The organism is Streptomyces sp. SAS_281 (genome assembly GCF_052542855.1).
Window position 1 is genome coordinate 55403 of sequence record NZ_JBMNDO010000010.1, and the last position, 41388, is coordinate 96790.

Annotated in this window: 46 protein-coding genes; 28 read left to right on the forward strand and 18 right to left on the reverse strand. The window is 68.2% G+C overall.

Annotation, left to right across the window (positions count from 1 at the left end; genetic code table 11):
* The first annotated feature begins 16 nt into the window (after positions 1–16).
* The 5 genes from ACN6LM_RS06275 (at position 17) to ACN6LM_RS06295 (ending at position 2842) form a co-directional block, all read left to right on the forward strand.
* Entirely contained in the window at positions 17–706 is a 690-nt protein-coding gene (locus ACN6LM_RS06275) for an LmeA family phospholipid-binding protein (RefSeq protein ID WP_445064256.1), read from the forward strand.
* Positions 707–926: 220 nt separating this feature from the next.
* Positions 927–1022: a putative leader peptide gene (locus ACN6LM_RS06280; RefSeq protein WP_443062893.1), complete on the forward strand. Its 96-nt coding sequence runs from the start codon at positions 927–929 to the stop codon at positions 1020–1022.
* 160 nt (positions 1023–1182) lie between these two features.
* Entirely contained in the window at positions 1183–2028 is an 846-nt protein-coding gene (locus tag ACN6LM_RS06285; RefSeq protein WP_073964789.1) for a sulfurtransferase, read from the forward strand.
* Between the two features lie 47 nt (positions 2029–2075).
* Positions 2076–2363: a DUF1416 domain-containing protein gene (locus tag ACN6LM_RS06290; RefSeq protein WP_018101653.1), complete on the forward strand. Its 288-nt coding sequence runs from the start codon at positions 2076–2078 to the stop codon at positions 2361–2363.
* Between the two features lie 158 nt (positions 2364–2521).
* On the forward strand, positions 2522–2842 hold the full coding sequence (locus tag ACN6LM_RS06295) for a DUF3099 domain-containing protein (RefSeq protein ID WP_445064257.1): 321 nt from the start codon (positions 2522–2524) through the stop codon (positions 2840–2842).
* Between the two features lie 9 nt (positions 2843–2851).
* Here the strand turns inward: ACN6LM_RS06295 and ACN6LM_RS06300 are convergent, their stop codons facing one another.
* Positions 2852–3214: a DsrE family protein gene (locus ACN6LM_RS06300; RefSeq protein ID WP_018101651.1), complete on the reverse strand. Its 363-nt coding sequence runs from the start codon at positions 3212–3214 to the stop codon at positions 2852–2854.
* A 107-nt stretch (positions 3215–3321) separates the two neighbouring features.
* Between ACN6LM_RS06300 and ACN6LM_RS06305 the strand changes: the two genes are divergently transcribed.
* The 6 genes from ACN6LM_RS06305 (at position 3322) to ygfZ (ending at position 8205) form a co-directional block, all read left to right on the forward strand.
* Positions 3322–4143, forward strand: a complete 822-nt coding sequence (locus ACN6LM_RS06305; RefSeq protein WP_445064258.1) for a hypothetical protein — start codon at positions 3322–3324, stop codon at positions 4141–4143.
* Positions 4140–4979, forward strand: coding sequence for a hypothetical protein (locus tag ACN6LM_RS06310; protein WP_445064259.1), 840 nt, complete (start codon positions 4140–4142; stop codon positions 4977–4979). The genes ACN6LM_RS06305 and ACN6LM_RS06310 overlap by 4 nt, the downstream gene beginning before the upstream one ends.
* Positions 4976–5857 carry a hypothetical protein gene (locus ACN6LM_RS06315; RefSeq protein ID WP_445064260.1) on the forward strand — a complete coding sequence of 294 codons (882 nt, stop codon included), beginning with the start codon at positions 4976–4978 and terminating at the stop codon, positions 5855–5857. The genes ACN6LM_RS06310 and ACN6LM_RS06315 overlap by 4 nt, the downstream gene beginning before the upstream one ends.
* A 268-nt stretch (positions 5858–6125) precedes the next feature.
* Positions 6126–6698 (forward strand): heme-binding beta-barrel domain-containing protein, encoded by a 573-nt coding sequence (locus ACN6LM_RS06320; protein ID WP_164399897.1) that lies wholly within the window; start codon positions 6126–6128, stop codon positions 6696–6698.
* A 48-nt stretch (positions 6699–6746) separates the two neighbouring features.
* Positions 6747–7217: a Fur family transcriptional regulator gene (locus tag ACN6LM_RS06325; RefSeq protein ID WP_445064261.1), complete on the forward strand. Its 471-nt coding sequence runs from the start codon at positions 6747–6749 to the stop codon at positions 7215–7217.
* A 22-nt stretch (positions 7218–7239) separates the two neighbouring features.
* The gene (ygfZ, locus tag ACN6LM_RS06330) at positions 7240–8205 is read left to right on the forward strand and encodes a CAF17-like 4Fe-4S cluster assembly/insertion protein YgfZ (protein ID WP_445064262.1); all 966 of its coding nucleotides are present in this window, start codon (positions 7240–7242) and stop codon (positions 8203–8205) included.
* Between the two features lie 18 nt (positions 8206–8223).
* Here the strand turns inward: ygfZ and dtd are convergent, their stop codons facing one another.
* Positions 8224–8673 (reverse strand): D-aminoacyl-tRNA deacylase, encoded by a 450-nt coding sequence (dtd, locus tag ACN6LM_RS06335; protein WP_143621042.1) that lies wholly within the window; start codon positions 8671–8673, stop codon positions 8224–8226.
* Positions 8674–8827: 154 nt separating this feature from the next.
* Here dtd and ACN6LM_RS06340 point away from each other — a divergent pair, with 154 nt between their 5' ends.
* From ACN6LM_RS06340 to ACN6LM_RS06350, 3 genes are all read left to right on the forward strand, one after another.
* Entirely contained in the window at positions 8828–9421 is a 594-nt protein-coding gene (locus tag ACN6LM_RS06340) for an RsiG family protein (RefSeq protein ID WP_445064293.1), read from the forward strand.
* Between the two features lie 50 nt (positions 9422–9471).
* The gene (locus tag ACN6LM_RS06345; RefSeq protein ID WP_445064263.1) at positions 9472–10458 is read left to right on the forward strand and encodes an asparaginase; all 987 of its coding nucleotides are present in this window, start codon (positions 9472–9474) and stop codon (positions 10456–10458) included.
* A 116-nt stretch (positions 10459–10574) separates the two neighbouring features.
* Entirely contained in the window at positions 10575–11828 is a 1254-nt protein-coding gene (locus ACN6LM_RS06350; RefSeq protein ID WP_445064264.1) for a GNAT family N-acetyltransferase, read from the forward strand.
* A 93-nt stretch (positions 11829–11921) separates the two neighbouring features.
* Here the strand turns inward: ACN6LM_RS06350 and ACN6LM_RS06355 are convergent, their stop codons facing one another.
* On the reverse strand, positions 11922–12245 hold the full coding sequence (locus tag ACN6LM_RS06355) for a hypothetical protein (RefSeq protein ID WP_445064265.1): 324 nt from the start codon (positions 12243–12245) through the stop codon (positions 11922–11924).
* A 578-nt stretch (positions 12246–12823) separates the two neighbouring features.
* Here ACN6LM_RS06355 and ACN6LM_RS06360 point away from each other — a divergent pair.
* Together ACN6LM_RS06360 and ACN6LM_RS06365 are read left to right on the forward strand one after the other, a co-directional pair.
* Complete coding sequence (locus tag ACN6LM_RS06360; protein WP_445064266.1) at positions 12824–13672, forward strand: putative RNA methyltransferase; 849 nt, start codon at positions 12824–12826, stop codon at positions 13670–13672.
* 434 nt (positions 13673–14106) lie between these two features.
* Positions 14107–15147, forward strand: coding sequence for a hypothetical protein (locus ACN6LM_RS06365; protein ID WP_445064267.1), 1041 nt, complete (start codon positions 14107–14109; stop codon positions 15145–15147).
* Positions 15148–15290: 143 nt separating this feature from the next.
* Here the strand turns inward: ACN6LM_RS06365 and ACN6LM_RS06370 are convergent, their stop codons facing one another.
* The 4 genes from ACN6LM_RS06370 to ACN6LM_RS06385 are packed head-to-tail and all read right to left on the reverse strand — an operon-like array spanning position 15291 to position 20065.
* Positions 15291–16208: a hypothetical protein gene (locus tag ACN6LM_RS06370; protein WP_445064268.1), complete on the reverse strand. Its 918-nt coding sequence runs from the start codon at positions 16206–16208 to the stop codon at positions 15291–15293.
* Positions 16205–17239 (reverse strand): TniB family NTP-binding protein, encoded by a 1035-nt coding sequence (locus ACN6LM_RS06375; protein WP_445064269.1) that lies wholly within the window; start codon positions 17237–17239, stop codon positions 16205–16207. The genes ACN6LM_RS06370 and ACN6LM_RS06375 overlap by 4 nt, the downstream gene beginning before the upstream one ends.
* On the reverse strand, positions 17230–19317 hold the full coding sequence (locus ACN6LM_RS06380; RefSeq protein ID WP_445064270.1) for a Mu transposase C-terminal domain-containing protein: 2088 nt from the start codon (positions 19315–19317) through the stop codon (positions 17230–17232). The genes ACN6LM_RS06375 and ACN6LM_RS06380 overlap by 10 nt, the downstream gene beginning before the upstream one ends.
* Positions 19283–20065 carry a TnsA-like heteromeric transposase endonuclease subunit gene (locus tag ACN6LM_RS06385; protein WP_445064271.1) on the reverse strand — a complete coding sequence of 261 codons (783 nt, stop codon included), beginning with the start codon at positions 20063–20065 and terminating at the stop codon, positions 19283–19285. The genes ACN6LM_RS06380 and ACN6LM_RS06385 overlap by 35 nt, the downstream gene beginning before the upstream one ends.
* Before the next feature lie 264 nt (positions 20066–20329).
* Here ACN6LM_RS06385 and ACN6LM_RS06390 point away from each other — a divergent pair, with 264 nt between their 5' ends.
* From ACN6LM_RS06390 to ACN6LM_RS06400, 3 genes are all read left to right on the forward strand, one after another.
* A complete protein-coding gene (locus ACN6LM_RS06390) occupies positions 20330–20737 on the forward strand; it encodes a helix-turn-helix domain-containing protein (protein WP_164399903.1) in 408 nt (135 codons plus the stop codon).
* A gap of 50 nt (positions 20738–20787) precedes the next feature.
* Positions 20788–21480, forward strand: a complete 693-nt coding sequence (locus ACN6LM_RS06395) for a hypothetical protein (protein ID WP_445064272.1) — start codon at positions 20788–20790, stop codon at positions 21478–21480.
* Positions 21481–21596: 116 nt separating this feature from the next.
* Positions 21597–21932, forward strand: coding sequence for a DUF2516 family protein (locus tag ACN6LM_RS06400; RefSeq protein ID WP_445064273.1), 336 nt, complete (start codon positions 21597–21599; stop codon positions 21930–21932).
* Here ACN6LM_RS06400 and ACN6LM_RS06405 read toward each other — a convergent pair.
* The 3 genes from ACN6LM_RS06405 to ACN6LM_RS06415 form a co-directional block, all read right to left on the reverse strand.
* The gene (locus tag ACN6LM_RS06405; protein WP_445064274.1) at positions 21914–23251 is read right to left on the reverse strand and encodes a PP2C family protein-serine/threonine phosphatase; all 1338 of its coding nucleotides are present in this window, start codon (positions 23249–23251) and stop codon (positions 21914–21916) included. The two genes, ACN6LM_RS06400 and ACN6LM_RS06405, sit on opposite strands and share 19 nt — an antisense overlap.
* Before the next feature lie 289 nt (positions 23252–23540).
* Positions 23541–24593, reverse strand: coding sequence for an NlpC/P60 family protein (locus ACN6LM_RS06410; protein ID WP_445064275.1), 1053 nt, complete (start codon positions 24591–24593; stop codon positions 23541–23543).
* A 302-nt stretch (positions 24594–24895) separates the two neighbouring features.
* Complete coding sequence (locus ACN6LM_RS06415) at positions 24896–25675, reverse strand: class I SAM-dependent methyltransferase (RefSeq protein WP_445064276.1); 780 nt, start codon at positions 25673–25675, stop codon at positions 24896–24898.
* A 204-nt stretch (positions 25676–25879) separates the two neighbouring features.
* Between ACN6LM_RS06415 and mshA the strand changes: the two genes are divergently transcribed.
* Positions 25880–27244, forward strand: coding sequence for a D-inositol-3-phosphate glycosyltransferase (gene mshA / locus ACN6LM_RS06420; protein ID WP_445064277.1), 1365 nt, complete (start codon positions 25880–25882; stop codon positions 27242–27244).
* An 89-nt stretch (positions 27245–27333) separates the two neighbouring features.
* Positions 27334–27858, forward strand: a complete 525-nt coding sequence (locus tag ACN6LM_RS06425; RefSeq protein WP_445064278.1) for a YbjN domain-containing protein — start codon at positions 27334–27336, stop codon at positions 27856–27858.
* 7 nt (positions 27859–27865) lie between these two features.
* On the opposite strand, the gene ACN6LM_RS06430 is transcribed toward ACN6LM_RS06425, so the two are convergent.
* Positions 27866–28873: a phosphotransferase family protein gene (locus tag ACN6LM_RS06430; RefSeq protein ID WP_445064279.1), complete on the reverse strand. Its 1008-nt coding sequence runs from the start codon at positions 28871–28873 to the stop codon at positions 27866–27868.
* Between the two features lie 197 nt (positions 28874–29070).
* On the opposite strand from ACN6LM_RS06430, the gene ACN6LM_RS06435 reads away from it, so the two are divergent.
* Positions 29071–29871, forward strand: coding sequence for a hypothetical protein (locus tag ACN6LM_RS06435; protein WP_445064280.1), 801 nt, complete (start codon positions 29071–29073; stop codon positions 29869–29871).
* Between the two features lie 7 nt (positions 29872–29878).
* On the opposite strand, the gene ACN6LM_RS06440 is transcribed toward ACN6LM_RS06435, so the two are convergent.
* The 3 genes from ACN6LM_RS06440 to ACN6LM_RS06450 are packed head-to-tail and all read right to left on the reverse strand — an operon-like array spanning position 29879 to position 31218.
* Entirely contained in the window at positions 29879–30121 is a 243-nt protein-coding gene (locus tag ACN6LM_RS06440) for a hypothetical protein (RefSeq protein WP_161207978.1), read from the reverse strand.
* Entirely contained in the window at positions 30118–30366 is a 249-nt protein-coding gene (locus ACN6LM_RS06445; RefSeq protein ID WP_073964763.1) for a hypothetical protein, read from the reverse strand. The genes ACN6LM_RS06440 and ACN6LM_RS06445 overlap by 4 nt, the downstream gene beginning before the upstream one ends.
* A gap of 57 nt (positions 30367–30423) precedes the next feature.
* Complete coding sequence (locus ACN6LM_RS06450) at positions 30424–31218, reverse strand: hypothetical protein (RefSeq protein WP_445064281.1); 795 nt, start codon at positions 31216–31218, stop codon at positions 30424–30426.
* 60 nt (positions 31219–31278) lie between these two features.
* Here ACN6LM_RS06450 and ACN6LM_RS06455 point away from each other — a divergent pair, with 60 nt between their 5' ends.
* Entirely contained in the window at positions 31279–32472 is a 1194-nt protein-coding gene (locus ACN6LM_RS06455) for a Shedu anti-phage system protein SduA domain-containing protein (RefSeq protein WP_445064282.1), read from the forward strand.
* Positions 32473–32715: 243 nt separating this feature from the next.
* Here the strand turns inward: ACN6LM_RS06455 and ACN6LM_RS06460 are convergent, their stop codons facing one another.
* Positions 32716–33087, reverse strand: coding sequence for a GIY-YIG nuclease family protein (locus tag ACN6LM_RS06460; protein ID WP_445064283.1), 372 nt, complete (start codon positions 33085–33087; stop codon positions 32716–32718).
* Between the two features lie 825 nt (positions 33088–33912).
* Here ACN6LM_RS06460 and ACN6LM_RS06465 point away from each other — a divergent pair.
* The 5 genes from ACN6LM_RS06465 (at position 33913) to ACN6LM_RS06485 (ending at position 37442) form a co-directional block, all read left to right on the forward strand.
* Complete coding sequence (locus ACN6LM_RS06465; protein ID WP_445064284.1) at positions 33913–35214, forward strand: hypothetical protein; 1302 nt, start codon at positions 33913–33915, stop codon at positions 35212–35214.
* 283 nt (positions 35215–35497) lie between these two features.
* Entirely contained in the window at positions 35498–35722 is a 225-nt protein-coding gene (locus ACN6LM_RS06470; protein ID WP_445064285.1) for a hypothetical protein, read from the forward strand.
* Positions 35719–36456 carry a GntR family transcriptional regulator gene (locus tag ACN6LM_RS06475; RefSeq protein ID WP_445064286.1) on the forward strand — a complete coding sequence of 246 codons (738 nt, stop codon included), beginning with the start codon at positions 35719–35721 and terminating at the stop codon, positions 36454–36456. Before ACN6LM_RS06470 ends, ACN6LM_RS06475 begins: the two co-directional genes overlap by 4 nt.
* A gap of 2 nt (positions 36457–36458) precedes the next feature.
* On the forward strand, positions 36459–36767 hold the full coding sequence (locus ACN6LM_RS06480) for a hypothetical protein (protein WP_445064287.1): 309 nt from the start codon (positions 36459–36461) through the stop codon (positions 36765–36767).
* A gap of 177 nt (positions 36768–36944) precedes the next feature.
* The gene (locus tag ACN6LM_RS06485) at positions 36945–37442 is read left to right on the forward strand and encodes a hypothetical protein (RefSeq protein ID WP_445064288.1); all 498 of its coding nucleotides are present in this window, start codon (positions 36945–36947) and stop codon (positions 37440–37442) included.
* A 257-nt stretch (positions 37443–37699) separates the two neighbouring features.
* On the opposite strand, the gene ACN6LM_RS06490 is transcribed toward ACN6LM_RS06485, so the two are convergent.
* Genes ACN6LM_RS06490 through ACN6LM_RS06500 form a run of 3 tightly spaced genes read right to left on the reverse strand, consistent with a single transcriptional unit; the run spans position 37700 to position 41137 of the window.
* The gene (locus tag ACN6LM_RS06490; protein WP_445064289.1) at positions 37700–39736 is read right to left on the reverse strand and encodes an AAA family ATPase; all 2037 of its coding nucleotides are present in this window, start codon (positions 39734–39736) and stop codon (positions 37700–37702) included.
* Positions 39737–39740: 4 nt separating this feature from the next.
* Positions 39741–40220, reverse strand: coding sequence for a hypothetical protein (locus ACN6LM_RS06495; protein ID WP_445064290.1), 480 nt, complete (start codon positions 40218–40220; stop codon positions 39741–39743).
* Positions 40217–41137, reverse strand: coding sequence for a hypothetical protein (locus tag ACN6LM_RS06500; RefSeq protein WP_445064291.1), 921 nt, complete (start codon positions 41135–41137; stop codon positions 40217–40219). Before ACN6LM_RS06500 ends, ACN6LM_RS06495 begins: the two co-directional genes overlap by 4 nt.
* Positions 41138–41388: the final 251 nt, after the last annotated feature.

Consider the following 41388-nt stretch of genomic DNA (forward strand, 5'->3'; position numbering starts at 1 on the left):
TGGGGGAAGGACAGGCATGCGTGCACTGCGAATATGGGTCATCGTCCTGGTGATCCTGGCGGCGTTGTTCGTGGCCGCTGACCGGGTGGCGGTGAACATCGCCGAGTCGCAGGCCGAGGACCGGGTGAAGGTCCCGGGCGCGGAGATCGGCTCCACCGACATCTCCATCAAGGGCTTCCCGTTCCTCACCCAGGTCGCCGGCTCGGAGCTGGACGAGGTCGACGTGAGGATCACCGGCATCGAGACCCACGCAGCGGGCCGCACACTGCGGATCTCCACCATGAACGCCGAACTGCGCGACGTGCGGCTGACCGACGGCTTCTCCGGCGCCACCGCCGCCCGCGCCACCGGGACGGCGGTCATCTCGTACGAGGACCTGACCAAGGCCGCCAGCGACGGCGTCGCGGTCGCGTACGGCGGCAAGGGCAAGGTGAAGGTGACCGGGACGGTCAGCCCCCTGGGGCACCCGATCTCGCGCAGCGTGCTGTCCACCGTCACCCTGGTCGACGGCCACACCGTGCGCGTCCACGCGGACAAGGTGCCGGGCGAGGGCATCCCCGGCCTGGAGAAGCTGGTCCGCGAGAAGACCGACTTCGAGCGAGAGGTCGGCGGGCTGCCGAACGGCCTGAAGCTGGAGAGGATCCAGCCGACCGCCGACGGCCTGGAGATATCGGTGACCGGCACCGAGGTGCGCCTGGCGGGATGACCGGACCCGCGGACGGCAGGAGCGGGGGCGACCCGGCCACATAGTGAGACGGGCGGGTCCGGTCCGCAGATGGCCGGTCGATCCGGCGCCGCGCGCGACCGCGCCGGGCCCCTGCCGTAGCCGCTCTCGTCCCGCATTGCGGACGATCCTGTCTCAAAATGCGACACGGCGGTGACATGTCCGGCCGTACCTCCCTACGATCGGTCCCATGCAGTGCTCTATGGGCGGCCTCCCTCAGGGTGGCCAGGCGGATCTCACGAAGCGGCGGGCAGTGGACCTGTGCCGCGTCGCCGCCATGCTCTGTCGCACTGTCTGAGCGGGACGCCCGGTTTCCCGCATTCCCAGGCCCTTCGACCGCACGTCGGGGCCGTTCCGCCTGCCGCCCGTGGATACGGGACCGGCCCGCGCCCCGCACATCCGCATCACGCACGACCCGTGCACCATCTCGCCGCAGACTGCCCCGGAGGAGAAACACAATGAGCCGCAGTGACGTCCTGGTAGACGCCGACTGGGTCGAGGCCCACATCGACGACCCGCAGGTCGCCATCGTCGAGGTCGACGAGGACACCTCCGCGTACGAGAAGAACCACATCAAGAACGCGATCCGGATCGACTGGACGAAGGACCTCCAGGACCCGGTCCGCCGCGACTTCATCGACCAGGCCGGTTTCGAGGCGCTGCTGTCCGCGAAGGGCATCGCCAACGACACCACGGTCGTCCTCTACGGCGGCAACAACAACTGGTTCGCGTCCTACGCGTTCTGGTACTTCAAGCTCTACGGCCACCAGGACGTCCGCCTGCTCGACGGCGGCCGCAAGAAGTGGGAGCTCGACTCCCGCGACCTCGTGGACGGCGACCAGGTCCCGTCCCGCCCGGCCACGCAGTACAAGGCCCAGCCGCAGGACGAGTCGATCCGCGCCTACCGCGACGACGTCGTGAAGGCCATCGGCACCCAGAACCTGGTCGACGTGCGGTCGCCCGACGAGTTCAGCGGCAAGCTGCTCGCCCCGGCCCACCTCCCGCAGGAGCAGTCGCAGCGCCCCGGCCACGTGCCGAGCGCCCGCAACATCCCGTGGTCGAAGAACGCCAACGACGACGGCACCTTCAAGTCGGACGACGAGCTGCGCGCCCTCTACGAGGCCGAGCAGGTCGACCTGTCGAAGGACACCATCGCCTACTGCCGGATCGGCGAGCGCTCCGCGCTCACCTGGTTCGTGCTGCACCAGCTGCTCGGCCAGGAGAACGTCAAGAACTACGACGGTTCGTGGACCGAGTACGGCTCCCTCGTCGGCGTGCCGATCGAGCTCGGCGCCAACAAGTAACCCGTACGACCTGGACCAGCACGATCCCCGACCCGAAGGACTGAACCATGTGTGGAGCAAAGGCCGGCGGCCCCGACGCTTCGACCATCAAGCCCGGTGAGACCACCATCCAGGGCAGCGTGACCCGCGACGGCGAGCCCGTCACCGGCTACGTCCGCCTGCTGGACTCGACCGGCGAGTTCACCGCCGAGGTCCCGACCTCGGCGACCGGCCAGTTCCGCTTCTACGCGGCCGAGGGCACCTGGACCGTTCGCGCCCTCGTCCCCGGCGGCACCGCCGACCGCACGGTCGTCGCGCAGACGGGCGGCCTGGCCGAGGTGGCCATCGCCGTCTAGGACGACGACGACCGGCGCAGCCGATGACCGGCCGAAGGGCCGTACCCCAGGGGGTTTGGACGCTTGCCTGGCGCGGGTACGGCCCTTCGTGCTGCCCGCGCCGGGTGCGGGTTTCCTCCGGACCGGCCGAGTGGGCCGATCGGGCCTACGCTGGACTCATGTACCGCCGACGCCGGCGCGCCTACTTCGTACTGATGGGCGTATGCCTCGTCCTCTTCGTCTCGGCCTGGGCCTTCGTGAGGCTCTGGTCGATGCCCGCCGCCATCGCGATGTGCGTGGTCGCGATGGTGATCCCGCCCGTCGCGGCGATGGTCGGCAACCGCAAGGGGCCGGAGGACCGCTGGTGGGACGAGCCCGGCGGGCGGCAGCAGCAGCCCCCGCCCGGTGACGCCCGGCCGGGCAAGGGCGGCGGCGCCACCGGCGATCCGGAGTCGGACGCGTGGTGGGACGAGCTGGACGGCCGGAAACGGCGCGGCTGAGCGGGCTGCTCAGTAGACGAGCGCCTGTACCCCGTCGGCCATGATCTCGCTGACGAAGACCTGCGCCCCGGCGATCCGCACGCCCTCCAGGACGTCCTCCTCGGTGATGTCGCGCCGGGCCGCGCACTGCGTGCACAGCGTGATGCGGCCGCCCGCCTGGATCGACTCGATCAGGTCCGGCAGCGGTGCGGCGTGCGGAAGTTCGAACTCGGCGGCGCGGCCCGGCAGGGCGAACCACGCCGATTCCCCGGTCAGCCAGAGCGAGACCTCCACCCCGCTGGCGACGGCCACCGCCGCCACCGTGAACGCCTGCGAGCAGCGCTCGGCGGAGTCGGCACCTGCGGTCACCTTGATCACGAGCTTCTTCGGCATATACGGAACTGTAATCCTCGGCCGCACAACCCCATCCCGAACCTGTGGGTCAGTTGTGTGCGCAGATAACGGAATCTGCGCTTCAAGGTCTCGTGGGGGGACCCATTTTGCATCCGAATGACAGCGTTTCCGACGGGCAGCCCGAGCCTCCCGTCGAGGCGGCCGGGGCGGGGGAGCATCCGGAGCCCGCCGTCTCCGTGAAACGGCGCCCGCGCGGGCGTACGACCCTGATCATCGCCGCCGCGGCCGTCCTCGGCATCGCCGGCGGCATCGCGACCGGATACGGCGTCCAGGCCGGCCGGGCCCCGACGCCCCTGGCCGCGCTCTCGCAGCCGGGTCTGGCGTACCCGGCGAAGGCTCTGCCCGCCGGCGAGGTGCCCGACCCGCTGCCGGCCTCGCAGGACCGCCGGGTCCGCACCGACGGCGACCTGCGCAAGCTGATCGTGCCCCGGCCCAAGGGCTGGCAGGAGGACAAGAGCCTGGCCGCCCTCACCCAGGACGGGTGGCTGGGGGTGGAGGACTACGCCCTGGACTTCGAGAGCGAGGACTACATGTTCAGCGACCTCCTCGACCAGGACATCCGCCGGGTCGCGGGCGCCGCCTGGAAGAAGGGCGAGTCCCGCTCGGGCACCGTCTGCCTGGTGCAGTTCCGCTCCGGCGCGGCCGCCGCCGCGCACGCGGAGGACCAGCGTTCGTACATGCCCCAGAAGCGGAGCGCCGGCAACGACGGCACCGCGATCAAGGGCAGCACCGAGGGCCGCTACTACCTCTTCCCGGCCCGGCGCGAGGCCGGGTACCTGCCCTTCTACCAGGCCAGGGCGGTCTTCAGCCGCGGTGACGTCATGGTCGACATCCACCTCTACGACAGCGCGCCGATCAGCAAGAGGGACATCCGGACGCTGGCCGAGCGACAGCTGGAGCGCCTGTGAGCGACGAGAACACGCCCCTGCCCGAGCCCGCGGACGCGCAGCCGGCCACCGCCCCGCAGCCGGCCACCGCCCCGGAGCCCGCTCCCGTACGGAAGGGCCGGGCGCGCCGGGTGCTCCTCACGGCCCTCCCCGTCGTGCTGGTGCTCGCCGCGGTCGGCGGCGCGGCCGCGTACACGAAGGTCACCGTCGACGGCGCGGACCGCACGGTCCCGACCCGGCTGTGGCAGCAGCCCGCCCACGAACCGGCCAAGGACCCCGCCGGGGACCTGGCGCGGGGCAGGGCCTCCACCGAGCTGAGCAAGCTGCTGCTGCCCGTCCCGGCCGGTTACCGGCTGGGCCCGGACTCCGGCAGGTACGGGAACGACACCGAACTCAGCGGGGCCGCGGCCACCGCCGAGATGAAGGACGGCGGGCGCGGCCTCTCGGGCCGGCAGCGTCGTGAGTTCGAGAAGCGGATCGACAAGCTCCGCATCCAGGGCCTGGCGGTCCGTACCTACGCCTCGCACGAGAACGACCTGGTCATCGACACCCAGCTGGTGCGGATGAAGGACAAGAAGGCCGTCCGGGACCTCTACACCTTCCGGTCGGAACTCTTCGACAGCATCAGCGTCCTGCGCCACGGCCCCAAGATCGCCGGCCACCGGAGGAACGCCTCCTGCTTCCTCGACCCCAAGGACGACAAGCGACGGATCGAGGGGATGTTCTGCATGGCGTACGAGGGCGAGGTGATGGTCACCTTCACGGCGTCGGGCATCGAGCCGTTCCGCAAGTCGGCCGTCGCCGAACTGGTGAAGGACCAGCTGAACCACATCACGTCCCCGGGGGAGTACGTATGACCGAGCAGACGGCCGCGCCCGCGACCGAGTCGGAACCCGGGGCGGCGGCGCCCGCCCCGGCCCCGGTGCTGCCGCCCATGCCGCTGGTGCCGCCGGCCCCGGTGCCGCAGGGGCCCCGCCCTCCGCGCCGGGTGCTGCGGGCCGTGGCGCGGTGGACCGCCGCCGTGCTGGTGTTCGGCGCCGCCGGGGCGGGTACGGCGTACGGCATCAGCTCCATGGAGCGCACCGACGTACCCGGTCTCGCCACCGAGGACGACGGGCGCTGGGACTACCCGGCACTCGCCCTTCCCGCGCTTCCGGCGGACGAGCCGCGTCCCTACAGCGACGGCAACCCGTCCGAGATCCACTACGCGGACCTGCGCGAGCTGCTGCTGCCCGCCCCGGCCGGGGCCACGGTGGACAAGAAGCTCAAGGGCGGCTGGGTCGGCACCGGGCAGTTCGCCTCGGAGTTCGCCGAGGGCGGGCGGGCCGGGATCGGCGACACCCTGCGCGAGGGCACCCTGCGGCACATCGCGGCGCGCGGCTGGACCATGCCCGACGGCACGTCCAGCCGGATCTACCTGCTCCAGTTCAGCTCGGCGAACGACGCCGACGCGTACCGCGACGACCGTTTCATCGGGGCGTCGGCCGGGGACGAGATGCGCGGCGCGAGCGAGATGGAGCTCGACGAGAGCTGGCACGGCGGCCAGAAGGTGGACTCCACGGCCTCGTACGTCTTCAGCGAGCCGAAGCCCTACGGCTCCACGCAGGTGCGGGCGGGCTACGTCATCGCGGGGGACACCCTCGCCCTGGTCGTCCAGTCCCGCAAGGGCGGCGCCGGAACGCCGCGCGTGCCGTTCCACCAGACGCTGATCCTCCAGAACCAGCTCCTGGGCTGACCCGCCCCGGACGCCCCGGAACGGCAGGGCCGGGCCCCACCCATTAGGCTGGGGCCCGGTCCTGTACTGCCCTGTACTGCCGCCAAACCCGCTTGTTCGAGGAGCCACCGTGCTTGAGGCATTCTTCTCCGCCCTGCTGGTCCTGGTCTGCGTCGGCGTTCTCGCCTTCGCCGCTGTGACCGTGAAGAAGCTGTACCAGGGTCAGCGCTGACCCCCTCCCCGTTCCCGGCCCTCCCGCCTCCCGCCTCACAGATCGACTGAGCCGCTCATGATCGAGATCCCGTCCGACCTCCACCCGGACCTCGTCCCGCTGGCCTTCCTCCTGGGCAACTGGGTGGGCGCGGGAGTCTCCGACTTCCCGGGCGCCGAGAAGTGCAACTTCGGGCAGGAGGTCACCTTCCGCCACGACGGCCGTGACTTCCTGGAGTACACCTCGCACTCCTGGGCCCTCGACGCCGACGGCAACAAGGTCCGCCCGCTGGAGACCGAGTCCGGCTACTGGCGCATCGACAAGGACCGCAAGGTCGAGGTCGTCATGGCCCGCGACCAGGGCGTCATCGAGATCTGGTACGGCGAGCTGGCCGACAAGAAGCCGCAGATCGACCTGGTCACCGACGCGGTGGCCCGTACCGCGGCCTCCGGCCCGTACAGCGGTGGCAAGCGGCTCTACGGCTATGTGAACAGCGACCTGATGTGGGTCGGCGAGAAGGCGACCCCCGAGGTCGAGCTGCGCCCGTACATGTCGGCGCACCTGAAGAAGACCGTCACGCCCGAGGAGGTCGAGGCGATGGCCAAGAGCCTCGGTGACCTGCCGGACGACGGGATCGCCTTCTTCAAGTAGCCGCCGTTTCCGCCGAGTGGCCGTCCGCCCGGACCTACACTGGGGGCTGTGGTGAGCACCGACTGGAAGACCGATCTCCGGAAGCGCGGTTACCGGCTGACCCCGCAGCGCCAGCTCGTCCTGGAGGCCGTCGGCGCGCTCGAACACGCGACGCCCGACGACATCCTCTCCGAGGTGCGCCGGACCGCCTCGGGCGTGAACATCTCGACGGTCTACCGGACGCTGGAGCTCCTGGAGGAGCTGGAGCTGGTCAGCCACGCCCATCTGGGGCACGGGGCTCCGACGTACCACCTGGCCGACCGCCACCACCACATCCACCTGGTGTGCCGGGACTGCGCGGACGTGATCGAGGCCGATGTGAGCGTCGTCGCGGAGTTCACCGAGAAGCTGCGCGGCGCCTTCGGGTTCGAGACGGACATGAAGCACTTCGCGATCTTCGGCCGCTGCGCCGACTGCACGGCGAAGGCGGCGAAGAGCGGTCAGGACGCCGCGGGTCCGGCACCGGCGGCCGGGGCCTGAGGACCAGTCGTACGCTGGTCGCATGAAGAGCCCCCTGCTGTCCCTGCCCGGCGCCGTCCCCGCCGAGGGCCGCGACGAAGGCGTCGCCGCGCACTACGGTGACCTGTTCCGCGAGCAGCGCGCCCTCGCCGACGGTTCGGGCCTGGTCGACCTCTCGCACCGCGGCGTCATCGCCGTCACCGGCAGCGACCGGCTGGCCTGGCTGCACCTCCTGATCACGCAGCACGTCACCGAGCTGGCCCCGGGCCAGGCCACCGAAGCGCTCATCCTCAGCGCGAACGGCCACATCGAGCACGCCCTGTATCTCGTGGACGACGGCGAGACGGTGTGGATGCACGTCGAGCCGGGTACGCGGGGCGATCTCGTCGCGTACCTGGAGTCGATGAAGTTCTTCTACCGGGTGGAGGTCGCCGACCGCACCGACGACTTCGCGGTGGTGTACCTCCCGGCCGGCTCGATCGCCGAGGTCCCGGAGGGGGCCGTCGTCCGCGAGACCCCGCACGGCCGCGACCTGTTCCTGCCGCGCGCCGGGCTGGAGGCGTACGCGGCGGAGCACGGCCCGGTCGCCGGGGTGCTCGCTTACGAGGCGCTGCGCGTGGAGGCGCACCGGCCGAGGCTCGGTTTCGAGACCGACCACCGCACCATCCCGCACGAGCTGGGCCTGATCGGTGTCGCCGTGCACCTCCAGAAGGGCTGCTACCGGGGTCAGGAGACCGTCGCCCGGGTGCACAACCTGGGCAAGCCGCCGCGCCGCCTGGTCTTCCTGCACCTGGACGGCAGCGAGGTCCACCTGCCGGGTCCCGGCACCCCGGTCCGGCTCGCGGCGGACGGGCCGGAGGGGCGCCAGCTGGGCTTCGTCACCACGTCCGCCCGCCACCACGAGCTGGGCCCGATCGCCCTGGCCCTGGTGAAGCGGAACGTGGCGGTCGACGCGCAGCTGCTGGCCGGGGACACGGCGGCGGCACAGGAGACGGTCGTCGAGCCGTAAGGGCCCCGGGTAGGGGGTTCAGACCTCGATGATGACGGTGAACGGGCCGTGGTTGGTGAGCGAGACGCGCATGTCCGCCCCGAACCGGCCCGTCTCCACCGTCGCCCCGAGCGCCCGCAGCCGCGCCACCACCTCGTCCACCAGGGGCTCGGCGACCTCGCCGGGCGCGGCGGCGTTCCAGGTGGGGCGGCGGCCCTTCCGGGCGTCCCCGTAGAGGGTGAACTGCGAAATCACCAGAAGCGGCGCATTCACGTCGGAGCAGGACTTCTCACCCTCCAGGATGCGGACCGACCAGAGCTTGCGGGCGAGCTGTGCCGCCTTCTCCGGGGTGTCCTCGTGGGTCACCCCCACCAGCACACACAGGCCCTCGCCGGTTATCTCCCCGACGACGCGGGAACCGCCGTCGCCGTCCGCGGCGTCCGCCACCGTGACGCTCGCACCATCCACCCTCTGTACCACTGCACGCATACAGACCAACCTATCTTGGGCCGAACGGGTACAGAACAACCTCAGAAGGCCTCTCGGGGTGGCACGATGCACGGGAGGCGGTGCGCCGACGCACCGGGTCGAGGGGATGGACACAAGCATGAGCACCCATGGAACCGGGCAGTCCCCGGGCGCAGTGCCGGTCGCGCGCCCCGGTGTCAGCAGCAGCACGGGCAACGGTACGAACATCAGCACCATGCGCCCACCCGTACAGCGGACCGGGCAGGGCGACGACACCGGAGACGCCGGGACCCGGGCCGAACTGGCCGCCCTGCGCCTGCCGGAGCTGCGCGCCCTGCGCCGCGACGCCCAGCGCGACGAGGCCGACCTCAGCTATGTGCGGCGGCTCGTGCAGGGGCGGATCGACATCCTGAAGGCCGAGCTGGCCAGGCGCCGGGACCCGGAGTCGCCGGTGGTCGACCGGCTGTCGGAGATCCTCGCCGACGCCCCGTCACCGCAGCGCTCGTCCGCCCGGCACGTCACGCTGTCCACGCCGCGCAGCGACGAGTACCGCAAGCTCGCCGCCGAGACGCTGGCCGAGGTCGAGCTGTCGGACCTGGACGCCCGGACGGACGAAGAGCTGCACACCGCGATGGGGCGCCTGGTCCGCTACGAACAGCAGGTCTCCCGCCGCCGGCACCGGCTCCAGCGCACGGCGGACGGTTGCGGCGCGGAGATCGCCCGCAGGTACCGTGACGGGGAAGCACAAGTAGACGACCTGCTCGCCTGAGGCGATCCCTCCGGGGACGGGCGGGTCCCGTCCGTCCCCGGAAGGCCACCATGACCTCCAGCGCAGCCCGCACCCCCGCCATATCCGACCCGGCGCCCCGCCTGCCCGTACTGGCGGAGGTCGTGCGGTCCGGCTTCACCGAGGGCCACCACCGGGGTTCGCTGGTCGTGCTGGCCGCCGACGGCAGCGTGGAGCTGTCCCTGGGCGATCCGGGGGCGCCGGTCTTCCCGCGCTCCTCGAACAAGCCGATGCAGGCGGCGGCGGTGCTGCGGGCCGGGCTCGACCTGTCGGAGGAACGGCTGGCGCTGGCCGCCGCGAGCCACTCCGGCGAGGGCTTCCACCTCGATCTCGTACGCAAGATGCTCACCGAGCACGGGCTGTCGCCCGAGGACCTCCAGACCCCGCCCGACCTGCCGCTGGACGCGGTCGAGGCCGAGACGTACCTCGCCGCCGGCCACGTCCGCGAGCGCATCACGATGAACTGCTCCGGCAAGCACGCGGCGATGCTCGCCGCCTGCGCGCGCAACGGCTGGGACATGGCCGGCTACCTGGACCCCGCGCACCCCCTCCAGCAGCTGGTGCACCAGGTCGTGGAGGAGGCGGCGGGCGAGAAGGTCACCGCGGTCGGTACGGACGGCTGCGGGGCGCCGCTGATGGCGATCTCGCTGGTGGGCCTGGCGCGCGCGTTCCGCGGTTTCGTCCTGGCGGAGCCGGGAACGGCGGAGCGCCGGGTGGCGGACGCGATGCGGGCGCACCCGGAGTACGTGGCGGGCACCCGGCGCCCCGACACCTGGCTGATGCGCGAAGTGCCCGGCACGCTGTCGAAGATGGGCGCGGAGGCCGTGCAGGCGGTGGCCCTGGCGGACGGCCGGGCGCTGGCCTTCAAGATCGATGACGGTTCGACCCGGGCGCTGGGCCCGGTTCTGGCCCGCGCGCTGGGGCTGCTGGGGATCGACGCGCCGGTGGTCGGGCGGATCGGGCGGGCGCCGCTGCTGGGCGGCGGGGCCGAGGTGGGGGAGATCCGGGCGGCGTTCTGAGGCCGAGGCGCAAGACTGAGTTATTAAGTGTGCACAGTCATCGGACAAAAGCCCAGGTCAGAGGCTCGCTGGTAAATCCTGCGACATAAATGACCGCGCTGCCTAGCGTGGGCCGCATGAACGCTCTCGATATCCGCCCCGTCACCCCGTCCGAGTTCCCCGACTGGCTGCGCGCCCTGAACACCGGCTTCCTGAGGCCGCCCACGCCGACGGACGAGGAGGTGTCGGGGCGCCTGGCGTACATGGACCTCTCGCGTACGCGGGGGGCGTTCGACGCGGGGCGGTGCGTGGCGACGTTCCGCTCGTTCGCGCAGGAGCTGACGGTCGTCGGCGGAGCCGCCGTGCCGACCGACGCGGTCACCAACGTCACCGTCTCGGCGACCCACCGGAGGCGCGGCCTCCTGACGCGGCTGATGGCCGACGACCTGGCGGAGGCGAAGGAGCGCGGTGACGTGGCGGCGACGCTGATCGCCGCCGAGTACCCGATCTACGGCAGGTACGGCTTCGGCCCGGCGGCGTGGACCACCGTGTGGGAGGTCGACGTCCACCGCACGGGTCTCGACCCGCACCGCCGGGTGCCGGCGCCCGGGGACGGCGGCCGGATCGATCTGGTGGACGGCGCGGAGGTCCGGAAGCTGGGCCCCGCGCTGCACGACCGGCTGCGGGCCCGGCAGCACGGTGCGGTGAGTCGCGACGCCCGCTGGTGGAATCTGGCCACGGGGCAGCAGCTCTTCCCCGTCGATGAGTGGACCGAACCCTTCTACGCCGTGTACCGGGGCGCGGACGGCGCGGTCGAGGGCATGCTGATCTACCGCGCCGACAACACGTGGGGCGACGCGAAGCAGCCGCTGAACGGCGCGAAGGTGCGCGACATGATCGCGGTGACCCCGGCGGCGGAGCGGGCTCTGTGGCACTTCCTGTGCTCGGTGGACTGGATCTCCACCGTCCGTACCGGCCCCCGCCCGGCCGACGACCTGCTCCCGCTGCTGCTGCCGGACCCGCGCGCGGCGCGTGTGGTCACGCAGGCGGACTTCCTGTGGGTGCGTGTCCTGGACGTCGTCCGCGCCCTGGAGGCCCGTACCTACGCGGTGCCCGGGTCGCTGGTCCTGGAGATCCGGGACGCGGCGGGCCACGCGGCCGGCCGCTTCCACCTGGACGCCACGCCGGACGGCGCCACCTGCGTGCCGACGACGCGCTCGGCGGACCTGGCGATGGACGTAAGGGAGCTGGGGACGCTCTGGCTCGGTGACGAATCGGTCCTGCGGCTCGAGGCGCTGGGCCGGGTGGAGGAGCTGATTCCGGGAGCGGCGGCGAGGGCGGACGGGGTGTTCCGGGCGGCGCGGCGGGCGTGGTGCCCGGACGTGTTCTGAGGGGGCGGGCTCCGGCGTTCCGGGGGCGGTGGCTCCGGCCGGGCGGAGGGCCGGAGCGCGGTCGAGTCCGGGACCGGCGGGGCAGGGTCCGCGTCAGGCCCGGCGCCACCAGTGCAGGAAGGCCTTCCCGGGGCTCCTGGGCTCTCGGGTGCGGGGCGCGGGCGGCAGGGCGGGCATCATGGGGCGCCACGCGTCGTCGGGCGAGCCCATCGGCGCCTTCCGGTCCGTCTGCGCCCGGATCTCGTGGTACGACTCATGGGCGGTCGCCCGGAACGCCTCGTCATAGGACGCCAGCGCGGCCCGCATCGCCGACCCGGCGAGCCCGCGCCGCCTGACGTGTACGGCCAGCCGGCCGAGCGAGCCCATGACCGCCGCGAGGGCGCCGGCGCAGATGAGGAGCGGCAGGAACGAGGCCATGCCGACGAGCCCAAGGCGCGCCGGGCGCCTTCGTCCCGGCCCATTCGCCCCGCGGCCGGTCGGGTTCCGGGCGGTTCGCGAGCGTACGGCGTACCGACGCGGAGCCGGTCGGTGCGCCGGCAGCGTGGGACGGCACGTCGAGCGCCTCGAAGCCGTCTACTTGTGACGACTTCATCCCCTCCAGCACGCTCAGCCCCATGTATGCCACTTTGCAGATCTATAGGGACTGGCTAGCTCAAACGGGACCAAACCCCTCGTCCGGGTGGTCACGCAGTCCGGCGCGATCCCCCACCGCCGGGCCGCGTCTCTTGACTGCCGAGGCGAGGGGACGGGCTTTTGGCAAGGCTCGTAAGGTGTAGGCATGTGGACCCAGCACATCCAGGCTCTGTAATCACGAGGCGTTGAGGGCGATGCCGTAGGGCGTCGCCCTCCTTGGCGTGCCTGTTTACGTGATCCATCTCCCTTGTGCCGCCCACACCGAGGCGGCGAGACGCCGAGCCTCGTCCTTGTTGAGACGGCAGCTTGTGAGAGCGCGTGCAGGCACGGTCCCTTCCCTTCACCGCCTCCTGGAGTGCTTCGTGCCTGCGTTGTTTCCCCCTGCCCTCGAACCCTTTCTCGACTTGCTGCGCTGCCCGGTGTGCCGCGCCCGTCTCCGACCCGACCGTGTCTCACTGCGCTGCCCGGAGGGCCACACCTTCGACATCGCCCGTCAGGGCTACGTCAGCCTGCTGACGGGCATCCGCGCCACCAGCGGTGACGACGCGGCCATGGTTCAGGCCCGAAACCGGTTCCTGTCCACCGGCAGGTACGCCCCTGTCCACCAGACGCTGACTCGTATGACAGCCGACGCCCTGCCTGGTCAAGGCACGGTCGTGGACGTCGGGTGCGGCACCGGCTACTACCTGGCCGGCGTACTCGATCAACTGCCCGGCACCCGCGGCCTGGGGCTGGACACGTCAGCACGCGCCCTGCGCTCGGCAGCCCGAGCCCATCCACGAGCTGCTGCGGCGAGCTGGGACGTCTTCCGCCCCTTCCCCTTGGTCGACCAGGGGGTCGACGTCGTGCTGGACGTGTTCGCCCCGCGCAACCCGTCCGAGTTCCACCGCGTGCTCCGTCCGACAGGCCGGTTGATCGTGGTGCGGCCCATCGAGCGGCACCTGGCCGAGCTACGGGGCCAGATCCCCGCGATGGTCAGGATCGACCCGGACAAGGAACAGCGCCTGCAACAGGCGCTGGACCCCTACTTCCAGGCCGCCGGTACCCAGCACGTCGAATACACCACGCCCCTGACCAGGCAAGAAGCCATCGACCTGGTGGGGATGACACCGAGCGCACGCCACTTGACCCCCGCGGACCTGAGCGGCCACGGCTCCCTGCCCAGTCAAGTGACCGTCTCCGTGCTGGCCACCTCCTACCAGCCTCGGTAACCACGGGCGGGCGGATACGCCTGCTGAACCGGCAAACCAATGGGCGCGCGTGGCGCCCCACCTTCCTGGGAACTCGGGAAAGGTGGGGCGTCCGTCCGCTGGCCGTCGTGATCTCTCAGGCCATCCGACAGCCGGAGCGGTGGGCACTGCCCTCGCGGGCAGGTGGCTTTGGCGGGCTGGTCGCTGCGCAGATCAGCCGAGACCCGTTCACTTCACACTGCAGACCCGGTGGGGATTCGCAGACAGGCCGGGAACGGACAGTGATTGTCCTGTCTCAGGTAGGTCCGGGCATGGCGGGTTCCTGGTCTGCAGTGCCCGGACTTTACTGAGACGCTGGGCGTCGGTGCGTCTCTCTCAAGTCCGGGCAGCCGTTTCTCCGGATTGCCCCAGTGTGTCTGCTGATGGCCGGAGGGGCAGCCGTAGACTCGCGCGCCATGGAAGAGATCTTCAGGCTTGGTGAGATCCGCTGTCCGTCGGGGACCCTGGTCGTCGTGGACGGCGGCTATTTGGGGTTGTGGAGCGGTGAGCGGTCGCCGGCGGAGATTGATCCTGCTCTGCTTGGCGTTGACGACCCGGCGATGGCTGCCGAAGTGATCAACTCGGTCGACTTCGCTGGGGTTGGCCCGGACGCTTCGGTAGCGTTGCGCAGCTTCGACCGACAGCCGGGTGCATTGATCCATGACATCCCGGCCTCCCGGGCGGCGGAGTTTGGGAGGATGTTCGAAGAGCACTGCCGGGCCGCTGGCCTGGACGCTCGCTTGGAGGCGTTGCCGGGCCGTGAACCGCATGCACAACGTGTGCGCCGGACTGCCGCTGAAGGCGGCGGCAGTTTCCTGATGTTCGGGGTGCCTGTCGTCGCAGTGGGCGGGGTGCCCCGCGACCGTCATCTGCCGGTGCTGGCTTCGCGGGTTGACTTCGGCGACGGTGTCGGGCCGCGCTGGTCAGAGATATCGGTTCGGATGAGCGACGTCCCAGCGGAGTCATCCGTGCTGCTCGGTGACATCGGCGTCGACTGGGCCCGGGTGCTCTTCGGCGATACCGATGCCCTGAATGCCTGGCAGCACGACGAGCCTGTGGACGGCTTGGCCGACGTCGCGTTCTGGGGTGCTGCCGCAGAGGAAGCCGCCGCGACGTTCGCAGCACCGGAACTCGGCGAACCCGGCGAGGACGGTGTCCGCGGGTGGAATGGGCTGGCCGTGGCGGAGGCGATGGAGAAGGCTCGCGCTGTGCAGAGCTGGAAGGAGGAGACCGGGTGCCGCATGATGGTGGACTTCCGGCCCCATTCCCATCACTGGCAGGTCATGCGTCAGATTCGCGCCTCTGAAGTCGAGGCCGGAACTGTGGACATCGGCGACGCCCGACTGCTCTGCGCGATGACGAGCTGGGGCGACGGCTACTTCCCCGTGTCGGCCGACCTGGATGCGTCAGGCGCTGTGGTCGCGGTGCGGGTGAACTTCTCCGACGCGACTGCGTAGCCGTTCTGCCTCCGTGGAGGCCGGGGCAGCGAGGGGCGTTGACTGGCGATGCTGGAGGCCGAGCGAGACGAGGGCGGCTGTCCTGTCGCAGTCCGAGTGGCATAGGGCTCCGGACCTGGAATGCTCGGAAAATTTTGAGACGCCTAGTTGTGAGGTCGTCGCAACCTGCGCCGGGTAGCTCCTCGTTCGGCATATGCGGAGAGGGATCTTTCGATCTGGTCGGCGGTCTCTCGCAGGGAATGGACGAACCACATGCCCCCGTCGAACCGGGGGATCAGCTCGACCTGGAGTCGGTTGTTGAACTCGTCGATGAACTGCCCGAAGCCGTGTCCCCGTGCGAGGGCGAGTGAGCGCCAGTGAGGTGAGGCGTAGAGAGCGGTGGTCGTGACGGTTTCCGGGTAGCGGGCGATGAGACGGCGGTGGTCACGGTTGCTGCCGTGCTGGAGCCGGGGGAGGGCTTGGACACGTCGCGCTGTGTCCTCGTGGCGGAAGCTGCGGCTGGAGAGGTCGTGCCAGAGCTTGGCTCCGCGCTCGTAGCAGGTGGCGAGGACGACGGGGCCGTACTTGTGGAGAAGGCGGTGGTGACGTCGTTGGGCGTGCAGAACGTCGGGGAGACCGGTGAGGTCGGCTTGGATTTGGTAATGCCCCGCTGGTTCTCCGATCCAGAGCCTGTGGCGGAGGCAGACCTGGTGGTGGAAGCGCGAGCGCCAGGCGGTGACCTGATGAATGCGGTTGTAGGTTCCGGTGCGACGGGCGACGCAGAGATGGCAGGGGACGCCCGGAAGAAAGTCCGGGCGGGAGGGGTGGAAAATCTTCGGCTGCTGACCGAGATAGGGGATCGCCTGCAGGAGGCTCTCCCGGGACTGTCCGCTGGCCATGCTGAGTCGGCCGATGTAGTCCTGCCGGGACTCCAGCCAGCTGCTCTGCGCGAGTGCTCGTCCGGGAATGACTCCGTTCGCCTCGCCCAGGCGGCGGAGGTAGGACTTCTCGGTCTCCTGTGGGAACGGGGTGACGGGGCGAGGGAGGGGCCTGGTCAGCCAGTAGTTGGTTGGTTCGCTCATCCGGCCCTCTGGCGGGAGGCGTTCTCGCTGTTGTGATCGATCCGGGTCTTCTTCAGCAGGCTCTGGGTGATGCGTTCGCTCTGGTCGAGGATCGCGGTGATGGCCGCAGCGCGGATCAGGTGAGAGAGGCTTCCGATCATGCCGCCGGTGCGCTGGTGCAGGTAGTCGGAGAGATTCACAAGCGTCTGCGGCTGGTGGCGGTGGAGGCGCAAGGTGTCCTCCAGAGTGGCGATCAGTGATCGCCATTCCGCGTTGCGGGGGAAGGCGCCGGTGCGGACCAGGGTGCAGCGTCCGCCCATCTGGCGGCCGCGGATGCCGGTGAAAACACCGGACTGTTCGACGTCGATGCCCGCATAGACGAAGGTCGCCGGCAGGTGCTCGGTGAAGTACTTCAGATGATCGGAGAGGTCCTCGCCGGCGGTGGTTGCGTGGTTCAGGAGATGGATCTCATCGACGAGCACCAGGTCCGTCCGGGCCTCGATCATCACCTGGCAGACGACATTGGTGATGTCGATCGTGTTGTGACGGGCCGAGACGGAGGGCAAGCCGAGGAAGCGGGCGAACTCAATGGCGAGTTTCCGGGGCGACCCCTTGGGCGGGGCTGTCAGATAGACGACCGGGATTCCATCGCTGTCGGGATGGCGTTGGCGGACGCGCAGTTCGTGGAGACGGCCGAGTTGTTTGAGCGCGGTGGTCTTGCCCGTGGTCTGCTGACCGGAGACGATCAGGCCGCGCCGGGCTCCGGTTTCACGCTGGTTGAGCAGGGTCAGCAGGCGCCCTTGATGGGCGATCTCCCGGACGGCCGAGGTGCGTACGACTTGAAGTTCGGAGTGGTAGAGGATGCGGGCATCGTCATAGGACTCCTGATCGGCGGGGCTCAGCGAACGCCACCGGTCTTCGGGCAGCAGATCGAAACTGGTTTGGTCTGCTTCGACGAACTGCCGCCAGCCGGTGAGCTGCGTGGTGGGATCACGCCGCGACTCCAGCCCGGCAGCGCCACCAGTGTCCGGGTCCGGCATGTTCACCACCACTTCTCGGCCTCCTTGCGGGTATCGAAGATTCCGAGCGGGACGACGTCGGCGAGGGCGCCCTCGCCTTCCTCCGGTTCCTCTGCGTCGGGAGGTGGTGGCTCAGCAGGCGTTGCAGGAGCCGGCCGGGGCCAGGAGGGAGCACTGGTGGTCCGGGTCCGGGCGGCAACCTTGCGGTCCTTGCGGCTGCGGCCAGAGGGCCTGCCCGCCGTGTCCCGGGGGCCGTCGGCGGCCCGGTCCAGGAGAGCGACCGCGGCCTGCGCGATCTCCTCCTCGGTGACCGGATCGGCACCCCGCTCGGCAAGGACCCGGCGGGCGTGGTCCCAGGCCAGTTCACCCATCGGCATCGGAGCGGTGCGCAGATGCCGCCAGATCGCGGTGATCCAGCCGCCCTCACGGTGATTGCGTACCCAGATGCGAGAGATGTCGTAAGGGTCGTAGTGGACCTCCCACCCTTTCCCGCCCGGGCCGACGCCGGATGACTGGCGGCGGAACGGCGTCAACTCCGTACTGTCGTAGGTGCGGTGACCCAGCCGGATCCCGTAGGAGTTGATCGTCCGACGGCAGCGGGGCAGCAACTCGATGTACTCGTCCGGGCTGAGCGCGACCGGAACGTGTCCGGCCGCCGCAACGAGCGCGGCGTACTTCTCGTTCGGACTCAGCGCCTTGCCGGGCATCAGCGGGTCGCGCAGGCCGTCGTGCGGGCGGTTCTGCCAGATCACGATCCACTCCTGGAGCAGTTCCTGGAGCTGATGCATCGACCAGACCGCCTGCGCTGCCGGATCGGTGCCGCGGTGCTCGGTGCTGCGGCCCTTGTGACCAAGGAGGTGCGAGACGAACATCGTGGCCACCGAGCCCAGCGTCGTCTCGATGTGCGGCTTGTCCGTCGGAGTATCGGGATGCGCGGGCTGGAAAGAGATGCCCAGCGACTGGCAGGCCGAGCGGAACGTGTCGGAGATGTAAGCCTTGCCCCGGTCACAGACGATCGTCTCCGGCGTGATCACTGGGATCGCCGCCGCTTTGGCCAGCCGCTCGTCCAGCGCCGTGAGCGAGACGTGCGGCAGCACCGAGCGAGACATCCGCAGCGCGTCGGGCCAGCCCGGACGCATCGGCTCCGGCGTCATCGCCCGCGCCAGCAGCAGCGCGGCATCCACCGCCTTCGTCGAGGGCCGCAGCACCGCCGCGGCCAGCGTGCGGGTCGCGATATCGACGATGCCGGTCAGCTCCACGGTGTCCACCGTGCCGTCGTCGTGAACGACCAACACATCCAGCGGAGTGGAGTCGATCTCCATCACCTCCCCTGGCCGGACCGCGGTCAGCTGGCCGAACATGCCATCGGGCTGCTTGGCCAGCGAACGGCGGGTGCGGGCCGAACCCAGCGTGTGCCGGCCGGAGGAGACCGCCTTGAGCAGCCGGTAGAACGTCGCCCGCGACGGCAACGGCACCACCCCGGCCCCGTGCTCGTCCTCCAGGAGACGTTCCATCCGACGCCGCAGCACCTGTGCAGAGACCGTGGACCTGGCTGTCTGCTCTTCCACGACCTTCCGCAGAGCCGCCACCACCCGCCGGTCGGCGCGGCCCGTGCCGTCCGGGGCCGAACGCAGTCGCGGATCGACCAGACCGAGCACACCCTCCCGTTCGAATCGGGCCCGCATGTCCTGCAGCACGGTCAACGACACCGCCGTCCCCGCCGCATCCAGTTCAGCGACCTTCGTCAATTCTCGCTGTCGCAAGGAGCGGACGGCCGGGTCGTACTCGCCTCTCACCGGCCCGTGCGGGTCATTGAATGGGCGGCCGGTCAGCATCTCCACCAGGTGCCGCTGCCACCATCCGGCCCGCTCAACTGCCTTGGAGGGAAGTCCTTCCAGCACCCCGGCCGCCGGCAGCACTGTGCGCACCGAAACCGGCGTGACCACCTCGAAGTCCTCGCCGGCCAGCAGATGGGCGAGCATCACCACGCTAGCCGACTGTGCTTCGTCGACCAGCCGGACCGCGGTCCCCTCCAGCGCGGCCACTGTCTGCAGGCGGCCGTCGAAGCGGACCAGGTCACCCGCTCGCAACAGCCGCGGACGCAACGGCATCCTGACCCCCTTCCCGCACCACGCCGAGCCGGACTTCCGTGTCCGCGGCCAACAGTCCGGCCCCCAGGTCCGCAGCCAGGACCTGCCGCCAGAGCAGGTGGAACAGCACTGGAAGCACCGCGACCGGATCGCCCACGTGGCGAACCCCGTCCAGCAGCCCGCCTCCCCCGGCGAAAACTGCCATCAGCCGGGCAGCGACCCCGGCGCGGTGCACCCGCGGATGCCGATACCCCGCCAGCCACCGGACGTTCGCCATCAGCACCGCATCCGGCACCCCCACCCGGGCGAAATCCCAGCCCACCAGCGAACACGCCGCCGCGGTCGCGGCAAACTTCACCGCATCGGGCGGCTTGATCCGTTCATCGGCGCGGACGTCGACCACCAGAGCAGTGCCGTCCGCGCGGCGTACGAAGAAGTCCGGCGTGTGCCGGATCCGCTTTCCCCCCGGTCCCGTCCACATCAGCCGGAACGGCTGCGAGGCCATGCCCGTCACCAACGGATCGAAGTCGAGCAGCATCAGCCGGTCCCGCTCCAGCCACGACTCGTAGCCCACATGCCCGCCGCAGGTCACCGACCAGTACCAGCCGCACCGGTTGCCCTGCCCCCGGAAAGTCGGGAACCGGCGCTCGGGCCGTACCGATTCGAACGGCACCGGCCACAGCCGCCCCAGCGAACCCCGCTCACGGGCCCCGGCAGCGCTGACGTACTCCAGCTCGACGTCTTCCACCGACAACACGCTCGTATCCATCCGGGCCTCCGGTACGACGCCGACCAGTCGCGAAGACCGTACGGAAGGCGGCGATGACGTACCCGGAGAAGACCGAGACACCCCACCAATCGCCCGGAGATGGCTGAGACGTCAGCTCAGTTGCCCGGAGACGACCGAGACTGCCCGGACATCACAGAGACAGGACAGTGATCTCCGCGAGTCACGACGGGGTGGCGGTGTGGGAGGGAACACTTTTGCAAGCGGCTGCTTGCAAAAGTTAGCAAGCGGGGGCAGCATCGAGACATGGCCTCACTCAACGTCGGCAATCTCGGCGAGTACCTGCGGGAGCAGCGCCGCAGCGCGCAGCTCTCCCTGCGGCAGCTCGCCGACGCCGCCGGGGTCTCCAACCCCTACCTCAGCCAGATCGAGCGCGGGCTGCGCAAGCCGAGCGCCGAGGTGTTGCAGCAGGTCGCGAAGGCGCTGCGCATCTCCGCCGAGACCCTGTACGTCCGGGCCGGGATTCTGGACGAGCGGCAGCAGGACGAACTGGAGACGCGGGCGGTGATCCTCGCCGATCCGTCGATCAACGAGCGCCAGAAGAGCGTGCTGCTCCAGATCTACGCCTCCTTCCGCAAGGAGAACGGTCTGGACGACGAGCCCGGGGCAGACGCTCCCTTCAATGCCGACGGCAGTGCTGCCGATACAGCTTGAGAGCTCCATCACCCTCACACCCAGTCTGATGATCCGGGAGGACCACAGTCATGGCCATCACCGATGACCTGCGCAAGACCCTCACCGACCCGACCCCCCTCTACTTCGCCGCCGGCACCGCCGACCTGGCCGTCCGCCAGGCCCGCAAGGTGCCCGCGCTGCTCGAACAGCTCCGGGCCGAGGCTCCGGAGCGGATCGAGGCCGTACGGAACACCGACCCCAAGGCCGTTCAGGAGAGGGTCACCGAGCAGGCCCGGGAGGCGCAGGCCGTCCTGCAGGCCAAGGTCACCGAGGTGATCGGCGCCTTCGACACCGACCTGAAGAAGATCGGCGAGAACGCCCAGGACCTGGCGCTGCGCGGGGTGGGCGTGGCCGCCGAGTACGCGGTACGGGCCCGTGAGACGTACGAGAAGGTCGCCGAGCGCGGCGAGCGCACCGTGCGGACGTGGCGGGGCGAGACCGCCGACGAGATCGTGGAGATCGCCGTCGTCGTGGAGCCGCGCAAGGAGTCCGAGCCGGCTGCCGCGCCGAAGCCGGCCCCCACCACGAAGGCCGCTCCCGCCGCGAAGCCGGCCGCCGCCAAGCCCGCCACCACCGTCAAGCCCGCCACCACGGCAGGGCCGGCCGCCGAGAAGCCGAAGGCCGCGGCTGCCGAGCCGGCCGCTGCAAAGCCCGCCGCCGCCAAGAAGGCGCCGGCACGGAAGCCCGCGGCGAAGAAGGCCACCCCGCCCTCCGGCAAGTAGCACCGATGCCCCCGGCAGGTGTGCCGGGACGGCGGGCGGGCACATTCCGGGTGGCTCGTGCGTTGTCCCGGTACCTTGGCCGCGAGGCGCTTTCACCCGACTAGGCGGTGCACATCATGTTGCTCGACGGTTTCAACTCGTTCCTCGGGCTGCTCTCCTTGGCCATGCTCGTTCTCGCCGTGGTCGCGCTGGTCATGGCCCTGATGGCCCGCGAGGACGCCTACCGAGCCGCGGACAAGCAGAAGAAGTCCTTCTGGCTGATCATTCTGGGCATCGTGGTGGCGGTGAACCTCTGGCCCATCTTCATCTTCCTGCAGATCGCCGGCCTGATCGCCACCATCGTGTTCTTCGTGGACGTACGGCCCGCCCTCAAGGCCGTCAGCGGTGGTGGCCGCCGACGCGGCGGCTCCAGCAGCGACGGCCCGTACGGTCCCTACAACGGCGGGCGCTGAGCCCGCGCCGGTGAGGCCGGGCGCGGGCGCGGGATGTGCACACTCCGCGCGCCGCCCGGAGCCCGGTGCCGGGCGGTGTCCTGGTCGCGGTCGAGCAGCAGGACCGCGACGTCGTCCGTCAGCTCGCCGCCGTTCAGCTCCCGCACCTGGGCGACCGCCGCTTCCAGCAGTTCCTCGCCGGTCAGCCCCTCGGCGAGCTGCCGGTTGACCATCGCCACCATGCCGTCCTGGCCGAGGCGCCGCGTGCCGTCGCCGACGCGGCCCTCGATCAGCCCGTCCGTGTACATCATCAGGCTCCACGTGCCGCCCAGCTCCACCTGGCGGCGCGGCCACCGCGCTCGCGGCAGCAGGCCCAGGGCCGGTCCGCCGTCCTCGTAGGGGAGCAGCTGCGCCGCCCGTCCGTGCCGGGTGATCAGCGGCGCGGGGTGCCCGGCCAGGCACAGGCCCGCGCGGCGGCCGTCCGGGGCGATGTCCACCGTGCAGAGCGTCGCGAAGATCTCCTCGCTCTCCCGCTCGTGCTCCAGGACCTCCTGGAGCGTGGAGAGCAGCTCGTCGCCGCACAGCCCCGCCAGCGTCAACGCGCGCCACGCTATGCGCAGTTCCACGCCGAGCGCCGCCTCGTCCGGGCCGTGGCCGCAGACGTCGCCGATCATCGCGTGCACCGTGCCGTCCGGCGTGCGGACCGTGTCGTAGAAGTCCCCGCCGAGCAGCGCGCGGCTGCGGCCCGGGCGGTAGCGCGCCGCGAAGCGCAGGTCGGAGCCGTCGAGGAGCGGGGTGGGGAGCAGTCCGCGTTCCAGGCGGGCGTTCTCCTGGGCGCGCAGCCGGGACTCGGTGAGCTGGTGCTGTGCGACGTCGGCCCGTTTGCGCTCGACGGCGTAGCGGATGGCCCGGCTCAGCAGCCTGCTGTCCAGCTCGCCCCGGAAGAGATAGTCCTGTGCGCCCACCCGGACCGCCTCGGCGGCCAGCTCGGCGTCGTCCTCCGCGGTGAGGGCGAGCACGGCGTGCCGGGGCGCGATCCGCAGGACGTGCTTGAGCGTGGCGAGCCCGTCCTCCTCGCCCTCCCCGTCGCCCCGGGCCTCGGCACCGACCGGCAGGGCCAGGTCCAGCAGGATGCAGTCCACGTCGTCGGTGAGGAGCCGGCCCGCCTCGGTGAGGTTCCGGGCGGCACGGATCCGGACCCGGGCACCGGCCGCGGCGGAGAGCTCCGGGGCGGTGAAGGTGCCCGCCGGGTCGTCCTCGATCACGAGGAGGGTGAGGCCGGCGCCGGAGCTGCTCTCCGCGGCGGGTGCGGAACACGGCTGCGGTACGGGTACGGGCATCGGTTCGGGTTTCCTTCCCTCCCCCCGAGGGCGCGGCGGAACGACGATCGACGATCCGCCAGACGGGGACCATAGCGGTCCGGACCACGGGAACGGAATGCCGACCCGCCCACCCGGCCCGGCATACGCGCCGTCATAAGCCGCGTCCCGCCACGGATCAGGCACGATGGGCCGCACCGGGGCGGCCGGTGCCGGCATGACAAAGGTCACGCCGCCCGGGCCCCGTGCAGTGGCCCGCCTCACGCGGACGCGCACCCGCCGAGGGGCCGGGCCGCCGTCCGCCCGAGGACTACGCGTCGGGGCGGACCACGCCGAGTATCTGCATGGAGCCCGCGCCCGCCAGGGTGACGTCGCGGCCGGGGCGGGGGGCGTGGACGATCTGGCCGTTGCCCACGTACATGCCGACGTGGGTGGCGTCGGCGTGGTAGATGATCAGGTCACCGGGGCGCATGTCCTTGATCGGGATGTGCGGCAGCAGCCGCCACTGCTCCTGCGAGGTGCGCGGGATCGGGCGGCCCGCCGCCCCCCACGCCTGGGACGTCAGCCCGGAGCAGTCGTACGACTTGGGTCCCTCCGCGCCCCACACGTACGGCTTGCCGATCTGCGAGGTCGCGAAGGCCACCGCCTTCTTGCCGAGCGGGCTCGCGTCCCGGTTGATCTCCTTCAGCGCGCCGGAGTCGAGCCAGGCGCTCTGCGCCTGTCGCGCCGCCTCCCGCTCGAGTTCGAGGAGCCGGGCCCGCTCCTCCTTCTCCAGCTGCGACTCCAGCTTCTTCGCCGCCGCTATCTGCGCGTTGATCTTCTTCTTGGCCTTGGCCTGCTTGACCCGGTCGGCTTCCAGCTTGGTCCAGTTGATGCTGGCGTCCTTGGTGTACGTCTCCAAGTCCTGCTGGGTCCTCTTCAGTTGCGCCAGGAGCCCCTTCGTGGCGTGCTGGCCCTGGCGCGTGCGGCTGATGCCGTCGAGGAAGAGCTGGGGGTCGCCGCTGAGTATGAGCCGCGCGCCCGGCGGGAGCCCGGCGTTGCGGTACTCCTCGCGGGCCTGCGCGCCGGCCCGGTTCTTGAGGGCGGCGATCTTCGCCTGGCCCTCGACTATCGACTGTGCCAGCCCGACCAGCTCGCCCGACTGCTTCTTCGCCCTCTCCTCGGCGAGGTTGTACGCGTCCGTGGCGGCGCCCGCCTCGAGGTACAGCTCGTCGATCTCCGCGCGCACCTCTTCCAGGCTCTTCCCGCCCCCGTCGGCGGACCCGGGCGGCGTCGGTGCGGCGACTGCCTGGACCGGCGAGGCGAGGACCGCCAGCGCGCAGACCAGGGTCATCGCGGCGGCGGCACAGTGGCGTCGGTACACGAGCTCCCCCTCCGAGCAGTTCCCAACTGTTCGAGCAGTCCCGGCAACCTGATGGACCAACCATCTGATTAACCGTCAGTAACATGTGGCGTCGACCAGATCGTGCCATGCCGTACTGAAAAGCAACAGAGGCAGACACACTCCGGCCTTCGGGGGCACTTCGCTATTCCGTCACTCCCCGCCACCCCCGCGCCCCCGATGTCCCACCCACTCCGACGAACGATGCCCGCCGGCCGTTCCCGCCGCGGGGGTGAATCCTGGCGCAACGAAAAAGCGCCTCCGAACCGCCCGGGTGCGCCCCCTCACCACCCCCGGGGCTCCAGCGCCTCCCACGCCACCGTGACCTCGCCCTGGCGCCACCGGCGCACCCCGTCCGTCAGCGGCCAGCCACCCGAAAGCGCCCGCACCGCCGCGATCCAGCGCTGCCGGGCCCCCAGCGAGGCGTAGGGTGCCGCGGCCGCCCACGCCCGGTCGAAGTCGCGCAGGAAGGCGTGCACCCGCTCGCCCGGGACATTGCGGTGGATCAGCGCCTTCGGCAGCCGTTCGGCGAGATCGGACGGCCGGTCCAGCGAGCCGAGCCGGGTCGCGAAGGTCACCGTGCGCGGCCCCTCCGGCCCCAGTGCCACCCACACATGCCGGCGCCCGATCTCGTCGCAGGTGCCCTCCACCAGCAGCCCGCCCGGCGCCAGCCGCTCGCACAGCCGCTGCCAGACGCCGGCCACCTCGCCCTCGTCGTACTGGCGCAGCACGTTCGCCGCCCGGATCAGCGCGGGCCGCTCCGGCAGCGGGATCTCGAAGCCCCCGTGCCGGAAGGTGAGGCCCTCGCGCGCGTACGGCTGCGCGGCGGCGACCCGCTCCGGCGAGATCTCGATACCGACCACCGCGGTGCGCGGTTCGGCGGTGCGCAGGCGTTCCAGCAGCTCCACGGCGGTCCAGGGCGCCGCCCCGTAACCGAGGTCGACGGCGACGGGAGTCTCGGCGCGGCGCAGGGCGGGGCCGTGCGTGGCGGCGATCCAGCGGTCCATGCGGCGCAGCCGGTTCGGGTTGGTGGTCCCGCGGGTCGCGGTGCCGATCGGGCGCATGACACAGAGCGTAAGGCGGACGCGGGCGCCGCGCGGGCGGGAGACCGTCCGGAGGCCCCACCGCGTCCGCGGCGTAATGATTTGGCAAAGCGGAAATGAAAGGAGGGATTCCGCTGTTCCCCACCTTCGAAGGGACCGTGCGCCCCTTCGGTGTCGTGCCGTGAACCGTGCGGGCACCGGGGCCCAGCGAGGAGGACGGACGACGTGACCCAGTACGTCTCTCGGCTCGGCAGCAGCCGTGGCGCACCGCGTCGCAGGTTCCCCGCAGGCCTCACCGGCTCCTTCGCCCCCGGCCACCGCAGGCCCCGCCGCATCGCGATGCTCTCCGTGCACACCTCCCCGCTGCACCAGCCGGGGACGGGCGACGCCGGCGGGATGAACGTGTACATCGTGGAGCTGGCCAAGCGGCTCGCCGCGATCAACATCGAGGTCGAGATCTTCACCCGCTCCACCACCGGCGGGCTGCCCTCCGCCGTGGACCTGGCGCCCGGTGTCCTCGTCCGGCACGTCGACGCGGGGCCGTACGAGGGCCTGGCCAAGGAGGAGCTGCCCGCGCAGCTCTGTGCCTTCACGCACGGTGTGATGCAGGCGTGGGCCGGTCAGCGCCCCGGCTACTACGACCTCGTCCATTCCCACTACTGGCTCTCCGGACACGTCGGCTGGCTGGCCGCGCAGCGCTGGGGCGTTCCCCTCGTGCACGCCATGCACACCATGGCGAAGGTGAAGAACGCCGCGCTCGCCGAGGGCGACACCCCCGAGCCGGCCGCCCGTGTCATCGGCGAGACCCAGATCGTGGACGCCGCCGACCGGCTGATCGCGAACACCGCCGAGGAGGCCGGCGAGCTGGTCCGGTTCTACGACGCCGATCCGCGGTCCGTGGCCGTCGTCCACCCCGGCGTCAACCTCGACCGTTTCCGCCCCGGCGACGGCCGGGCCGCCGCCCGGGCCCGCCTGGGGCTCCCGCAGGACGCCCTGATCCCCCTTTTCGCCGGCCGCATACAGCCGCTGAAGGCGCCCGACGTGCTGTTGCGGGCGGTCGCCGTGCTGCTCGACCGGGATCCCGCGCTGCGGTCCCGGATCGTCGTGCCCGTCGTCGGCGGCCCCAGCGGCAGCGGCCTCGCGAAGCCGGAAGGGCTGCAGAAGCTCGCGGCCCGGCTGGGCGTCGCGGACGTCGTACGGTTCCATCCGCCGGTCGGGCAGGACCAGCTGGCCGACTGGTTCCGGGCCGCGTCCGTGCTGGTCATGCCCTCGTACAGCGAGTCCTTCGGGCTCGTCGCGGTCGAGGCCCAGGCGGCCGGGACGCCGGTCGTGGCGGCGGCCGTGGGCGGCCTCCCGGTGGCCGTACGCGACGGGGTCAGCGGCTTCCTGATACCCGGGCACGACCCGGCGGCGTACGCCCAGGCGCTGGAGCGGTTCGCGCAGGCGCCGGAGCTGGTCGCCCGGATGGGCGGCGCGGCGGCGGCGCACGCCCAGCAGTTCGGCTGGGACACCGCTGCGGCGGCCACCGCGGAGGTGTACACGGCGGCGATCCAGGAACACCGCAGGCGGACCCGCACTCGTCACGCGTGACCGGGCCGTACCCGGCGGGCGCGGCCGCGTAACCCCCTGCCCCACCCGTCCCGACCGCGCGCCTTTGCCGGCTGACGTACGCTCGAAACATGGCTGACGCACCCGTACCGGCGAAGAACGAGGCCACCCGGGCCGCCCAGGTCCTCGAAGCGAGCTTCGCCGACGCCGGGCTCGACTGGGAGAGCCCCGCACCGGGCAGCTACGTCGTCCAGCTTCCCGGCACCCGCAAGCTGGCCACCACCTGCTCACTGATCGTCGGTGCGCACAGCCTCTCCCTCAACGCCTTCGTCATCCGGCACCCCGACGAGAACGACGCGGCCGTGCACCGCTGGCTGCTGGAGCGGAACCTGCGTCTGTTCGGCGTGAGTTACGCGATCGACCAGCTCGGGGACATCTACCTCACCGGCAAGCTCCCGCTGTCCGTGGTGACGCCCGATGAGGTGGACCGGCTGCTCGGCTCGGTGCTGGAGGCCGCGGACGGCGCCTTCAACTCCCTGCTGGAGATCGGTTTCGCGACCGCGATCCGCAAGGAGTACGCCTGGCGCGTCTCGCGCGGCGAGTCCACCCGCAATCTCGACGCCTTCGCGCACCTCACCCGGAGGCCGGCGGACTGACCTCGCGTCACCCCCGTACGCGCGTCGCGGACTCGATCTCCCGGAGCGTGTCCTCCAGGCGGGGCGCGACCTCGTTCCAGGTCCACTGCAGCTGCTCCCCGGACGTGGCGCGCGGCACGGTCTCGACCAGCATGATCAGGTACAGGTACGCCCGGTAGAGCGCGAGCCGCAGTCGCAGGGACGCGGTGAACTCCACGGGGCCGTCCGGCGCCTCTTCCCCGTAACCGGTGAGGAAGTCCTTGTCGTCCGCGATGTCACCCAGCAGGGCGAGCGACACGAAGTCGGCGACCGGGTCGCCCCAGAACATCCGCTCCCCGTCCACGACCCCGCCCACCCGTCGTGCGCCCGGCTCACCGGTGACCAGGATGTTGCCCTGCCACAGATCGAAGTGGACCAGGGCCGGCCGGGTCACGTCGTCCAGCACGTACGAGGCGGCGGCGAGCGTGGTGCCGATCTCCGCGACCGTACGGGGGAGCCGTGCCGCGTAGGTCCGCGCGTCGGCCAGGACCGCGTCCGTCATCGTCGTGAACGCCTGGCGCCAGGTGGGTACGAGCGGGCCGAGCGCCTGCGAGGGGTAGCCGAATCCGCCTCGCGCGGGCGCGCCGTGGAGTCGGCCGACGATCCGCCCGAGCTCCGTGCGCAGCCGCGCCTCCTCACCGTCGGCCATGGCACCGGTCAGCTCGTGCCAGGGGCGGCCGGGGCGGGCGGACATGACCACGTACGGGCCGGCGGGGGCGGCCGGATCGAGCTCGGCGCGCACGAGAAGGGGAACGGCGGGCTCGTCCTCGGCGACCTGGTAGAACGTCACCTCGTTGACCAGCAGACCGTGTTCGTACGACAGGTGGTCCCCGGCGGCCGGCGGCGGCACCTTCACCACCCAGTCCCGCCCGTCCGCCAGCCGGACGCGGCTGACGGCGTTGTACGTGCCCCCGGTGAGCGGTTCGCAGGAGGCGACCAGGCCGGGCGGAACGGACAACGCGCCGATGACATCGGAGAGAACGGAATCGATCGGCACGGCGGGCTCCCCCTGAACGGTGTGCGCGAAGTGATCACGACGTCGTCACGATCACGTGCGATGCCCAAGGTAAAGGATTGCCAAACCACAGCGGGCTCATAGAGTTGGCTCACCCCCACGCACCCCCATTTCAGCCGCGCCGAACCCGGCGGGGCTGCTCGCGTGCGGGCGAAACACTTTGAGCAGAAGGACGGGCCATGCGACCCACTGTCATACGCCGTACCGCCGTTGCCGCCACCGTGATGTCCCTGGCGCTGTTCACCGCCGCCTGCGGTTCGGACAGTGACGACAAGGACGGCGGCAAGGCGGCCGGCTCCTCGGCACAGCCGTCGGAGAAGGGTGCCGACAAGGGCGCGGAGGCCCCCGCGAAGGCTCTGTCCGCCGCCGAGCTGGAGCAGGTCTCGCTGGCGCAGGGCGACGTCAAGGACCACAAGATCACCAAGGCCGGTCCGGCCGACCTGATCGACGCCAAGGCCGTGACCGCGGACAAGGAGTCCTGCGACGTCCTCGGCGACGCGCTGATGGGGGCCAAGGCCGGTTCGCCCGCCGCCTCCACGCAGCGCAAGGTGGCCAGCGTGCCGAAGAAGGGCGCGGACAAGGACATCGCCGACCCGGAGGAGGCGTTCAAGGCCGCCTTCGACATCACGACCACGATGACCACGCTCGCGTCGTACGACGGCAAGGGCGCCGAGGAGACGCTGGCCGCGCTGCGCACCGCCGCGACGGACTGCGCGGGCGGCTTCACGCTCACTGTCGCCGGGGACAAGCAGAAGGTCGCCAAGATCGCGGAGGAGCGGGTCAAGGGCGGCGAGGAGGCGGCGGCCTGGACGGTGACGGTGGAGTCGGACGGCGAGAAGAACACCCTCAAGCTCACCGCGCTGCGTCAGGGCGCGACGCTCGCCACGCTCAGCTCGATGAACCTCGCGGCCGCGGGCTCCGGCGAGGACTTCGACCTGCCGACCGCGGTCATCGACGCCCAGGCGAAGAAGCTCGCCTGACCTTCCGTCAAGGAAGCGGAACGAGCCGTACGACGGTGACGGTCAGGACCGACCCGGAGACGTAGTAGAGCACGATCGCCCCGGCGACCGTCGCCTCCCGGCGATCGTGCTCCCCCTTGACGGCGGTCGACCCGTGGCCGTACGGCTCACGCCCCAGGGTCGCCGCCATCTCGTCCCGGAATGTTTCACCGTCCGCCATCTTGGCAAGGGTGTCGTCGGCGGGCGGCGCGTAGGAGATCCGGAAGCTCAAGCGACGCTCCGCCTCTCGGCCTCGTCCCGCGCCAGCCGGTCCAGAATCCGCTCGGCCTCCGGATCGGGCACGGCCTCCAGCATCCAGTGCCGCATCACGGCCTGGATCTCATGCACCCCGGCCTCGTTGATGGCCCGTTCGAACTCCGCCCGCCGCCCCTCCGGCAACGCGTCCCGGATCGCCGGAATGCTGTTGGGCACCTCGACCTCGGCACCCCCGACAAAGGTCTTCAGAGGCTCACCCATAACCGCCCTCCCGCTCTTCCCCGCATGGAGCAAGGGTACGGGCCGGGGTGACGCGCGTCACTTCCGCCTGCGCCACCACCTGGTTGGGGCGGGCGCCGAGTCATGGGTGTCGGCGACGGGTTGCCGCGGCAGACCTCGTACGGCGGTACGTATCCGGTCGAAGCCAGCCACGGGATGACACGCCATCCCGCTCTCGCCGGGCAGCAGGACGCCGAGGCACACGAGCCGGAAGCTGCGTTCCTCGAGGTGGCGCCCCACGAAGACCGGCGCCCCGGCACAGCCGTGGGGGATGCGCCCGCCCCAGACGAACTCCTGTCCGTCGCCGCGCCGTACGATCTCACCGATGATCACGGCCTGTTCCCGCTGAGTGCGGTCCGGCCCCACGTCATGGCCCAGTACATACGCCGGCATCGGACCGTCGCCCAGCAACGCGAGGTCCTCCGGCTTCGCGGCGATGCCGTCGGTGATTTCATCGGTCGCCCACGCCCACTTCTTCCGCCGCGCGAGCGAGTGCAGCACACCTGCGGGCATGACGGAGACGCCAGTGTCACCGAGGGGCGTCCAGCCCTCCTGGAACCCCATCATCATCAGGCCGTTCGCGCTCATGGGGGATTCCGAGAGCCCGGGCCGCAGACGTATCTCGGCGAGGTCGTACCGGGTCAACGCCCCTGCGGTCATGAGGTACTGCGCGTACGTTTCGTTGTCGTCGTCCACGGCGATGAGGTCGTTGAACCAGAACGCGGTCCCGAAGGTATCGCCGCGGTGGGCCTGCTGGTACGGCAGCGTGGAGCGGCCGCAGTTGTCGAGGATGGCATCGATGATGGACCGGTGATCGGTCGTCTGCGCGGACACAAGAGCCGAACTTATCGGAGCTCATGCGTCAGACTCCCGCTCATGCCCACACGATCTGACATGGCTCTCGAGATGCACCTCGGGCGGATCCTCTCTGCCGCTACGGAGGAAACCGTCAAGAGCGCGCTTGCCGCGACTCTGCGCCACATTCGGTCCGGCACCGGAGGGAGGCGAAAGGGGGGAAAGCGGCTTACGGAACTCCTTGGCGCGGCGCGACTCACGGCCGCTCAGGCGGAGGAGTGGGAGGTCGTGCGGTCACTTCAAGATGCTCTTCACTACGCGGAAGGAAGACTGCTCAGACCCGACTACGAAGAGAAGTACCGATTGCGTTATGTGGATCACGGCCCTCGTGACGAGCTGGGGCTCGGTTCGATTTCGAGAACCGTGGCCATGATGAACGAATTCTGGTGTGCGGAAGCCGAGAGATACCTCGAAGACCATCCTGATTGTAGTCTTGCGGAGATCGTGCAATACGTTCGCGGGCTGGGTGCGGACGCTCGATTCATGCAAGCCCCCGCAGAAGATCCGGCGCGCTACTACATACCTCGTGGGATGGCAGAGCACGCGCTGTGGACCGAGCGAGTGCTGAACAATCGGGTGGAGATAAAAGATCCAGCGGGAGCCGCGCGCCGAATCGTGTCGTCCCCCGAAGCGCTTGCGGTCCTCGGGGCGGACACAGACGGCCGTACGGTCCTGCTTGCGGCAGAGCTGCAACGCAGGGCGACCCACCTGCGTGAGCTGCGGCGACTGGCTGAAGATGCCACTACGACCGAGCACGCTCTGCAGAGGGCCCTAAAGGGGATGCACTGGATATTCGGCGGACACTTCATCGGGGAAGCCCGGCAACGAAGGTTGGTGCCTGGAGACGAGGTTGACATCCCGCTCATCCGCGGTGACGGCTCTCTGTACATCGTCGAACTGAAAAGAGCTGCTGGTGTGAAGCTGGTGAAGGAGCATCGAGGCTCCTGGGTGCCGAGAAGAGAGGTGTCCGAGGCCATTGGTCAGGCCATCAACTACCTCGTCGGCCTGGACGAGAGCCGAGAACGAATATTGACGGAGTTCGGGATCGATACGCGTCGGGCGAGCGCACTCGTCCTCATCGGGCACCCGCTGAGTCAGCCAGAAATTGCTGAAGCGGAAATCAGCGAGGCTCTGCGCATTCACGCATCACATCTGAACCGGGTTGAAGTCCTCACGTACAAGGAGCTGATCGACAGCGCGGAGAGAGCCCTCGCGTTGGGTGATGTGATCTGACGTAAGGTCTGCTCGCTCAGCGGGGTGCCACGCGAAGGCCCCCGTCCGACGATGCAGGGCGGGGGCCTTCGCGGGGGCAGTCGTTACTTCTTGCCCTGGGTCTTGCGGTAGATCGCGGCGACCAGGGTTTTTGCAGGTGGGGGCGATGATCGACTTGGGGCGAGCGGTCGCCGTTGGTCGTCATCGGGTGCCCTTGAGCAACCTCGGACGGCCCAGAGACGGCCCAGGCAGATAACCGTCGGCCTAGGAACTGATGGGCAACTCGCGAGCTCGCTGGCGCGCTTGGGCCCGCAGCTCCTTCAGACGGCTGTGATACGCGTTGTGGCGGTTTTGGTCGAGGTTCAGCGGGAGGTCGAGTCGGGTGATGAGTTGTGACTCCAGCTCCCACGGTTCGTCCTGCTCTATCCAGCACACTCGTGCGTTGTCCGCCATCCACTGGCTCAGAGCGGCTTTGCCTGCCTTGCCGAAGGTCATCTGCTTGCCGCTGCCCACGCGGCGCAGTTGAAGTCCGAGCAGGCACCCCAGAGTGAGCCGCAGCGTCGAGCCGGCCGCGTTGCCCCGGTAGTGATAGCGCACCCGCTTGCGCAGGTTCTGGGCACTGGTCCGGTTAGCCATGTACCGCGGGGCTATCCCGACGTACAGCAGGCGCCCGTCGCCCAAGTCCGGACGGCGACAGCCGGCAGAGGGCTCGGACGCACCAAGACCTCTTGTGCCGACCACAGCCGGTTGGGCTTGACGAGAGGGGTAGCTTCCACGAGGCCTCCGAGCATGGCTGATCGTCGAAGGTTACCGGTAGCCGCTGGGCCTGCCCCGGTCCGCGTGGAATCAGTTTGAGCGGCATTGGTGATCCAGCGTGGAACGTGCCGGCGGACGGGATGACTGGGGGGTGGTACACCAGAAGGCCAGCCAGACAGCGGCTCTCGTTGACCACTGCTCACCGTACGTGGTGGCATGGCTCTGCCGCGGCTTCCATCTGATCCGTAGCTCTAGCCGGGCCGGTCAGCGACGGTCATACCGGCGGTTACGAGGGTCCGGAGAGACGGAGGCGGGCGGGGGCGGTTGCTGCGGTTGCGGTACGCCGCTGCTGTACAGCGGCCATAGCCACAGACGGCGCCTTCGGATTGATGCCACCCTCGTCATCGCTCGGTCTTGGCCAGTGGATCAGATAGCGAAAGGTCTTGTCCCGACTCTTCCGGACCTGTGCAACCCGGGGCGCACATCGCCCTAGCGGCCCGGCCTACCTCTGCCCTCGTCGACTGGCCGCGTCCGACGGTGACTCCCCCCAGCTTCCTGCGGACGTTCTGTCATCAGCAGGTGCCCTTCCTCCGGGACGCGCACTCGTGTTCGACTTCCTTCAATCTCCCCCACGCCGGCCTCCCGGCAGCCAGAATGCTTCAAATAGGGTCCAAAAGACACTTCACGAGCGCACGGAAGGGCAACATGAGCGGACAGTCAGCCATAAACGAAAGCTCCATCTTGAATGGACTTCGGCGAATATTTCGCGGAGATGCGACAGCAAGCGGTGACTTCACTCTACGAGACCCCATACCTCTGCCCAACGGCCCAAAAATCACTGGCGCGAGTAGTGCCGAAATAGCAGAAATCGCAACTCGCCTTGACAGTGCAAAATCAAAATCCGAGAGCTCATTCCAGTGGGAGAATAAAGCGGAGTTTTCCTTGGTTTCACTCGACCAAGTCGGCGCTTTCGACAGATTTTTCGAAGATAAGACGTTTGAGGGGCAAGGCGATGACCCTGTGATTTTTGCGGTCGGTAGGCCATCTCGAGAATTCACCGCTTACCTCTTGTGTAAGTTCACACAAAATTCAGTCCTCCTGACATCTGGAAGAGCCAGGATGCTACTGAACCGGATACGCCAAATAAGCAGTGATCGCCCGCCCCTAGGCCGTCGCCCGTTCGAAGGCGACTCGCTTTTTGATGTCCTCGCCGAGGGCCTTCGCGCCACCACGCTGCAAATCAGCGCTACCAAATCGCGCGCAGATTTTGAGACACTCGCCAATTCCTTCCTTTTTCATGCTGCCTACAACACAGATGCGGCAGCCCGAATCGGCCTAGAAGCAATGTTCCGACCGCAAGCCATCCAGCGGGTAAGGAGGAGTCAAGACGGCTCTCTTGACGCACCCAGGCAGACGTACGACGCGGACCTGGTACACCACTACCTCATGGGCGTCGCCGCAGAAATCCCGCTACTCGAATACCTGGCTTACTATCACATCGCTGAGCATTTTTTCGAGAAGATTTTCAATGAAGACCTGATAAGTCAGGTGCGGTCGGGCATCACCGACCCATCTTTCTCTGCTCGTCGAAATAAGGACATCCAGTCCATCGTTAAGATCGTCACAAGAATTAAGGGGCAGATCAAGGATGAAGGCGGGGTGAATGAACAACGGGCACTGCAACTGGTACTTGATAGATTCGTAAGCATCCCCCGCCTCGTAGCTGACCTCGACGCTTACGACGCGAGCCTGATTGATTACTACGCAAATAGCGATGTTCCCTTTGCTGGTGCAGGCAAAGCGAACATTCGCACACACGATGAAGAGGCAGTGCGCGGCGCAATCGCAAAAAGAATATATAAAGTCAGAAATGCCTTGGTGCATGCCAAAGAAGGAGAGCTGCCAAAATATGCACCTTTCGCACACGATGAGGTTCTGGCTCGCGAAATTCCCCTGATGCGATTTACGGCCGAACGGATCGTTATTGCACAAGGAAAGGTTCTGTGACCTTCCGGAGTACGTAAGTGCCTAATCCCCTGGAGCTGCCGCACCAATGCCCAAGGCGGGAATTATCGTATTAACGGACGACCCGTCCGAATCATCGAACCTTCCGACTTCAGAGTTCCGCAGAATAGCGGCACGGTAGAAGGACGGTCCGGATCGGCACACACTCCTCCTGCGTTGAGTCCTCCCCGTTCTTGGCACCGGTCGACGTCCCGGTGATCTACGAGGCCTGCGACTGCCCCTGTCACTCGACGCCCGGCCGGTCCGCGCCCGTGGAGGTGGCGCTGTGAGGCCTCAAGTACCCGGCGGCGCACTGGTCTCCCACATCGAGGTCGCCGCGGCCACCGTGCAACGCGGCGACATCATCCAACTCGGCGGCCAGGCATGCCGGGTGAGAGACCTCTTCCAACTCCCCCAGGGGGCCAAACAGCTCGTCTTCGAGTCGGGCGAACTGCTGGCCATACACACGCGTACCCGGCTCGTCGCCGTGCGACTGCTGAGAAGGCGGTGACCGGCTCCGTGCCCCCTCGTCACCACGACATCGCCGACGATCTCCGCCACCAGATCACGACGGGCCGCATCAAGCCCGGCGAGCGCCTATCATCCGAAGTCGGCTTGGCCGCCCGGTACAAGGTCAGCACGGTGACCCTGCGACGTGCCCTCGCCGTGCTCCAGGGCGAGGGGCTCGTCGAGAAGATCCACGGCAAGGGCAATTACGTCCGTCGCCCTCGCCGCAAGATCATGTACGTCGGCGGCTGGGGCACGCTGGACCCCTGGACCGCGGCTGAGCCGACGCTGCGCATCACGGTTCGCAGCACCACGGTTCCGGCCTCCGTGCACCTGACGACGTTGCTGAAGGTGCCAACGGGCAGCCCTCTCGCGGAGTACACCTGCCTCAGCCTCGAACAGGGGGCGCCGCACGGGCTGGCCCGCATCTACATCCCGCGCGACCTGGCCCCGGCCGGAGTCCTCGACGACGACTTCGTGTGCCGGGAGGCAGCCACGCGATTCGCCGTCCTCGGCCCGCCGCCGGCCACCATCCGAGAGACGGTCTGCGCCCGTTCCCCCACCCCGGATGAAGCCTTGGCCCTCCGGATCGGAAACAGCATGGCCGTTCTCGCGATCACGCGCATTGCCACCGACGCCGCCGGCCGCGTCGTTGAAGCCGCGCTCCTGGCCTTTCCGGGAGACCGCGTCGACGCAGTCTTCACCGCCCACCACCTGCTCGACGAGAGGCAGACCTAAGGATGACGACCCCGAACGAACTTCGGCTCCTCCCGTGGTCGGGCTGGAGGGACAAGCCCTGCTACCTGAGCACCGACGACCCGGACGGCTACATGTCCCGCCTCGCGGACAGCGTCGAAGCGGTCCAACTCGACACGGCAGCAAAACTGGTGGAAGAGGCCTCAGAGGCTTTCGACAACCAGGACACGTCCATTGACGAGATGCGGTGCCTGGTCAAGGAGCTCACCGTGGCTCTGCGGGACATCCTCCGCGTCGCAACGAGCCGCGGCCACCTCCTGGCAACGAGCGATCCGCGTGAGCCCGCTTATTGATCTACAGTCCCGCCGACCAGCACAGCAAGAGAGGCCCATGGCTCTGACCAGCTCAGACGCCATGGGCTTCTGGCTTTGTCTGCCGAATCCGGCCGACCTTGGACGGCCCGCCCGGGACGTTCAAGCGATCTAGGGACAGCAAAGACGGAGTCGCTCATCGCCCCCGATAATGAGGGCATGCACATGAGGAGATCGAGGTGGCTAGGCCCACTCTGCTTACTGTGTGCCGGGGCGGCCTTCTATGCCGTGCTGTCCGACGCGCAAGAGAAGGAGAAGGCAGGCACTGTATCCCACTGCAGGCAGGCAGTAGATGGTATCTGTGGGCCGCTTCCGGACCTGGACACCGAGCGAAACACGGACCTCACCCCCCTCTTCTCTGACCCGGAGACGATTCCGTTCGAGCTGCCTTACACCCTTCTCCCAGACGGGACTGCGGCAGGTGAGGCCGTGATCTCCTGTACCGCAGGGGGCGACATACGCATCGGCCTGACAGCCGAAACATACGTGGACGCGGTGGTGACGGTACTCGGAGGGCCGTACGACATCAGCGACTGGCAAGGCCGCACCGTGGAGCTATCAGAAGAAGCAGTCACGATCACCTTGAGAAACCCTACTCCCGGGGATGCGTCTTCATGTTCGCCGGGGGGCTACACCGTAGACGTCGAGTCCGCATGAATAGGGCGGGGTGAGCGCTGGCATCTGTGGAACCTCTCCGGTTAGTAATAGCAGCCGAAGTCGCGTTCTCAGCTTGGGAATCACTGCCTCTCGAAGCAGATTGCTCCCACCAAGACTGGAAGCTTCACTCCCCGGCCACTCAACCAGCCTTGACTCTGACCCGGTTGCCCGCAGCTGACCGTGGCAAGTGACACGCTACTGGCACGGCCGCCAGCTGTTCAGCGGGCTTCATCTGCCGCTGATGGCTACGAGAGACATCAGCCATGCAACGGTAGGGACAACGGGCGGATCAGCTTTTCGCCTCGCGGAACCGACATCATGGAATGCGGCAATCCTCTGAGCATCTCGGCAAGGCCACGCTCCTCCTCGCTAGTTGCGAATAGTACTTGACTCCCCTGTGCGCCGTTCATTGCAGCACGCCGCAACAACTGTTCAAAGCTCGGCCTAGCCGCTTCCTGTTGGCGAGGCTCATCGAATACGAGCAGTTGCAGGTGATTCCCAGTAGCCTCTCTTGAAACTTCCATAAAGGAGAAAAGATATGCCCAGATAACGCGGATCATGTCGCTTGCAGATAGGTCGAATCCAAGATCAAATCCTTCATGGACTGGCCTGTAAGTCTTTTCTGAGATATCTACGGTGTGAGGTTCCATGGACCTGAATCCATAACTGCGGAGTTGTGAAACAAGCGATCCGCGAAGTTTGTCAATCTTGGCTGCATCGGCTGCGTTCAGATCGCGGTTTCTGATCCGCGAAAGCTCGTCCTTGTTGCGTCGCCACGTCTGCGAGAGCGAAGCGAGTTCTTCGAGAGATGAATCGATCGTGTCTCGTAGACCACGGAGGGACGCGAGCCGGCCCTCAAGCTGGATGCGCTCCGCCAATGTAGCTGCATCTGGCAAATCGCTGGGGCTCACCAGTGCATCCTTCTGTGACCTGATCGTGGAACGCAAGGCTACGAGCTCTTCCCGAATTCTCCCGGAGCGGACTTGCTCTCGCGCGACTACCCGACGGGCGTCCTCAGCCATGGAGCGGAAGGTTGCTAGCTCCTTTTCAAGATGCGAAATACTGTCCTCGATCGAGAGAGGGAAGTCTGTAATCTCGAATCCATCAGGCAATGATTGGCCGCAGGTCGGGCAGTTTTCGTACAGCTCTTCTAGGTGCTCGGAGGAGCCTAGATGGCGCAAGAGGGCGGCATCCTTGTGTTTCCTTAGATCCTCCTCCATCGCCTCAATCCGAAGCTCGATTGAATTGGATCTCCGCTTCGATTGTTCAAGTTCCTCCAGGGCGTTGGACAGCAGCAGAGCGAGCTGGACACTCTGCTCTTGATTCTCGAGCAGGGCACGCTCGATCTCTGGTGCTGCCTCACCTGTTGAAGCTACGCGGCGCTGTGCAGCAGCTTCTAGCTTCTCTGCAAGTCGATCAATTTCGACTGAGAGAGGGATCCATCCTGTGCCGGCGGCGACTTCTGATGCCACCCGGTCGTCCAGGCGCCAGTCCCGCGTTGGCTTCTTCGGCACCCCGCGGACCAGCACGCCGCCGCGCCTAGCTAGGTCCTCGATCCCGGCCTCTGCAGTCCTCCAGTCGGATTCGATTAGAGTCACGGCAGATTCCAACCTCTGGCGCTCAATAATAGTTTCCATGGCGTCGAGGTTAAGGATGAACTCTGCAGAACGCTTAGATACGTCCTGAATTCCCAAATATGTGGGAATCCTTGCTTGGACGCCAGACCATCCGTGCTTTTGTTCCACAAAAAAGTACGGGAACAGGCATTCTAGGTACAGCGGCCCCTCGCTTCCGTCCATGCGAGTTACGCGGGGGAGGTCCCACCCAAGGAAACTTGCTAGTTCGTGATGGAATCCGGCCTCCCTCTGAGCGGCCCCCTGTCGTCGAACAAAGAAGTCGCTGGCCGAGTATTCCTCGTACGGATTTGTTAGTGCGGGTCCTCGCGTAACCCTAATTAGTGTCCTGTCGAACCTTTCACTACGTACTGCGCGGCGCACGGTAATGATCTCATCGCGGGAGTTTTGGATCTCTAGCGCGACTTCCGAGGAAAGAACCTGGTATTCGGACCCTTCGACCTCAATAGAGTCGGTCATGGCGTGAGGGAGCGGGACGTCTCGGCTCGGGCTCAACATGCCTTCGAGTCCCAAGGCATAGATGATGGATTGCAGGCAAGTGGACTTTCCGCTTGAATTGTCTGCGCGCAGAATATTGAGACCGGGGGAAAATTCTAGTTCAGTCCCGCACACCGGTCCTGCTGTCTGCACCAGGAGCTTCAGTTTCCTGAGTTTCAGCATAAGGCTAGCTCCGGTCGAGAAGATCGCTAACGGATTTCTGTGTGATTCGGGTTGGGAGGGTCGACAGGAAGTTCTTCTCCGGAATCAGAACCGTTTTTTGCGACCAGAGTTTGTTTGCCCAGCGCTCGCCTGCGGGAGTCAGTGAGACCGTAGTATTGGGGTTGCGCTTCGCTAGTCCTGCTGCAATAGCCAAATTGATTGTGCGCGATGTAGAAGGGTCGTGACGAATGACTAAGGCCTGTGGCTTTCGGCCATTGATGAACCATTCGCTGATCACCTTTCTTCCATGGGTGGACCTGAGCCCCCACGTGAGCACGTGGATCTGTTCGATGTTTGCCGTGTTAGCCCTGCAGCGTCGCAGGGTTAGTGCCAGAGAAGCGAGGCGCCAAGAAATGCGCAAGTCGCCAGGAATTGGATCAGGTCGGCGCGTGAAGATGACTGAATTAGAGATGCCCGCAAAGAACCCTTGGAGTGTTTGGCTCATGATCCGCTCTCAATAGTCTCAAAGTCCAGAGGGCAGCGCATAAGCCAATCCGCAACGGCCCCCCAAGACATTGCGTCTGCGAGAGGCTCATCCAGAGTGGGAACCTGCCTGATAAGGTCCATTTTGAGAGAATTTACGATTCCGTTCACATCGGCAGGAGTGCTCGTGCTCCCCGGAGGGTACTCAAGCACCAGCTTGCGCTCCTTTCGGGTGCGCGTATCGATGGCTGCTTCCCATTGGTCTGGGTATTTTTCTCTCAGTCGATCGAGGGCGTTCTCGGAATCGAGGAACTGATTCACTAGCTGCTCCAGATAGGAAGCCCTAGATGCTGATGAGAGTTTGAGGCGGGACAGTTTCTCTAGTGCCTTTTCTGTGAGCTCATGGTTGCCAGTAATCCAAGTGCCGACATCGGAGGGTGGTGTAGGTACCAAATTGACCAACGAGATAGCTCGCTCAAGTACTTCGGCACGTTCCTTTGCGTACATGGCGTCGGTGGCCACGGTAATTTTGAAGTCAGGGGCGAGATGGGGAAGTTTCTTTTCACGCATCTCGATTGTCTTGGAAGACGCGTGCTTAACGAGTTGGGCCGAATCGAAAATGGGTACGAGAAAGATGTAGTGCTGGATAACAACGCCGCCCAGCAAGGCCACAAGATCCTTCTGCTTTGTTTCCAGTTTTCTGAGGTCGGTGGAAAGCTTGTCCCGATGCTTGTCGTAACGTTCACTGGTCGACAGAGGTTCAACCGGCGCGTAGCATTGAAATGCTCGGCCGCTGAAGGTGAAAGCTTCGATGCCTAGGTCACCGCCGTGGCGTGCTGGGACCTCTTGTACCTGATCGGCGCCGTAGTGCCGACGGGCAAGTAGGAGGCAGTGCTGTTCCCACTCATCCCCTGAGTACTGATGAGTTGCAACCAACAAGACCCCCAGCGGTTGTGGACTACTGCCCAATGCTCGTTGCAGGGGCTGACCGCCCCCCAACCCCAGGTCATGATAGTTAGTTTGCTGTGCTGCAATGCCGTTCTGCGCTGATTCGTAAGGTCGGCGGAGCGGGTTTGGCCGGTGTCCTGCCTGGTTTGGGGTCGAGCATGATCAGGGGGCCGTACGCTGGCCGGCAACTCGGGCAGGCTGTGATCCTGCCCGGAATTTGAACGAGTGGCCCCCTGGTCTTG

Bases quoted from the DNA above. Each gene is read 5' to 3' on its own strand.
- ACN6LM_RS06275 (WP_445064256.1), top strand. From the start codon at position 17: ATGCGTGCACTGCGAATATGGGTCATCGTCCTGGTGATCCTGGCGGCG.
- ACN6LM_RS06280 (WP_443062893.1), top strand. From the start codon at position 927: ATGGGCGGCCTCCCTCAGGGTGGCCAGGCGGATCTCACGAAGCGGCGG.
- ACN6LM_RS06285 (WP_073964789.1), top strand. From the start codon at position 1,183: ATGAGCCGCAGTGACGTCCTGGTAGACGCCGACTGGGTCGAGGCCCAC.
- ACN6LM_RS06290 (WP_018101653.1), top strand. From the start codon at position 2,076: ATGTGTGGAGCAAAGGCCGGCGGCCCCGACGCTTCGACCATCAAGCCC.
- ACN6LM_RS06295 (WP_445064257.1), top strand. From the start codon at position 2,522: ATGTACCGCCGACGCCGGCGCGCCTACTTCGTACTGATGGGCGTATGC.
- ACN6LM_RS06300 (WP_018101651.1), bottom strand. From the start codon at position 3,214: ATGCCGAAGAAGCTCGTGATCAAGGTGACCGCAGGTGCCGACTCCGCC.
- ACN6LM_RS06315 (WP_445064260.1), top strand. From the start codon at position 4,976: ATGACCGAGCAGACGGCCGCGCCCGCGACCGAGTCGGAACCCGGGGCG.
- ACN6LM_RS06320 (WP_164399897.1), top strand. From the start codon at position 6,126: ATGATCGAGATCCCGTCCGACCTCCACCCGGACCTCGTCCCGCTGGCC.
- ygfZ (WP_445064262.1), top strand. From the start codon at position 7,240: ATGAAGAGCCCCCTGCTGTCCCTGCCCGGCGCCGTCCCCGCCGAGGGC.
- dtd (WP_143621042.1), bottom strand. From the start codon at position 8,673: ATGCGTGCAGTGGTACAGAGGGTGGATGGTGCGAGCGTCACGGTGGCG.
- ACN6LM_RS06345 (WP_445064263.1), top strand. From the start codon at position 9,472: ATGACCTCCAGCGCAGCCCGCACCCCCGCCATATCCGACCCGGCGCCC.
- ACN6LM_RS06350 (WP_445064264.1), top strand. From the start codon at position 10,575: ATGAACGCTCTCGATATCCGCCCCGTCACCCCGTCCGAGTTCCCCGAC.
- ACN6LM_RS06355 (WP_445064265.1), bottom strand. From the start codon at position 12,245: ATGGCCTCGTTCCTGCCGCTCCTCATCTGCGCCGGCGCCCTCGCGGCG.
- ACN6LM_RS06365 (WP_445064267.1), top strand. From the start codon at position 14,107: ATGGAAGAGATCTTCAGGCTTGGTGAGATCCGCTGTCCGTCGGGGACC.
- ACN6LM_RS06370 (WP_445064268.1), bottom strand. From the start codon at position 16,208: ATGAGCGAACCAACCAACTACTGGCTGACCAGGCCCCTCCCTCGCCCC.
- ACN6LM_RS06380 (WP_445064270.1), bottom strand. From the start codon at position 19,317: ATGCCGTTGCGTCCGCGGCTGTTGCGAGCGGGTGACCTGGTCCGCTTC.
- ACN6LM_RS06385 (WP_445064271.1), bottom strand. From the start codon at position 20,065: ATGGATACGAGCGTGTTGTCGGTGGAAGACGTCGAGCTGGAGTACGTC.
- ACN6LM_RS06390 (WP_164399903.1), top strand. From the start codon at position 20,330: ATGGCCTCACTCAACGTCGGCAATCTCGGCGAGTACCTGCGGGAGCAG.
- ACN6LM_RS06395 (WP_445064272.1), top strand. From the start codon at position 20,788: ATGGCCATCACCGATGACCTGCGCAAGACCCTCACCGACCCGACCCCC.
- ACN6LM_RS06400 (WP_445064273.1), top strand. From the start codon at position 21,597: ATGTTGCTCGACGGTTTCAACTCGTTCCTCGGGCTGCTCTCCTTGGCC.
- ACN6LM_RS06405 (WP_445064274.1), bottom strand. From the start codon at position 23,251: ATGCCCGTACCCGTACCGCAGCCGTGTTCCGCACCCGCCGCGGAGAGC.
- ACN6LM_RS06415 (WP_445064276.1), bottom strand. From the start codon at position 25,675: ATGCGCCCGATCGGCACCGCGACCCGCGGGACCACCAACCCGAACCGG.
- ACN6LM_RS06425 (WP_445064278.1), top strand. From the start codon at position 27,334: ATGGCTGACGCACCCGTACCGGCGAAGAACGAGGCCACCCGGGCCGCC.
- ACN6LM_RS06435 (WP_445064280.1), top strand. From the start codon at position 29,071: ATGCGACCCACTGTCATACGCCGTACCGCCGTTGCCGCCACCGTGATG.
- ACN6LM_RS06445 (WP_073964763.1), bottom strand. From the start codon at position 30,366: ATGGGTGAGCCTCTGAAGACCTTTGTCGGGGGTGCCGAGGTCGAGGTG.
- ACN6LM_RS06455 (WP_445064282.1), top strand. From the start codon at position 31,279: ATGGCTCTCGAGATGCACCTCGGGCGGATCCTCTCTGCCGCTACGGAG.
- ACN6LM_RS06460 (WP_445064283.1), bottom strand. From the start codon at position 33,087: ATGGCTAACCGGACCAGTGCCCAGAACCTGCGCAAGCGGGTGCGCTAT.
- ACN6LM_RS06465 (WP_445064284.1), top strand. From the start codon at position 33,913: ATGAGCGGACAGTCAGCCATAAACGAAAGCTCCATCTTGAATGGACTT.
- ACN6LM_RS06480 (WP_445064287.1), top strand. From the start codon at position 36,459: ATGACGACCCCGAACGAACTTCGGCTCCTCCCGTGGTCGGGCTGGAGG.
- ACN6LM_RS06485 (WP_445064288.1), top strand. From the start codon at position 36,945: ATGCACATGAGGAGATCGAGGTGGCTAGGCCCACTCTGCTTACTGTGT.
- ACN6LM_RS06490 (WP_445064289.1), bottom strand. From the start codon at position 39,736: ATGCTGAAACTCAGGAAACTGAAGCTCCTGGTGCAGACAGCAGGACCG.
- ACN6LM_RS06495 (WP_445064290.1), bottom strand. From the start codon at position 40,220: ATGAGCCAAACACTCCAAGGGTTCTTTGCGGGCATCTCTAATTCAGTC.